59 protein-coding genes, 1 tRNA gene and 1 rRNA gene (1 of these 61 running past the window's edge) are annotated in these 57,671 nt (G+C 46.2%); 48 read left to right on the top strand and 13 right to left on the bottom strand.

What is annotated here, in order from left to right; genetic code table 11:
• The 9 genes from C558_RS0100005 to dnaA all read right to left on the bottom strand — a co-directional run.
• Positions 1-267 (bottom strand): 16S ribosomal RNA (locus C558_RS0100005); the annotation flags it as partial.
• Between the two features lie 305 nt (positions 268-572).
• The gene (locus C558_RS0100010; RefSeq protein ID WP_018754143.1) at positions 573-1,646 is read right to left on the bottom strand and encodes an HD-GYP domain-containing protein; all 1,074 of its coding nucleotides are present in this window, start codon (positions 1,644-1,646) and stop codon (positions 573-575) included.
• A 38-nt stretch (positions 1,647-1,684) separates the two neighbouring features.
• Positions 1,685-4,231 (bottom strand): DNA gyrase subunit A, encoded by a 2,547-nt coding sequence (gene gyrA / locus C558_RS0100015; protein WP_018754144.1) that lies wholly within the window; start codon positions 4,229-4,231, stop codon positions 1,685-1,687.
• A 229-nt stretch (positions 4,232-4,460) separates the two neighbouring features.
• Positions 4,461-6,371, bottom strand: a complete 1,911-nt coding sequence (gene gyrB / locus C558_RS0100020) for a DNA topoisomerase (ATP-hydrolyzing) subunit B (RefSeq protein ID WP_026263645.1) — start codon at positions 6,369-6,371, stop codon at positions 4,461-4,463.
• Positions 6,372-6,417: 46 nt separating this feature from the next.
• The gene (remB, locus tag C558_RS0100025) at positions 6,418-6,669 is read right to left on the bottom strand and encodes an extracellular matrix regulator RemB (RefSeq protein WP_018754146.1); all 252 of its coding nucleotides are present in this window, start codon (positions 6,667-6,669) and stop codon (positions 6,418-6,420) included.
• A 46-nt stretch (positions 6,670-6,715) separates the two neighbouring features.
• Positions 6,716-7,828, bottom strand: coding sequence for a DNA replication/repair protein RecF (recF, locus tag C558_RS0100030; RefSeq protein ID WP_018754147.1), 1,113 nt, complete (start codon positions 7,826-7,828; stop codon positions 6,716-6,718).
• A gap of 36 nt (positions 7,829-7,864) precedes the next feature.
• Entirely contained in the window at positions 7,865-8,089 is a 225-nt protein-coding gene (gene yaaA, locus C558_RS0100035) for a S4 domain-containing protein YaaA (protein WP_018754148.1), read from the bottom strand.
• A gap of 33 nt (positions 8,090-8,122) precedes the next feature.
• Entirely contained in the window at positions 8,123-9,268 is a 1,146-nt protein-coding gene (gene dnaN, locus C558_RS0100040) for a DNA polymerase III subunit beta (protein WP_018754149.1), read from the bottom strand.
• Between the two features lie 227 nt (positions 9,269-9,495).
• Positions 9,496-10,851: a chromosomal replication initiator protein DnaA gene (gene dnaA / locus C558_RS0100045; RefSeq protein ID WP_018754150.1), complete on the bottom strand. Its 1,356-nt coding sequence runs from the start codon at positions 10,849-10,851 to the stop codon at positions 9,496-9,498.
• Positions 10,852-11,481: 630 nt separating this feature from the next.
• Between dnaA and rpmH the strand changes: the two genes are divergently transcribed.
• The 12 genes from rpmH (at position 11,482) to C558_RS0100110 (ending at position 22,534) form a co-directional block, all read left to right on the top strand.
• Positions 11,482-11,616: a 50S ribosomal protein L34 gene (rpmH, locus tag C558_RS0100050; protein WP_018754151.1), complete on the top strand. Its 135-nt coding sequence runs from the start codon at positions 11,482-11,484 to the stop codon at positions 11,614-11,616.
• A 138-nt stretch (positions 11,617-11,754) separates the two neighbouring features.
• Positions 11,755-12,102: a ribonuclease P protein component gene (rnpA, locus tag C558_RS0100055; RefSeq protein WP_018754152.1), complete on the top strand. Its 348-nt coding sequence runs from the start codon at positions 11,755-11,757 to the stop codon at positions 12,100-12,102.
• A gap of 80 nt (positions 12,103-12,182) precedes the next feature.
• Positions 12,183-12,962 carry a YidC/Oxa1 family membrane protein insertase gene (locus C558_RS0100060; protein WP_018754153.1) on the top strand — a complete coding sequence of 260 codons (780 nt, stop codon included), beginning with the start codon at positions 12,183-12,185 and terminating at the stop codon, positions 12,960-12,962.
• Positions 12,959-13,648, top strand: coding sequence for an RNA-binding cell elongation regulator Jag/EloR (jag, locus tag C558_RS0100065; RefSeq protein WP_018754154.1), 690 nt, complete (start codon positions 12,959-12,961; stop codon positions 13,646-13,648). Before C558_RS0100060 ends, jag begins: the two co-directional genes overlap by 4 nt.
• 68 nt (positions 13,649-13,716) lie before the next feature.
• Entirely contained in the window at positions 13,717-15,093 is a 1,377-nt protein-coding gene (gene mnmE, locus C558_RS0100070) for a tRNA uridine-5-carboxymethylaminomethyl(34) synthesis GTPase MnmE (protein WP_018754155.1), read from the top strand.
• 16 nt (positions 15,094-15,109) lie between these two features.
• Positions 15,110-16,999 carry a tRNA uridine-5-carboxymethylaminomethyl(34) synthesis enzyme MnmG gene (gene mnmG, locus C558_RS0100075; RefSeq protein ID WP_018754156.1) on the top strand — a complete coding sequence of 630 codons (1,890 nt, stop codon included), beginning with the start codon at positions 15,110-15,112 and terminating at the stop codon, positions 16,997-16,999.
• Positions 17,000-17,002: 3 nt separating this feature from the next.
• Positions 17,003-17,725, top strand: a complete 723-nt coding sequence (rsmG, locus tag C558_RS0100080; RefSeq protein WP_018754157.1) for a 16S rRNA (guanine(527)-N(7))-methyltransferase RsmG — start codon at positions 17,003-17,005, stop codon at positions 17,723-17,725.
• 529 nt (positions 17,726-18,254) lie between these two features.
• A complete protein-coding gene (gene noc, locus C558_RS0100090) occupies positions 18,255-19,076 on the top strand; it encodes a nucleoid occlusion protein (RefSeq protein ID WP_018754159.1) in 822 nt (273 codons plus the stop codon).
• Positions 19,077-19,144: 68 nt separating this feature from the next.
• Positions 19,145-19,906 (top strand): ParA family protein, encoded by a 762-nt coding sequence (locus C558_RS0100095; RefSeq protein ID WP_018754160.1) that lies wholly within the window; start codon positions 19,145-19,147, stop codon positions 19,904-19,906.
• Positions 19,899-20,741: a ParB/RepB/Spo0J family partition protein gene (locus C558_RS0100100; protein ID WP_018754161.1), complete on the top strand. Its 843-nt coding sequence runs from the start codon at positions 19,899-19,901 to the stop codon at positions 20,739-20,741. Before C558_RS0100095 ends, C558_RS0100100 begins: the two co-directional genes overlap by 8 nt.
• Positions 20,742-20,881: 140 nt before the next feature.
• Positions 20,882-22,024: an aminotransferase class V-fold PLP-dependent enzyme gene (locus C558_RS0100105; RefSeq protein ID WP_040674181.1), complete on the top strand. Its 1,143-nt coding sequence runs from the start codon at positions 20,882-20,884 to the stop codon at positions 22,022-22,024.
• Between the two features lie 15 nt (positions 22,025-22,039).
• On the top strand, positions 22,040-22,534 hold the full coding sequence (locus C558_RS0100110; protein ID WP_018754163.1) for a DUF4446 family protein: 495 nt from the start codon (positions 22,040-22,042) through the stop codon (positions 22,532-22,534).
• Here C558_RS0100110 and yyaC read toward each other — a convergent pair.
• Positions 22,509-23,114 carry a spore protease YyaC gene (gene yyaC / locus C558_RS0100115; protein WP_018754164.1) on the bottom strand — a complete coding sequence of 202 codons (606 nt, stop codon included), beginning with the start codon at positions 23,112-23,114 and terminating at the stop codon, positions 22,509-22,511. The genes C558_RS0100110 and yyaC overlap by 26 nt on opposite strands.
• A gap of 112 nt (positions 23,115-23,226) precedes the next feature.
• Between yyaC and C558_RS0100120 the strand changes: the two genes are divergently transcribed.
• The 5 genes from C558_RS0100120 (at position 23,227) to C558_RS0100140 (ending at position 26,178) form a co-directional block, all read left to right on the top strand.
• On the top strand, positions 23,227-23,478 hold the full coding sequence (locus C558_RS0100120; RefSeq protein ID WP_018754165.1) for a putative Se/S carrier protein: 252 nt from the start codon (positions 23,227-23,229) through the stop codon (positions 23,476-23,478).
• A gap of 24 nt (positions 23,479-23,502) precedes the next feature.
• Positions 23,503-24,417: a mechanosensitive ion channel family protein gene (locus tag C558_RS0100125; RefSeq protein ID WP_018754166.1), complete on the top strand. Its 915-nt coding sequence runs from the start codon at positions 23,503-23,505 to the stop codon at positions 24,415-24,417.
• Positions 24,418-24,420: 3 nt separating this feature from the next.
• A complete protein-coding gene (locus C558_RS0100130; RefSeq protein WP_018754167.1) occupies positions 24,421-24,639 on the top strand; it encodes a DUF951 domain-containing protein in 219 nt (72 codons plus the stop codon).
• Between the two features lie 59 nt (positions 24,640-24,698).
• Positions 24,699-24,789, top strand: a tRNA-Ser gene (locus tag C558_RS0100135).
• A gap of 132 nt (positions 24,790-24,921) precedes the next feature.
• On the top strand, positions 24,922-26,178 hold the full coding sequence (locus C558_RS0100140; RefSeq protein WP_018754168.1) for an alpha-L-fucosidase: 1,257 nt from the start codon (positions 24,922-24,924) through the stop codon (positions 26,176-26,178).
• A 41-nt stretch (positions 26,179-26,219) separates the two neighbouring features.
• Here C558_RS0100140 and C558_RS0100145 read toward each other — a convergent pair whose 3' ends face one another.
• Positions 26,220-26,882, bottom strand: coding sequence for an HAD family hydrolase (locus C558_RS0100145; protein ID WP_018754169.1), 663 nt, complete (start codon positions 26,880-26,882; stop codon positions 26,220-26,222).
• Between the two features lie 280 nt (positions 26,883-27,162).
• On the opposite strand from C558_RS0100145, the gene C558_RS0100150 reads away from it, so the two are divergent.
• The 3 genes from C558_RS0100150 (at position 27,163) to C558_RS0100160 (ending at position 29,938) form a co-directional block, all read left to right on the top strand.
• Entirely contained in the window at positions 27,163-27,720 is a 558-nt protein-coding gene (locus tag C558_RS0100150; protein WP_018754170.1) for a C40 family peptidase, read from the top strand.
• A gap of 146 nt (positions 27,721-27,866) precedes the next feature.
• Positions 27,867-28,445: a TetR/AcrR family transcriptional regulator gene (locus tag C558_RS0100155; protein ID WP_018754171.1), complete on the top strand. Its 579-nt coding sequence runs from the start codon at positions 27,867-27,869 to the stop codon at positions 28,443-28,445.
• 26 nt (positions 28,446-28,471) lie between these two features.
• On the top strand, positions 28,472-29,938 hold the full coding sequence (locus C558_RS0100160; protein ID WP_018754172.1) for a DHA2 family efflux MFS transporter permease subunit: 1,467 nt from the start codon (positions 28,472-28,474) through the stop codon (positions 29,936-29,938).
• A 608-nt stretch (positions 29,939-30,546) separates the two neighbouring features.
• On the opposite strand, the gene C558_RS0100165 is transcribed toward C558_RS0100160, so the two are convergent.
• The gene (locus C558_RS0100165; protein WP_018754173.1) at positions 30,547-30,741 is read right to left on the bottom strand and encodes a YjzC family protein; all 195 of its coding nucleotides are present in this window, start codon (positions 30,739-30,741) and stop codon (positions 30,547-30,549) included.
• A gap of 214 nt (positions 30,742-30,955) precedes the next feature.
• Here C558_RS0100165 and rpsF point away from each other — a divergent pair, with 214 nt between their 5' ends.
• The 27 genes from rpsF to C558_RS0100300 all read left to right on the top strand — a co-directional run bounded on the left by rpsF (position 30,956) and on the right by C558_RS0100300 (position 56,463).
• Complete coding sequence (rpsF, locus tag C558_RS0100170; RefSeq protein WP_018754174.1) at positions 30,956-31,243, top strand: 30S ribosomal protein S6; 288 nt, start codon at positions 30,956-30,958, stop codon at positions 31,241-31,243.
• Between the two features lie 43 nt (positions 31,244-31,286).
• Complete coding sequence (gene ssb / locus C558_RS0100175; protein ID WP_018754175.1) at positions 31,287-31,784, top strand: single-stranded DNA-binding protein; 498 nt, start codon at positions 31,287-31,289, stop codon at positions 31,782-31,784.
• A gap of 20 nt (positions 31,785-31,804) precedes the next feature.
• A complete protein-coding gene (gene rpsR / locus C558_RS0100180; RefSeq protein ID WP_018754176.1) occupies positions 31,805-32,086 on the top strand; it encodes a 30S ribosomal protein S18 in 282 nt (93 codons plus the stop codon).
• Positions 32,087-32,165: 79 nt separating this feature from the next.
• On the top strand, positions 32,166-32,426 hold the full coding sequence (locus C558_RS0100185; protein WP_018754177.1) for a DUF1450 domain-containing protein: 261 nt from the start codon (positions 32,166-32,168) through the stop codon (positions 32,424-32,426).
• A 171-nt stretch (positions 32,427-32,597) separates the two neighbouring features.
• Positions 32,598-33,404: a sugar phosphate isomerase/epimerase family protein gene (locus C558_RS0100190; protein ID WP_018754178.1), complete on the top strand. Its 807-nt coding sequence runs from the start codon at positions 32,598-32,600 to the stop codon at positions 33,402-33,404.
• 224 nt (positions 33,405-33,628) lie between these two features.
• Positions 33,629-34,597, top strand: a complete 969-nt coding sequence (locus tag C558_RS0100195; RefSeq protein ID WP_040674186.1) for an LCP family protein — start codon at positions 33,629-33,631, stop codon at positions 34,595-34,597.
• A gap of 44 nt (positions 34,598-34,641) precedes the next feature.
• A complete protein-coding gene (locus C558_RS0100200; RefSeq protein ID WP_018754180.1) occupies positions 34,642-35,058 on the top strand; it encodes a CBS domain-containing protein in 417 nt (138 codons plus the stop codon).
• 139 nt (positions 35,059-35,197) lie between these two features.
• Positions 35,198-35,500: a MazG-like family protein gene (locus tag C558_RS0100205; RefSeq protein WP_026263646.1), complete on the top strand. Its 303-nt coding sequence runs from the start codon at positions 35,198-35,200 to the stop codon at positions 35,498-35,500.
• 11 nt (positions 35,501-35,511) lie between these two features.
• Positions 35,512-36,420, top strand: coding sequence for a DUF2232 domain-containing protein (locus C558_RS0100210; protein WP_245583720.1), 909 nt, complete (start codon positions 35,512-35,514; stop codon positions 36,418-36,420).
• A gap of 12 nt (positions 36,421-36,432) precedes the next feature.
• Positions 36,433-38,406 carry a DHH family phosphoesterase gene (locus C558_RS0100215; RefSeq protein ID WP_018754183.1) on the top strand — a complete coding sequence of 658 codons (1,974 nt, stop codon included), beginning with the start codon at positions 36,433-36,435 and terminating at the stop codon, positions 38,404-38,406.
• Entirely contained in the window at positions 38,403-38,846 is a 444-nt protein-coding gene (gene rplI, locus C558_RS0100220) for a 50S ribosomal protein L9 (protein ID WP_018754184.1), read from the top strand. The genes C558_RS0100215 and rplI overlap by 4 nt, the downstream gene beginning before the upstream one ends.
• Position 38,847: 1 nt before the next feature.
• A complete protein-coding gene (dnaB, locus tag C558_RS0100225; protein ID WP_018754185.1) occupies positions 38,848-40,218 on the top strand; it encodes a replicative DNA helicase in 1,371 nt (456 codons plus the stop codon).
• Positions 40,219-40,369: 151 nt separating this feature from the next.
• Positions 40,370-41,656 (top strand): adenylosuccinate synthase, encoded by a 1,287-nt coding sequence (locus C558_RS0100230; RefSeq protein ID WP_018754186.1) that lies wholly within the window; start codon positions 40,370-40,372, stop codon positions 41,654-41,656.
• Positions 41,657-41,929: 273 nt separating this feature from the next.
• The gene (locus C558_RS0100235; protein WP_018754187.1) at positions 41,930-42,553 is read left to right on the top strand and encodes a TetR/AcrR family transcriptional regulator; all 624 of its coding nucleotides are present in this window, start codon (positions 41,930-41,932) and stop codon (positions 42,551-42,553) included.
• A 27-nt stretch (positions 42,554-42,580) separates the two neighbouring features.
• Entirely contained in the window at positions 42,581-43,465 is an 885-nt protein-coding gene (locus C558_RS0100240; RefSeq protein WP_018754188.1) for an ABC transporter ATP-binding protein, read from the top strand.
• Positions 43,466-43,468: 3 nt separating this feature from the next.
• Positions 43,469-44,266: an ABC transporter permease subunit gene (locus tag C558_RS0100245; protein ID WP_018754189.1), complete on the top strand. Its 798-nt coding sequence runs from the start codon at positions 43,469-43,471 to the stop codon at positions 44,264-44,266.
• Positions 44,267-44,317: 51 nt separating this feature from the next.
• A complete protein-coding gene (locus C558_RS0100250) occupies positions 44,318-45,121 on the top strand; it encodes an ABC transporter permease subunit (protein ID WP_018754190.1) in 804 nt (267 codons plus the stop codon).
• Between the two features lie 121 nt (positions 45,122-45,242).
• A complete protein-coding gene (locus tag C558_RS0100255; protein ID WP_018754191.1) occupies positions 45,243-46,319 on the top strand; it encodes a MerR family transcriptional regulator in 1,077 nt (358 codons plus the stop codon).
• 69 nt (positions 46,320-46,388) lie between these two features.
• Positions 46,389-47,162, top strand: a complete 774-nt coding sequence (locus tag C558_RS0100260; protein ID WP_018754192.1) for a class I SAM-dependent methyltransferase — start codon at positions 46,389-46,391, stop codon at positions 47,160-47,162.
• A gap of 187 nt (positions 47,163-47,349) precedes the next feature.
• Entirely contained in the window at positions 47,350-48,207 is an 858-nt protein-coding gene (locus C558_RS0100265; RefSeq protein WP_018754193.1) for a YitT family protein, read from the top strand.
• Between the two features lie 148 nt (positions 48,208-48,355).
• The gene (locus C558_RS0100270; protein ID WP_018754194.1) at positions 48,356-49,045 is read left to right on the top strand and encodes a hypothetical protein; all 690 of its coding nucleotides are present in this window, start codon (positions 48,356-48,358) and stop codon (positions 49,043-49,045) included.
• A gap of 309 nt (positions 49,046-49,354) precedes the next feature.
• Positions 49,355-50,812 (top strand): peptidoglycan DD-metalloendopeptidase family protein, encoded by a 1,458-nt coding sequence (locus tag C558_RS0100275; protein ID WP_018754195.1) that lies wholly within the window; start codon positions 49,355-49,357, stop codon positions 50,810-50,812.
• Positions 50,813-51,000: 188 nt separating this feature from the next.
• On the top strand, positions 51,001-51,726 hold the full coding sequence (gene yycF / locus C558_RS0100280; RefSeq protein ID WP_018754196.1) for a response regulator YycF: 726 nt from the start codon (positions 51,001-51,003) through the stop codon (positions 51,724-51,726).
• A gap of 4 nt (positions 51,727-51,730) precedes the next feature.
• Entirely contained in the window at positions 51,731-53,569 is a 1,839-nt protein-coding gene (walK, locus tag C558_RS0100285; RefSeq protein ID WP_018754197.1) for a cell wall metabolism sensor histidine kinase WalK, read from the top strand.
• Positions 53,566-54,849, top strand: a complete 1,284-nt coding sequence (locus C558_RS0100290; RefSeq protein WP_018754198.1) for a YycH family regulatory protein — start codon at positions 53,566-53,568, stop codon at positions 54,847-54,849. Before walK ends, C558_RS0100290 begins: the two co-directional genes overlap by 4 nt.
• A 39-nt stretch (positions 54,850-54,888) precedes the next feature.
• Positions 54,889-55,650, top strand: a complete 762-nt coding sequence (gene yycI, locus C558_RS0100295) for a two-component system regulatory protein YycI (RefSeq protein ID WP_018754199.1) — start codon at positions 54,889-54,891, stop codon at positions 55,648-55,650.
• Positions 55,651-55,656: 6 nt separating this feature from the next.
• Positions 55,657-56,463: an MBL fold metallo-hydrolase gene (locus C558_RS0100300; RefSeq protein WP_018754200.1), complete on the top strand. Its 807-nt coding sequence runs from the start codon at positions 55,657-55,659 to the stop codon at positions 56,461-56,463.
• Here C558_RS0100300 and C558_RS0100305 read toward each other — a convergent pair.
• Positions 56,432-56,638, bottom strand: coding sequence for a hypothetical protein (locus tag C558_RS0100305; protein ID WP_018754201.1), 207 nt, complete (start codon positions 56,636-56,638; stop codon positions 56,432-56,434). The genes C558_RS0100300 and C558_RS0100305 overlap by 32 nt on opposite strands.
• Positions 56,639-56,811: 173 nt before the next feature.
• Here C558_RS0100305 and C558_RS0100310 point away from each other — a divergent pair, with 173 nt between their 5' ends.
• Positions 56,812-57,671 carry the 5' portion of a S1C family serine protease gene (locus C558_RS0100310; RefSeq protein ID WP_026263649.1) on the top strand. 376 nt of this gene lie beyond the right edge of the window, so 860 of the gene's 1,236 nt are visible here — the first part of the coding sequence; its start codon is at positions 56,812-56,814; its stop codon lies off the right edge, out of view.

A 57,671-nucleotide genomic window follows, 5' to 3' on the forward strand; every position in this document is an offset into this window, starting at 1 on the left:
CGTTACCCCACCAACTAGCTAATGCGCCGCAGGCCCATCTGTAAGTAGCAGATTGCTCCGCTTTTCCCAGCTCGATCATGCGACCAAGTTGATTATTCGGTCTTAGCTACCGTTTCCGGTAGTTATCCCGATCTTACAGGCAGGTTGCCTACGTGTTACTCACCCGTCCGCCGCTAAGTTATTCCCGAAGGAATAACTCCGCTCGACTTGCATGTATTAGGCACGCCGCCAGCGTTCGTCCTGAGCCAGGATCAAACTCTCCAATAAAGTGTTTGACTTGCTCATTTTGAATCTGACTTGCTTGCGAGAACCGAAGTTCTCGTTATACTTTCAATCATTCGTTGTTCAGTTTTCAAAGATCAATGTCTTTCTCGTTGTCGCCGTTGTTCTCAGCAACAACTTTTATAATATATCATGTTTGATTTCATAATGCAAGCTTTTTTTTGAATCTTTTTTAAAATCTCTTTTAAAGAAGAAAGCTGCGATATATTATCGTCCCGCCTCTCTTGGGCGGAATATTAATATATCACAGCTTATCTATATCAGTCAACTATTTTTTAAAAAAATAAACCTTAACTTATAATCTCTTGGATATATAGGTTGCGCTCATGAACCAAATTAATAATCTGTCCTTTAACGGAAACCCATGGACGTGTCGGATGTTGATGATCTGAGAATACAATCTCCCCCATACGCCCATCATTCAATCGTACGATCATGCCATTGTGGAACTGAGTTACACGATGAATAAATGTACGTACACAATCCGCATCCAATTTGCCAAAAGATTCTTCTGCAAGCAACTCTAGCACCGAATAAGGCGATGCTGCTTTCTTGAACGTTCGATCCAACGTCATCGCATGGAAAATATCTGCTACAGCAACAATTTTGGCATAAGGATGAATCTGCTCCGATTTAACACCTAACGGGTAGCCCGAGGCATCAATCTTCTCATGATGCTGCAAGGCTGTCCTTTTGACCCCATCATTAATCGATGCAAGATTCTTAAGTAAGTTATATCCGTAGGTCGTATGACGCCGTACCTCTTCCGTCTCTTCGCTCGTTAATGCGATAGGCTTGAAGAGAATGTCCGGATCAACCTTGGCATTCCCAATATCGTGCAGCAATCCCGCTAGAGCAACCTGCATAAGTTCTTTCTGCGGGATACCCTTCCATTTCGCGAGCATATAAGAGGTTAAGGCTACGAGTACAGCATTGTGATACATGTACTCCCGCTCTTTCATCTGGCGAGGTGAAAAGGTTAGCACGTTATATTGCGATATCTGATCAATTAGTAATTCAAGTTGAGAACGCAGCTCCAGCACGGGAATATCATTCACGATAGCGCTCTTGAATGCCCGTTTGACCAATGAGACCATTTTCTCATATTGCTCATAAAAAGATAACGAGGCGGGAGTTGTCACGGAAGGAGTGACAGAATCACTCCCCTCCTCTACTTGTTGTGCCTTTAATTTGTCTTCCGGTCGATCAACCGCTACCTGCGTGATAAGAAATGCTTGTAGGATTTCTAAATCACGCTGAAGAATGACTTTCCCCTTATGAAACAACAAACTACCGAGCGGAGTATGCACATCTTGTATGATTTTATCGCCTAGTTTCAGCCCTGATACCGTCACATTCGCCATTGTAGCTTCACTTCTCCCGTATATACAACTACGATTGTCTATTCTTCAGAATCCCCTGGCTCTTCTGCATCTTGCACTTCTGTACCCGACTCAGCTGCTTCATCAACTGATTCTAGACCCTCTGCTTGATCCTGGAATTCCCCATTCGTCTCTTCTTCTTCTTCACTCTTATCCGCGCGTGCTACCGTTGCAACCGAATCATCTTCACGGATATTAATCAATCTAACCCCTTGCGTATAACGTCCCATCGTGGAGATACCTGACATGCTCATCCGAATCAATGTGCCTGATTCCGTAATGATCATCAAGTCTTCTTCATTACGAACCACTTTGAGTCCTACAACAGGGCCATTCTTCTCCGTTACGTTAATGGTCTTAATCCCTTTACCGCCACGAGTCTGAGAACGATACTCTGTTGCTGGAGTACGTTTACCGTAACCTTTGGAAGTTACAATCAACACCTCAAGCTCCGGATCCACGATATCCATATCGATGACTTTATCATCTTCACCGATGTTGATCCCTTTAACCCCGGTTGCGCTGCGTCCCATCGAACGAACATCGCTCTCGGAGAAGCGGATCGACATTCCTTGGCTTGTTCCCATAATAATCTCTTGATTACCGTCTGTTAACTTAACGCCGATCAGATCATCGTCTTCACGAAGATTAATCGCAATCAAGCCGCCCTTACGAATATTCGTATAATCATCAAGCGGTGTCTTCTTCACAATCCCTTGACGTGTCGCGAAGAACAAATATTCATCACTGTCAAATTTCTGGACTGGAATGACGGCATTAATCGTCTCACCCTGTTCGATATGAATCAAGTTGATGATTGGAGTCCCTCTAGCCGTACGGCTTAGATCTGGGATCTCATACCCCTTGATCTTGTACACCTTACCTTTATTCGTGAAGAACATGAGGTAATGATGCGTATTGGTTACGAAAAGATGCTCAACGAAGTCGTTGTCTTTCGTATCCATCCCAATAACACCTTTACCACCGCGTCGTTGACTGCGGTATGTGTTCACTGGAAGACGCTTGATATAACCCGAATGGGTAATCGTCACGATTACATCTTCCTGTGGGATAAGATCTTCGTCCAAGATACTCTCTTCGCCAACCGTAATTTCGGTACGTCGCTCATCACCAAATCGCGTCTTGATCTCATTCAATTCTTCGCTAATGATATCGAGCACAAGCTGCTCATTCGCAAGAATCTCACGATACTCCGCAATCTTCAACATGAGTTCTTGGTATTCATTCTCGATCTTATCGCGTTCCAAACCGGTTAACCGGCGTAGACGCATATCGAGAATCGCTTGAGCCTGATCAAAACTTAGACCGAACCGAGTGATTAAGCCTTCACGTGCTTCTTCGTCTGACTTGGAACCACGAATCAAGGCGATAACTTCGTCGATATGATCAAGCGCAATTCGTAAGCCTTCTAAAATATGAGCGCGTGCTTCTGCTTTCTTCAGATCAAACTCCGTCCGACGGCGGATAACGATTTTCTGATGCTCCAGGTAATGATAAAGCATATCCTTCAAATTCAGAACCTTCGGCTGCTTATCGACAAGAGCAAGCATATTAATCCCAAAGTTGGTCTGCATTGCTGTATGTTTGTAGAGATTGTTCAACACCACATTCGGATTCACATCTTTACGAAGCTCAATCACGATGCGCATTCCGTTACGGTCGGATTCATCTCTTAAATCTGTTATTCCCTCTAGCTTCTTCTCGCGGACCAATTCAGCAATTTTCTCTACGAGACGTGCTTTGATAACTTGATAAGGCAATTCATGAACAACAATTCGTGCGCGGTTCCCGTTTTCTTCAATGGTTGCGCGTGCACGCATCGTCACAGATCCACGACCTGTGGCATACGCTTGGCGAATTCCTTCGCGCCCTAGAATATAACCCGATGTTGGGAAATCCGGACCTTTTATGTAATCCATTAATTCCATAGGTGTAATCTCAGGATTGAGAATCAACGCCTGAACGCCATCAATGACTTCGGTCAAGTTATGCGGTGGAATGTTTGTGGCCATCCCGACAGCAATCCCCGAAACCCCATTCACGAGCAAATTCGGAAAACGAGCCGGCAAAACAACAGGTTCACTCTCTTCCCCGTCATAGTTCGGTGCAAAATCGACCGTTTCTTTGTTGATGTCGCGCAGCATTTCCATTGCAATCTTGGATAGACGTGCTTCGGTATAACGCATTGCCGCTGCAAAATCACCGTCAATGGAACCGAAGTTACCATGCCCGTCGATTAACATATATCGAAGCGAGAAATCTTGTGCCATCCGGACCATGGTCTCGTAGACAGCTGAATCCCCGTGTGGATGATACTTACCGATAACTTCTCCGACGATTCTCGCCGATTTCTTGTACGGCTTATCCGGCGACATGCCGAGCTCCGACATCGCGAACAAAATTCTACGGTGAACCGGCTTCAGACCATCGCGAACATCAGGTAAAGCACGGCTAGCAATGATGCTCATCGCATAATCCATAAAGGATTCGCGCATTTCAACACCAATGTCCCGATCTTTAATTTGCGAGCGTGTTTCTTCTGACATGCTGGACCTCCTCAAACTGTATATCCCTCAAAAAATATAATCCATATATTTCTATTTGTTCCACCATTCAAGGACATCTAAACCTATGTACAATGGTGTTTATGCCCTACGGCACAACACATCTATTATACCATTGAATAAGATGATTGTCCTGTTGTTTTCATTTCTTTTCATACCATCGTTGGTGAAAATAAGAAGAAAGGAAGATGGTCGCCCATCTTCCTGTAGTCTAAATATCTAGGTTCTTTACGTCTTTTGCATATTGATGAATGAAATCACGTCTTGGTTCAACGTTATCTCCCATCAGTGCATCGAAAATCGCATCTGCTTCCATCGCATCATCGATCGTCACTTGCAGCATTGAACGGCTCTCAGGATCCATTGTCGTCTCCCATAGCTGCCCGGCATTCATCTCACCGAGACCTTTATAACGCTGAACATTATATTTCGCGCCTTCGCCGAACTCAGCAATGATATCATCACGTTCTTTCTCACTGCCTGCGTAACGCACGACTTTATTGCGCTCTACTTTGAACAATGGCGGCTGTGCGATATAGATATAACCTGCATCAACCAACTTGCGCATGTAACGATAGAAGAACGTCAAAAGAAGTGTTCGAATATGCGCACCATCGACATCGGCATCCGTCATGATGATGATTTTGTGATAACGTGCTTTCGCAAGATCAAAATCTTCACCAATTCCTGTGCCTGCTGCCGTGATCATGGCGCGTATCTCGAGATTCGATAGAATCCGATCAAGACGTGCTTTCTCAACGTTTAGAATCTTACCACGAAGCGGCAGGATTGCTTGGAAATGACGATCCCGTCCTTGCTTCGCTGAACCGCCCGCAGAGTCACCCTCTACGATGTACAATTCACTGATCGAAGCATCTTTCGATGAACAGTCCGCTAATTTCCCAGGCAATGAACTCACTTCAAGCGCACTCTTACGACGCGTCAATTCACGTGCTTTCTTAGCTGCCTCACGGGCACGAGCGGCTTGTTGGCCCTTCTCGACGATTTTACGCGATACCGCAGGATTCTCATCCAAGAACTCCTGGAATTTCTCCGCGAAGAACGATTCCACAATCCCACGAACTTCACTATTCCCAAGCTTCGTCTTCGTCTGTCCTTCGAATTGCGGTTCAGGAATTTTTACGGAAATGATAGCCGTTAATCCTTCACGTACATCATCACCGGAGAAGTTGGAGTCATTATCCTTGAGCAAATTCACGCGACGCGCATAATCATTAATGATCCGCGTCAATGCACTCTTGAACCCAGATTCATGCGTTCCGCCTTCATGGGTATTGATATTATTAGCAAAAGAATAAATATTCTCGGTATAGCCCTCGTTGTATTGCAGCGCGACTTCCACTTGGATATTGTCTTTCATACCCTCAACGTAGATAGGCTGCTCATGCAATACTTCGCGACTGCGATTCAAATATTGAACGAATTCAATAATCCCGCCTTCGGCTTTGAATGTATGTGTCTGGCCTGAACGCTCATCAAGAATGTTGATTGAAATGCCTTTATTCAAGAAAGCAAGCTCACGAACACGAGATACCAAGGTATCGTATTCATAGACCGTTGTTTCTGTAAAAATCTCTGAGTCTGGTTTGAAACGGATTGTTGTTCCTGTCTCATCCGACTCGCCAACCACTTTCATATCGTATTGCGGTGCACCCCGACGAAACTCTTGTTGATAGATATGTCCATCACGTCGAACTTGAGCAATTAGTTGCTCTGACAACGCATTTACGACGGATACCCCTACCCCGTGCAAACCACCGGATACTTTATAACCTTCACCACCGAATTTACCCCCGGCATGCAAAACCGTTAGAACAACTTCGAGGGTTGGACGTTTCAACTTCGCATTCTCCCCTACGGGAATTCCGCGCCCGTTATCAATAACGGTAATACTATTATCTTCATGAATAATAATTTGAATGGTGTCGCAATAACCGGCCAAAGCCTCATCAATACTATTATCGACTACTTCCCATACCAAATGATGAAGCCCTTTACCGCTGGTTGAGCCGATATACATCCCAGGACGTTTACGAACAGCTTCAAGCCCTTCGAGTACCTGAATCTGACTCTCATCATAAGTATTGTGGTTCATAGACATGCCCTTCACCTACTTCTATAGTTTCAATTCAACGAATCGAGGATTTTTACGCCCCCGCCGTAAAAGAGTTCGCTCTTTTTTTCAACGTCGTAGAGGAAATCGGGGAATAATATATTTTGCCTTTGGTGACAACGATGGATTTCGCTTCTTCCTCGCCGATTACTTCCACGTTCTTCTGCCCTTCCGCATGGGATAGAAATTGCTTCGAGCACTTAGATGATTTCTCAATGGATACATCGAAAATTGCTACGAGCTCTGACGAGCGAATCACCTTTTCCCCGCCTAAATGAATATACATCAGATTCCACTCCTCAAAGCCTTCTTCAAAAGGCTGATTTCAGTGCTTAACGCATTACATTTCCCGAACGGACATGGTAGATGTTCGCATCTTTCAGCTTGCTCGCATGAATGCTCTCGATACCTGTCGTCGTAATGAACGTCTGCACTTTGCTCTGGAACGTCTCGATCAACTGCGTTTGTCGATTCTGGTCAAGTTCTGACAGTACATCATCCAGCAGAAGTACCGGATATTCGCCAATTTCCTCATGAATGAGCTCAATCTCAGCTAATTTAAGCGATAATGCGGTCGTGCGCTGTTGGCCTTGCGAACCGTACGTTTGAACTTCTTTATCGTTGATATAAAAAGAAAGATCATCGCGATGAGGCCCTACGAGGGTTATTCCACGCCGTATTTCCTGTTCCTTCATTTGTGATAACTTTATCATAAAATGCTCAAATAAGACAGCTTCATCTTCCGACCCGTCCATGGGGAAAGAAGGAAGGTAGCTAATCGAGAGCTCTTCAATACCGTTTGTAATCCCTTGATGAATCGATTTGGCCCACTGTTCTAATTTACTTATAAATTGTTTCCTTTTTTTGATAATTTTAACACCTTGTGTCACAAGCTGTTCGTTCCACACTTCGAGCATTGCTTGGGAAGAGGCACCTTGCTGCCATGCATTCTTAAGTACATTGTTACGCTGAACGACAATTTTCTGGTATTGCTGGAGAGCGTAGAGGTAATTGGGCTGCACTTGACCGATCTCGATATCGAGGAAACGCCGGCGAATCCCTGGTGTCCCTTTGACAATTTCCAAGTCTTCCGGCGCGAACATGACAACATTGAGCGCCCCAATGAAATTGCTGAGCTTCTTCTGCTCGAGCCCGTTGATCTTCGCCTGCTTGCCTTGTTGGGCGAGATTGAGCTCGAGATGAACGGGCCCATACTTCTTATCCACAACTGCTTCGAGATGCGCTCTCGATTCTCCCCAACCGATCAATTCTTTGTTCTTATCCGTGCGATGCGATTTGGTCAGGGCAAGTACGAAGATCGCTTCAAGTAAATTCGTCTTGCCCTGCGCATTCTGACCAATGAAAATGTTCACTTTTTGGTCGGTATTTAGTTCTATCTCGGGAATATTGCGGTAGTTCTGCAGCCGAATATTTTTAACGAACACGCCTTCGCCTCCCCTCGTGTCTGAATCGACAACTTATTACGAAAGCGCAGATCGTTCGACTTGAAACTCGCCATGCCCGTCCACTTTGACAATATCAGAGTCATATAGCTTGCGTCCGCGACGATTTTCAGATTCTCCGTTGACCCATACTTGCTCTTCTTGTAAGAAAAACTTCGCATGGCCTCCTGTAGCAATGCAATCCGATAACTTCAGAAACTGGCCTAGTGTAATATACTCGGTCTTAATCGTAATGTTCTTCATCATTCAATCCCTTTCGACGCGATTCTTGCCTAATTAGACTTGCGGTGTACGATACGGCAGGATCAGATGCAAGCTGTTCTGATGATCTGTCGGTTTAATAATGATCGGGCTCATGGCGCCTGTGAATCCAATAAAAATATATTCGCTTTCGATGACTTTCAGCACGTCTAGCATATATTTGGAGTTAAACGTGATGCGAAGCGGTTCGCCGTTAAATTCACGCGCGTCCAGCTGCTCCGTTACTTTACCAAGCTGTGTCGAGCTCGAAGAAATCTCGATGCTGCCGTCCTCTTTGGTCAAGAGTAGTACAATGTTCGTCTTTTCTTCGCGGGATAGCAAATAAGCACGGTCAATTGCTTCCGTTAATTTTTTTGTATCCAGGACGAGTTCTGTTTTGTAATTCTGCGGAATAATTTTAGAAGTATCGGGATAAATGCCGTCCAATATACGCGAATAGAACAAGACACGATCGATTTTGAATAACACTTGGTTATCCGATACGACAATGTCGACAATTGTATTTTGATCCGGCACGATTTTGCTTAATTCATTTAAGGTCTTACCTGCAATAACAACATTGTTAAACCGGGCTTCAGATTCAACTTGGATCGTTGCCGTGCGGCTTGCTAGGCGGTGGCGGTCTGTTGCTGCAAATTTCAACTCATTGCCGGATAGATTCCAGAGGATCCCCGTTAGAATCGGCGTGCTTTCGTTTGTTGAAATTGCGAATACGGTTTGTTTGATCATCGTTTTGAGAAGATCCCCGTTAATACTGAGTACTTCGTTTTCTTCGATCGTTGGAAGTACAGGGAATTCTTCAGGATCCAAGCCGACCATTTGAATATCTGTTGCACCAGATCGGATAAACGTCTGGAAATGTTCTTTTACTTCAATTTCGATAAATTCTGACGGCAATTTCTTAATCATTTCGATAAAAAATTTAGCAGGCAATACGACGCTACCAATTTTCTCGATTTGAACGATGGTTTGTTTATCGTCTTCAACAGGAATAAAACTTTGAATCGAAATATCCGTATCGCTTGCCGTTAAAGTTACCCCTTGGTAAGAAACATCGATTTTGATACCACTGAGAATGGGAATTGTAGTCCGACTGGAAATTGCCTTAGATACATTTTGTATCGAATCGTTGAGTTCATGTTTTAAAATACTGATTTTCATGGAAATTCTCCTTTTACATTTTCCTTGTGAAAAATGAATTCGTTACGACGCTGTGTATAGTTGTAATTCTTTAAATAATTATTAGTAATCGTAGTAGGCACCCTGAATATGTGGATAAGTGCCTTAAACGTCCATAAATGAAGCCTATCCACATGTGTATAGATTGTGCATAGGCGTTTTTGTTTTGAAGTATAGGTGTTGATAGATTTTTAGAAGAAAACGTCTTATCACGTAGGGTTTTTAATTTTCTCTGTGATGTTATTGATGATTTTATATAATTCCTGATCGTTCTTCAGATTTTGGCTGATTTTCTCATGGGCGTGGATGACCGTCGTATGGTCGCGCCCGCCAAAAGCTTCGCCGATCTTCGGAAGGGAATAATCCGTTAATTCGCGTGAGAGATACATCGCAATTTGTCTCGGATAAGCAACCGCTTTGGTCCGCTTTCTTGCTTTGAAATCCTCGAGCTTCAAATTGTAGAATTCGCCGACTTTCTGCTGAATATGTTGAATCGTAATCATTCGCGGACGGGCAGATGGGATAATATCCTTGAGTGCTTCGGCTGCGAGATGCGATGTGATGTCTTCATTAATGAGCGAAGAATAGGCAACGACACGAATAAGAGCGCCCTCGAGCTCTCGAATGTTCGTATCAATTTGACTGGCAATATAGACCATGGCTTCATTCGGAATATCCAGATTCTCTGCTTTCGCTTTTTTCCGAAGAATTGCGATACGCGTCTCCAGATCCGGAGCCTGAATATCGGTAATTAAACCCCATTCAAACCGGGAACGAAGTCTTTCTTCCAATGTCGGTATTTCTTTCGGCGGCCGGTCACTGGAAATGATGATCTGCTTCCGTTCTTCATGCAGCGCATTGAAAGTATGGAAGAATTCCTCTTGTGTCCCGTCTTTCCCCGCTAGAAATTGAATATCATCGATCAGCAAAATATCGATGTTGCGGTATTTATTCCGGAAGCTTTCCCCACGGTTATCACGAATGGCATTAATAAATTCATTCGTAAATTTCTCAGATGAAAGATAGAGTACTTTGGCGGAAGGATTATGCTCCAATATAAATTGACCGATCGCATGCATTAAGTGCGTCTTGCCAAGACCAACGCCCCCATATAAGAAGAGCGGATTATAGGCTTTGGCCGGAGCTTCTGCTACGGCAAGCGACGCAGCATGGGCAAAACGGTTATTCGCACCAATAACAAAGGTATCGAAGGTATACTTCGGATTTAACATATGAGGAAATGGTTCGTCTTGAACGACCGGCTCTGTAGCTGCCGTCAATGGTTGAGGTGGCAGTAGATCGATCTGTTTCGGTTCGTCGATGACAAACTTGACGTCAACTTTTTTGTCCAAATATTCAGAAATGGCAGATGCGACTAATTTGGTATAGCGGCTTTCAAGCCATTCTACTGCGAAAGAAGTCGGTGCCGATATGATGACGGAAGAATCACTAAGGGATACGAGTCGCGTTGCTTTAAACCAGGTATCAAAGCTGGGTTTGCTTAATTTTGTTTGGATGACAGACAAAATTTGATGCCATATTTCGTTCGTATGGCTGCTATCCACAGAAGTCACTCCTTATTATTATTTCAAATGTGGTTGTAGCCATGGGGGTGCCATTTGAACAAGCTAAGCTTGTCCAATGTCGTAGAAAAAGAAAAAACGATGTAGAAATATCCACAAAATGCAGTATCGTGCAACTGATTTTGTACCCTTACATCGAAGTTTGTTCACAACGTTATCCACAGGCTGTTGATAAGATTGTTAATTTAAACGGCTATTCACAGCAAAAAGTAATCTAAGCATAGCAAAAAGGGGCTTGATTTTCAACGGATTCAAGGATTTTATCCACAAATTCAATAACTTGTGTATAATTTTTATGTACAACACAAGATATTGTTTATAACTTGTTGAATAAACGACAAAGTTATCCAAAATGTGATTTTTATTATTCACAGGTTGTCCGCTGTGGGTAAGTTTTTGTCGAACAAATCTGTGTATATGTATTCGGGCAGGGCTGTGGATAATGTGAGAGGTATAGTTTATGGATCAAGGAAGAATGTCATACATTTGAGCGAATATCTTCTATATGGTATAAAGAGGGATTGGTTGACATTTGGAACAGCCCATGATTTAATGGTATAAGGTGTTTTTTGAAGACCGATAATTGGAATTCCTTTGAGGAGGTGCAAATAAATGAGACCTACATTTAAACCAAATGTAAGTAAACGTAAAAAGGTTCATGGTTTCCGTAAGAGAATGAGCACGAAGAACGGCCGCAAGGTTTTAGCTGCTCGTCGTCTTAAAGGCAGAAACAAATTAAGCGCTTAGAGCGTATGATAAGACCACTTTTGGTGGTCTTTTTTTCATGTAAGGAGAAGAAATCGTATGCAATGGTACGGTTTATAAAGGTGTCTGTTGGTCGATACTGACAGTTGATCTAATCTCATGAGGCCAGAGGAGTTCGTCGTGCAAAAAAAACTGCGTTTAACTAATCGTGCAGACTTCACACGTGTCTATCGGCATGGCAAATCATTCGCCAATCATCAATTTGTGGTGTACTGGTTCAACAAGCCGGAAATCGAGCGGTTTCGATTAGGCATCTCTGCAAGTAAAAAAATTGGGAATGCGGTCGTTCGCAATAGAATGCGTAGGCTCATTAAGGAAATTGTCCGTAAAAATGAAGCACGGATCATCGACCATGTCGATATGGTCTTTATTGTACGAAAAGGGGCTGTCCAGATGTCTTTTCAAGAGATGGAGAAGAGTATTCTGCATGTGCTCAAAAAAGCATCGCTCATCAAGCGGTCCCGCTAGCATGTGGACAGTTTCTTTGTTGTATTAAATATGTTATTATTTACATTGGAATCGGTAGGCGAAGAGAGGAGTTATGAATCTTGTTTCTGAATAAGCTACGTAACCGTAAATGGATTGTCCTCGTCGCACTTGTCATGCTGGTTGTCTTGCTCGCGGGCTGTACTTCGACAACACAACATGCATCGTTGACGACGGAAGAGATGAAAAACGGAGGATTTTGGCAGTCTAATGTCGTGTATTATTTCTCCTATGCACTGGATACATTCGCAAGATGGTTCGGCGGAGAGTATGGTCTAGCTATTCTAGTGCTCACGTTGATCGTACGTACGTTAATCTTACCACTCACGATCAAGCAAATGCGCAGTTCCAAAGCAATGCAAGAGATTCAGCCGGAAGTCAACAAGATCAAGCAGAAGTATAAAGACGATCCGAAGAAACAACAGGAAGAGACAATGAAGCTGTTCCAACAGAATTCAATCAATCCTCTTGCAGGATGTCTTCCATTACTTATTCAGATGCCGGTATTCATTGCACTGTATAATTCGATTTACATGAACATTCATATTAAAGAGCACGCTTTCTTATGGATGGAGCTGGGCAAACCAGATCATCTCTACATTCTACCGGTCATTGCGGCAATCACAACATTCGTACAATCGAAGATGATGCCTACGCAAGCGACGGGCGCAATGAAGATGATGTTCTTCATCTTCCCAGTATTGATCTTCGTGATGGCGATTCAGTTCCCAGCCGCGTTGCCACTCTATTGGATATACAGTAACCTTTATACAATTATTCAGAATTACTTCCTATATAAAAGAAAATCGGGTAAAGACAAGGAGGCCCTCCCTGCCAAATGAGAACAGTCGTAGCTTCAGGTAAATCGATTGAGGATGCAGTAAAGAACGGTTTAACCCAGTTGAATACAACTGAGGATCGCGTTTCGATTACAGTATTAGAGCAGCCGTCCAAAGGATTGTTCGGCCTCATCGGTGCCAGAGCAGCAAAGGTAGAATTAACGCTGTTCCCTGAGCCAGAGGCTGCAACGATTTCGGCGGTACAAGCTGTAGAGCCTGTTGCAGTGGAAGAGAAAGACGATACGTTCCCGGTAAGAGAAGCCATACGCTTTATTCAAGAAGTGGCAAGTACAATGGATTTAGAGATTGAAGTCGAGCATACACAAGATCGTGAAGGTCATGTCTTGAACATTACTGGATCCAATCTCGGATTACTCATCGGGCGTCGAGGTCAGACCTTGGATGCGCTGCAGTATCTGACGAATATTGTCGTTAACCGATATTCGAAGAATCATCTGCGCGTTGTGCTCGATGCTGAATCGTTTCGCGACCGCCGCAGAAAGACGCTTGAGGATCTAGCGGATAGACTCGCTGGCCGAGTGATCCGGACTCGGAAAGAGGTCGTACTCGAACCGATGTCGCCGCAAGAGCGGAAAATGATTCACGCGAAGCTTCAAAATCATCCAAAAGTAAAAACATTTAGTAAAGGCGAAGAACCAAATCGCCGTGTGATTATTACACTTAAGTAGACGAAAATGCAATGACTCCTGGATCGATGCCGAGTCATTGCTTTTTTCATAGATGAAGAGGTGTTAGCATGATCAATGATACGATAGCAGCCATTGCAACAGCCGTAGGTGAGGGGAGTGTTGCGATTGTTCGCGTGAGCGGTCCAGAATCGGTCGCGATTGTCGAATCGATATTTGCCGCGAAAAATAAATTAACGCAAGTGGATTCCCATACGGTTCACTATGGATATATTGTTAACCCGAATACGCGTGAGAAAATGGAAGAAGTGCTCGTTACCGTAATGCGTGCGCCGCGTTCCTTTACGATGGAAGATGTCGTTGAGATTAGTACACATGGCGGCGTAATCGCAGTCAAAAGAGTGATGGACATCTTGCTGCAGCAGAATGTTCGTCTGGCTGAGCCCGGTGAATTCACAAAGCGTGCCTTCCTGAATGGACGGATTGACTTATCTCAAGCCGAAGCCGTCATTGACTTAATACGTTCTAAATCAGAACGTGCGTTCTCATCAGCGTTCAAGCAAGTGCAAGGAAATTTGTCGAAAGAGATTGAAGCCCAAAGGTATACATTGCTTGAGACGATGGCGCATATTGAAGTGAATATTGATTATCCAGAACATGATGTCGAATCGCTGACGAGTGCATTTATTCGTGAGAAATGTTCACAGGTAATGGAGAGTATCGAGAAGTTGTTAAGAACGGCGAATGAAGGCAAAATATTAAGGGAAGGGATCGTAACGGCGATTGTCGGACGTCCGAATGTCGGTAAATCTTCCTTATTAAATGCATTAGCCAAAGAGAGCAAGGCAATTGTTACGGATATTCCTGGGACAACGCGTGATGTGATTGAGGAATTCATTACGATTAATGGTATTCCGCTAAAGTTATTAGATACAGCGGGTATTCGCGAAACAGCGGATGTCGTCGAGCAAATTGGTGTCGAGCGCTCGAAATCTGCGCTTGAGGATGCGGATCTTGTCGTTTTGGTGCTGAATCAGAATGAGCCACTGCATGCCGATGACTTGCAACTGATGGAGCAAATCAAGAGTAGACAAGTGATTGTCGTACTGAATAAAATGGATTTACCACGGCAACTCGAGCTGCGTCAGATTGAAGAGATGTTCGAATCGGATCGGATTGTGAAGATGTCGGTTAAAGAGCAAGAGGGACTGGATGCATTAGAGGCAGCCATTGCTGGTATCTTCTTCAGCGGCGGTATTGAATCGAATGATCTGACCTATGTGAGCAATGTTCGACATATTGCATTGCTGAAAAAGGCCATTGTGTCACTTCAAGATGCGATTGGGGCAACGGAAGAGCATATTCCGATTGATTTGATCCAGATTGATGTCAGAGCGGCGTGGGAACAGTTAGGTGAAATTATTGGCGATGCAGTAGGCGATTCGCTGATTGATCAAATATTTAGTCAATTCTGTCTAGGTAAGTAATAAGGAGGATCGGAAAATGGGCTATTTAGCTGGGGAATATGATGTGATTGTCATCGGTGCAGGGCATGCAGGCGTTGAAGCTGCACTCGCATCTGCAAGGATGGGATGTGAGACTTTACTGCTCACAATCAATTTAGATATGGTGGCGTTTATGCCGTGTAATCCATCGATTGGTGGTCCGGCTAAAGGCCATGTCGTGCGTGAAATCGATGCCCTTGGGGGAGAGATGGGTCGCAATATCGATAAGACGTTCATTCAGATGCGAATGCTGAATACAGGGAAGGGACCGGCTGTTCATGCTCTTCGGGCGCAAGCTGATAAATTCCTGTATCAACATGAGATGAAGAAGACGATCGAAGAGACGGCGCATTTGACACTTCGCCAAGGGATGGTAGAAGAGCTTATTGTTGAGGATGGCAAATGTGTAGGTGCTGTAACGAAGACAGGTGCGCAGTATCGTGCGAAGGCTGTTGTCTTAACGACAGGGACATATCTACGCGGTAAGATCATCATGGGAGAACTGATGTATGAGAGCGGACCAAATAACCAACAGCCATCGGTTAGATTGTCTGAATCGCTTCGTGAGTTAGGACTACAGTTGGTTCGATTCAAAACAGGAACACCACCGCGTGTTCATAAAGATACGATTGACTTCTCCAAGACCGAAATTCAACCTGGTGATGAGAATCCGAAGTTCTTCTCCTTCGAGACGATTTCATCGAGCAATGAACAGCTCCCTTGTTGGTTGACGTACACATCATCTGCGACGCATCAGGTTATTAATGATAACTTGCACCGTGCTCCAATGTTCTCAGGTGCGATTGAAGGGACAGGGCCACGTTATTGCCCTTCTATTGAAGATAAAATTGTTCGGTTCAGCGATAAGCCAAAACATCAAATTTTCTTAGAGCCAGAAGGTAAAAATACATCGGAGTATTATGTACAGGGACTCTCTACTAGTATGCCAGAAGATGTACAATTGCAAATTCTTCGTTCGATTCCTGGTCTCGAGAAAGTCGATATGATGCGTACAGGGTATGCGATCGAATATGATGCTGTTGTGCCTACACAGCTTTATCCTTCTTTGGAGACGAAGCTGGTGCCTGGACTATTCACAGCGGGACAAATTAACGGAACATCAGGGTATGAGGAAGCGGCAGGACAAGGAATTATGGCCGGAATTAATGCTGCTCGTAAAGTACAAGGCAAAGAAGCTGTCGTGTTAGATCGATCCCAAGGGTACATTGGCGTACTTATTGATGATTTGGTAACGAAGGGTACGAGCGAGCCTTATCGATTGCTGACATCTCGTGCAGAATATCGTCTATTATTGCGCCATGACAATGCGGATCTTAGACTTACACCAATAGGGCATGAGATTGGTCTGATCACAGAAGAACGATATGTGAAATTTATGCATAAGAAGGAAATGGTCGAGCTAGAAATTGAGCGACTTCGCACGACGAAGATTCGCCCAGACGAGCAAGTGCAAGCGATGCTTGCTTCGGTTGGATCAGCACCTTTAACGAATGGGGTGGACATTCTGACATTGCTTCGTCGTCCTGAAGTGACTTATGCACATATCGAACCGATTTCACCATCTTCGCATGAATTATCACAAGAAATGAAAGAGCAAGTAGAAATTCAAATTAAATATTCGGGTTATATTGAGAAGCAATTACTACAAGTTGAACGTCTTCAGAAGATGGAGAAGAAGAAAATCCCGGATGATATTGATTACACCGACATTCATGGAATCGCGACAGAAGCGAAGCAGAAGCTGAACAAAATCCGTCCGATTTCCATCGGGCAGGCTTCACGGATTTCCGGCGTAACACCAGCAGACATTTCAATTCTGCTCGTATACTTGGAACACTATAACCGCGTAACAGCATCGAGAGGATAAATTATGGATCACATTCAAACTGTGTTTGCAGAACGGTTGGCGAAATATGATATTTCGCTGACCGAGCAACAACTCAATCAATTTGAGATTTATTTGAGAGAATTGGTCTCTTGGAATGAGAAAATGAATTTAACGGGTATTACAGAAAGAGAACAGGTCTACACGAAGCATTTCTACGACTCTGTATCGCTTTCTTTCTTTTTGAATATGAAGGAGATAACGACAGTCGCAGATATTGGTTCTGGTGCAGGGTTTCCGAGCATTCCTCTAAAAATCTGTTTTCCGCATTTAAAAGTTACGATTGTAGATTCGTTGAACAAGCGCATTCAATTTCTGAATCATTTAGCTGAGCAGCTCGGATTCTCCGATGTGCAATGCATCCATGGACGTGCAGAGGATGTTGCTCGACAATTCAAATATCGTGATCAATTCGATCTCGTAACGGCACGTGCGGTTGCTCGTCTTGCAGTATTGAACGAATTTTGTCTTCCATTTGTAAGAGTTGGGGGGACCTTCGCAGCAATGAAGGGAACAGATCTGACAGATGAAATTAAGGAAGCTGCACGAAGCTTCAAAGAGTTGAAGGGCAGCGTTAATCGGGTTGAACATTTCAAACTCCCTGTAGAAGATTCAGATCGTCATATCGTTATCGTCGATAAGAAAGGCCCAACCTCAGCCAAATATCCTCGCAAAGCAGGAACGCCTTTAAAAAGTCCGCTCGTATAAATTTTCCGCAGCATAAGGAAAGAGATGTTTCACGTGGAACATTTCATGAAAATGTTGCTTCACGCCAAATGTCTGGCAGGAAAACGCGATAGAACTGGAGAATATATAGTAATAGAAGTAATTTGCTAGAAGAACCAACCTTGTCGTACTTCTAGGGACGTTAACCATGTGAGGCTATTCAGCTATGAAAAGCCTCATTCTCTTAATTTCTATTTTTTATGAATTGAATATCGAAACGAATGCACGGATTTTGTTCATTGGCGAAAACATTTTTGCGGTTGGATAGACATGCTGAAGTTTCTACTGGATCATGGTTTAGGTACATCGAGAGGCAAATGGATTGAAACGTAGCGGCGCTACTATTCCATGGAGTGAAGTGCGTGAGCTGTTTTTTCATGTGTTCTCTGAACGCAAGAATCCATCAGAACATTCATAGATTGATAGGGTAGAATCAACAAAACAGTGCCTGTTAGTTATCGTTCTGATTGCCATTCGAGTGCGATTATGAATTTAGGTGGTATCATACGAAATGAAAGAACAATTGTCTAAACTATTTGGAATCGCAGAAAAAAATAATCAGGATGAGATCAAGCAAATCCCGGTTGCGGAGATTGTTACAAGTCCTTATCAACCACGGACAATTTTTGACGATGAAAAAATCGATGAACTATGTCAGACGATCAAAACACATGGCGTCATTCAACCGATTGTTGTTCGTATGCGCAATGGGAAGTATGAGATTATTGCGGGGGAACGTCGTTGGCGGGCGGTTACGCGTCTTGGCCTGGATACGATTCCTGCAATTGTTCGCGAGTTCAATGACTCCCAAGCGGCGTCAATCGCCTTAATCGAGAACTTACAACGTGAAGGTTTAACTTCGATTGAAGAAGCGGTAGCGTATCAGAAATTAATGGATTTACATAGTCTAACGCAAGAGAGCTTGGCTCAGCGTCTGGGTAAGAGCCAATCGACCATTGCGAATAAAATTCGTCTATTAAATTTACCTGAATCTGTGAAATTGGCACTGATGGAACGTCAAATTACGGAGCGTCATGCAAGAGCGCTGCTCTCACTTGATTCGGAAGAACTGCAATTAAAGGTATTGAATGATATAATAACAAAAGAACTAAATGTAAAACAGACGGAAGCTCGCGTTGCCTTCTATAAAGAAGCGATGCAGCCAAAGAACAAGTCCAAACGTATTTCATTCACGAAAGATGTACGTCTTGCTCTGAATACAATTCGTCAATCGATTGAGATGGTGTCCGGTACAGGGATGCAGATTAAAACCGATGAGAAAGATCATGAAGACCATTACGAGATTGTCATTAAAATTCCAAAAAGATCATAAAGAAGCTTCACGGTTCAGTGGTAGCGATGACTGCTGTCTTCTTGTTGATAAATTTGAGGTGAGAATGAGTGTCTAAAATCATAGCTGTAACCAACCAAAAGGGGGGCGTTGGTAAAACAACGACTTCTGTTAATTTATCAGCTGCACTTGCCACGCTCGGCAAACGAGTCTTATTGGTTGACATCGATCCGCAGGGGAATACAACAAGCGGTATCGGTGTGAATAAAGCAGACGTTACGAATTGCGTCTATGACGTAATAATTAATGATGTGCATCCGAAGGATGCGATTCTTCCAACTCAAATTCCAGGACTAAGCATTCTGCCGGCAACGATTCAACTAGCAGGTGCAGAAATTGAATTGGTTCCTACGATATCTCGTGAGGTTCGTCTTAAGAAGTCGCTTCACCTGGTGAAGCATATGTTCGATTATATTATTATTGATTGTCCGCCATCGCTCGGAATCCTAACGATCAATTCACTAACAGCGGCAGATTCGGTCATTATCCCGATTCAATGTGAATATTATGCGTTAGAAGGATTGAGTCAACTGCTGAATACGGTGCGGCTCGTTCAGAAACATTTAAATACGTCCTTGCAAATTGAAGGTGTCCTACTTACGATGTTCGATGCTCGAACCAATTTAGGCATTCAAGTGATTGAAGAGGTCAAAAAATATTTCCAGCAAAAAGTATATCAAACCGTTATTCCTCGCAACGTAAGGCTGAGTGAAGCCCCTTCGCATGGCGAGTCAATTATTACGTATGATCCGAGATCGAAAGGTGCGGAAGTGTACTTGGAACTTGCAAAGGAAGTGATATCAAGTGAATAAACGTCTAGGTAAAGGGTTGGATGCACTTATTCCATCATTGTCTATTCATGAAGATGACAAAGTAATCGAAATTATGTTAGGTCAATTACGTCCCAACCCGTATCAGCCGCGCAAGACATTTGATGAAGCTTCGATTCAAGAATTAGCCGAATCGATTAAGCAGCATGGTGTTATTCAACCGATTATTGTTCGTAGTGTATTGAAGGGTTTTGAGATCATTGCAGGGGAACGTCGTTTCCGTGCTTCGCAATTATGCGGGAATGCTACAATTCCAGCGGTTGTTCGTAACTTTAATGACCAACAAGTGATGGAAATTGCGTTGATCGAGAATCTCCAACGTGAGAATCTGAATGCCATTGAGGTTGCGGTTGCGTACCAAGGATTAATGGATCAATTCTCCTTAACGCAAGAGGAGCTATCGATGAAGGTTGGTAAGTCACGTTCACATATCGCAAATTTTTTGCGGTTACTGCAGCTCCCTGAAGAAGTAAAGGATTATGTTTCACGTGGAACATTATCGATGGGACATGCTCGTGCAATAGCCGGGGTCAAAGATGTCGGCAAGGTGAAAGAATTAGCCAAACTTACCATTAGCAATGAATGGAGTGTCCGGGAATTAGAGGAAGCCATTCAGAACCTAAGCGCGAATACAACGGCGGTTAAGGAAAAGGCGAAGGCAAAAAAACGCGATCCATACATTCATCAAGTAGAAGAATCCTTACGAGAGCGATTCAAAACAACAGTCAAAATTAAGGCGAACAAAGATAAAGGTAAGATTGAACTAGCCTATTATAGTCAGCAAGATTTGGAACGGTTGTTAGAGTTGTTGGGCTAATGAATTAAGAATAAATGTTGCCAAGTAGCATGCCATTGAATTCTTCTGTGTGAAGGATTACACTAAGGTATGCTATTCTTTTTTTAGGGGAAAGAGGGGTGCGATTCTTGGAAGACTCAGTGCAACAACGCGTCATATATATGGACCATGCAGCAACATCATGGCCGAAGCCCGATCAGGTCGTCGAAGCTATGCGCAGTACTATGCTTATGTATGGTGCCAATCCAGGTCGGGGCAGTCATTCAATGGCGGTTCAAGCTAGTCGAGTGATCTTTCAGACAAGAAGAAATCTAGCAAAATTATTCGGGATTCGAAACCCGAATGATATCGCGTTTACGATGAATACGACGATGGCACTTAATATGGCGATCCAGGGTGTGTTATCATCCGGAGATCATGTGATCGCAACGTCCATCGAACATAATTCGGTACGAAGACCCTTGGAGTATTTGAGACGTACGCGTGGGATAGAAGTAACGTATATCGAGACAGACACTGCAGGTAATCTGGATATGGCGAAGTTTAGAGAGTCATTCCAGCTACATACGAAACTTGTTATCTGTAGCCATAGTTCGAACCTGCTTGGGACGATTTTACCTATTGAAGAAATAGGACAATTCACACGAACTCAAGGTGCGTTCCTGCTTGTAGATGCTGCGCAGTCAGCTGGTATTCTGCCTATCGATGTAGAACGCATGGGAATCGATTTACTGGCCTTCCCAGGGCACAAAGGGCTTCTGGGTCCTCAAGGGACTGGCGGACTCTATATCGCCTCTCACGTCGATCTGGAACCGCTCATGCGAGGGGGGACAGGTAGCCGTTCGGAAGACATGGAGCAGCCACTGGTACGACCGGATCGTTACGAGGCAGGAACACCGAATACGGTAGGGATTGCAGGATTAAATGAAGGGGTCAAATTAATTCTGAATGAGACCGTCGAAAAAATTCATACTAAAGAATGGTTGTTGACGAGGCTGCTGATGGAGGGATTAGAAACTCTTGAGGGTATCCAATTGTTAGGACCACCCAAGAATCAGCCACGGACGGGAATTGTCTCCTTTATTATTGAAGGCATAGATGCATCACAGCTCGCTTTTCGTCTGGATCGCGAATATGGGATTGCAGTCAGATCAGGTATGCATTGCACACCATTAGCGCATGCATCAGCTGGAACACTGGCTAGCGGAGCTGTACGTGCTAGTGTGGGTTATACAACAACAGAAGAAGATGTTTATGCCGTGATAACGGCAGTAAGACAGATCATTGAGGATTTTGCACGGTAGGGGAGAACAGATGAGATGGACACGATGATGTTAGAACAAATGCAGTGGATTATTATGGGTGTAATGGCTTTACTCATGATCATCGTATTGATCATGTTTATTGTCCAGGCTGTGAAGCTGAAGCGGTTAAGACGGAAGTATGATCTCATGATGGAAGGCACAGGTGTGAATGGACTTGAGGATGTCATCATTGAGATGAAAGAACATATTTATGCATTACGCGAAGGTCAAATAGAACATTCGAATCAAGTGAATGGGATCCATCAGCAAATGAAGAAGATGAAATCCAATGTTGGATTTCTACGATACAATCCTTTTCAAGGTCATGGCGCAGACCTCAGCTTCTCCTTAGCGATTGTGAACGATGAACAAGATGGAATTATCCTCAGTGGTCTCCATAGCCGTGATAATACGTATTTGTATGCCAAGCCTGTGGAGCAAGGTGAATCGAAATATCCTTTATCTTCTGAAGAGATGGAGGCACTTAATCTCGCCCAGCGTAAGAGTTAAGCCGATGATGCCATTGTTTGACGGCCATATATAAGCTGTTCGCAATAATGTCCGATAGCTTCATGACGAGGCTCAGGCGGGTATTCTGCAGGACGAAGTATTCCATAAAGCCGCCTACATTGACGATCCCTGTAATGTGCATATCGCCGACAGGCGGCAATTGTTTGTGTACACCTGCACCAGGCCGAACAGGTCCAGAAGCGACTTGGATATTCCCAACGCTGCTCGTCTGGCCGAGGCATGCGTCAATACCGATAATGAACGGATTCTTGACAGAGGATTCGATGTGTTGTAATGTATCGCTTAAATTCACGGCATGAACCGGATGATCGAGCGTCCCATAGATCTCGAATAGAGGGCTGTTGAACTTCGAGAGCGCGGAACCGACGAGAGGTCCTAGACAGTCTCCTGTTGAACGATCTGTACCCACACATACAACCGTAATCGTACTCTCAGCAGGAATGGGTGTCAGGAAATCTACTATTCTGTTCGTGACGGCTGCATGAATGTGAGATTCGGTATGCGCAATTTTGAGAGATGGTAGTTCTTTAATCCGGCTAGAATACAGGGGAAAGGACATATGGGGTTAACCTCCGTCTATGATTTGTATTCCTAGTATATGGATGGAAGAGCCAATTTATACTTCGAAGTGTAGAAGAATCCATTCTATATAGAGAGAGTGAGGCAGAATTATGGGGGCATGGATGTTGATTGCTTTTGATTCAACCCAGCAGGCATTACGTACGGAGATGCTCTTGGAGTTCTTAGATATTGAAATCGATATTTGTCCGACACCGAAGGAAATTACAGCAGGTTGTGCGTTATCGATTCATTTCCCTGCGCAAGAGGTTGAATTGGTGAAGAGGACAATTATAGATGAACGGGTGGAGATCCGGGGGATTTTTGAGCAGCATGAGAATGAATATGTGTTAGTGGAAATGTAGTACAATGGGATAGGGAGTGGTGTAGTGGCTTATTATGCGCTTGCCGAAGAGACAGGTGAGATCATCGAACAGAATCTGAATTGGTTCCAGAAGAAAATATGGGGGCCAATAACAAACCCAAATCTATGGGAGAATATGATGTGGGAGATCCTTAAGGTGATCCTTATCATTATCGTATGCCGCGTGTTGATTCGTGTTCTTCATAAGGCAATTAACCATCTGAGTATTAAAAAGGGCGATAACCGATTGCAATTCACACCGAGACGGATGATTACGATCGGTAAATTACTCAAAAATGTAACGACATATGTCATTAACTTCGTCATGATTCTCATGATTATTAGTGAGTGGAATATCGTAGATTTAAGACCTATTCTAGCGGGAGCAGGGGTACTCGGACTTGCGATTGGTTTCGGGGCACAGAGTCTCGTGAAAGATATCATTACAGGGTTCTTCATTATCTTCGAGGACCAGTTCGCCGTTGGTGATGTGATCGAAGTGAATACGCATCGGGGAACCGTTGAAGTGATCGGTCTACGCTCAACGCGCATCCAGAGCTGGACAGGGGAAGTTTTCATTATTCCAAATGGGATGATCAATGAGGTCACGAACTTTTCATTGCATAATTCCGTCGCATTTATCGATATTTCGGTCGCTTATGAAGAAAACATGGATGAAGCGATTGAGATTATGAAGAAGGCGATGCCTGAACTGAAGGAACGTAACTTGGATATGGTGAAAGTACCGGAAGTGCTCGGCGTGCAAATGATGAGCGCATCGGATGTGAAAATTCGGATTATTGCCGAGTGTAAACCATATACCCAAGCAGGTGTAGCACGATTTGTTAATATTGAAATGAAGCGGCTGCTCGATGCGCATGGCATTGAGATTCCATATCCGCGGATGGTGACGTATCACCGAGCTGAGAAGGAGGGATAGAGCGTGGAACGCAAACAATTCGAACTATGGGATGTCGTACAGATGAAGAAACCGCATCCGTGCGGAACCAATGAAATGGAGATTATTCGGATGGGGATGGATATCCGGGTCAAATGTGTCGGTTGTCAGCATAGTGTTCTCATCCCTAGACAGAAATTCGAGAAGAATATGAAGAAAGTCCTTCGAAATTCGAAGCACATCACACCTCCAACGGAAGGTTAAATTTTTGGGACAATCCTGTTGCAGAAAGCCTTGAAGTGTGATAGAATTAATTTTGCTGCGGAAAGGTACCCAAGAGGCCCAAGGGGGCTGACTCGAAATCAGCTAGGCGTCGCAAGGCGTGCGTGGGTTCGAATCCCACTCTTTCCGCCACCTTCATACAATAAGCATAACCTCTCTACTACGGTAGGGAGGTTTTTTGTTGTTTATAATCCAAAGAGGAACTATTTTCCTGAAAGCGCGTACATACAGGTGCAAACCATAAGTTCAAGAGGAGAGGTTTCAATGTTGAGTAAAACGACCGTTGTACCTAGCGTCAAACAACTGCAGTTTCAAGATTGGGAATTTGGATTATTTCTTCACTTTGGTCTTCGGACATTCTACGAGGGGTATGTGGATTTCGATGCAAGGGCGATGACACCAGAAGCTTTCATGCCGACAGGTCTGGACTGCGATCAGTGGATTCGGAATGCGAAGGAAGCGGGAATGGAATACGCCGTGCTGACGGCCAAACATCATGATGGATTCTCGAACTGGCCTTCGAAATATACGAAGTTCTCGGTTGAATTTTCACCATGGAAAAATGGACAAGGGGATGTCGTGCGTGAATTCGTCGAGGCATGCCGTAAATATGATGTGAAGCCAGGTCTTTATTATTCACCTTTCGATGGTTCAGCGGATTTCTATACGCAGGATGCGAAGGCATACGATGATTACTTCGTGAATCAGATCACGGAGCTGCTCGGTGATTATGGCGATATCGATATTCTATGGTTCGATGGCTGTGGATCGGAAGGACATGAATATGATTGGCCGCGGATTATCCGAGAAATTCGCCGTCTAAAGCCGAATATTCTCATCTTTAACATCGGGGATCCTGATTTCCGGTGGATTGGTAACGAAGACGGCATTGCACCAATCCCTACGTGGAATGTGACGGATTCCGTTGAATGGTCTATCCTCTCGGATAAGGAAGATGAACTTGGTGGCCAACTCTGGCTGCCGGCTGAATGTGATGTACAGCTTCGTTCCACTTGGTTCTATAGTGATCAGAATGAAGACACATTGAAATCGCTCGATGAGCTAATGGGGCTCTATTATCATTCCGTGGGTAGAGGGACCAATCTCCTGTTGAACATCGGTCCAGACCGCGAAGGTCTGCTACCAGCGATTGATGTTGAGAGGCTGGAGCAAATGGGTGATGAGGTTCGTCGTCGATTTGGTCAACCGATTGCAAATACTTCTGCTTTTGTAGAAGAGAAGCCGGGTACTTGGGTCTATCAGACAGATTCACCACATCTGATCGATCATGTTGTACTGCAGGAGAACTTGGAGCAGGGGGAGCGGGTTCGTCGATTTACGGTCTCCATCATCTCCAAAAAGACGCATAAGCAGGTACAGGTCTATGAAGGAATCAATATGGGGCATAAAGCCATCATTCGTATCCCATCTGTATATGTCCGTGGTGTCATCATCGAGGTGACGGAGAGCGAGGGAACACCGATCTTACGAGAGGCTTCATTGCACTATACAGGAGAATAAAAAAGAGCCACCGCATTCGATTGCGGTGGCTTTGTTCGTTGTTATGAGATTAAGTGTAATAGTTCATCAAAGGTCGTAATGATGGCGTCAGCGCCTTCTAATTCACCAGACTTGCGGAAACCTGCATAATCGCAGCCAATGGCTGTAATCTGATTTTTTTTACCGGCTTCAATATCGGAAGAACGATCTCCGACCATCCATGCCGTAGGGACCTGATGGTTCTCAAGAAGAATGCGCACCAAATCGACTTTCGTCGCGGTTTGGTATTCACCGGCACTGTACAGACCTTCAAAGAGATGATCAATGCCCATATAGCGCGTCACATCCTTGACATAGCCTTCTAGACCGTTGCTGCCGACAAATAGACGTATTCCTTGGTCCTTAAGTGACTGAAGCGTCTCTGCTACGCCAGCATAGAGCTTCCCTTGACCACGGTCCAACAAATCATTTTCATATTCGTGCATGAGTACATTCGCGCGTTCTCTCACTTCGAAGGAAGCATTCGGCATGAGGCGTTCCCATATATGTTCAAGGAGCATGCCTAGGCAGCCCAGAATTTCTTGATCGCCGGGTACGTCGCCATGATATAGATCCTCTTCACGAAGTTTAGCGTATGTAAGACGAAATGCTTCAATAACGATCGTCTCTGTTTGAAATAACGTGCCATCGAGGTCAAATATCATTGCTGCAGGTTTCTGTAACATTTTTGTATCCTCCGTTATCTAGGTTTTCTATAGTCATAACATAATTGAAACGGAAGTACAACCAAGGTGGGGCCTAGCTTTGCCGTGTCAAGAGTGAAATAATTAAGAAATTTTCATCGTTTTTTAATAATGATAAGGAATGTGTTGTGCAGCTTAGGGTTAATAAAACGGTGGTACATCATGGAAAAGAGTTCTATGTTACAGTAGGCATGTAGTTAACGACGGACATTCAAGTTTTACAAAAATAAAATATTGTGCAGACGAAGAGGAGGAACTAAACATGAAGAATCCAACGAACAAACGTATTCATAAAACAGCGGTTGCTATGATGCTCAGTCTTTCGATTACTTTGTCGGCAGGGCTATTCATCCCAGCTCCATCCGCACAAGCAGCTCCATCCGCACAAGCAGCTCCTACGACGAATAGCTACTCAATTGCCATGGCAATTATGAACACAGGAGAGCAATTCCTAGGTGTTCCTTATAAATTTAGTGCTAAAGCAGGAAGAACGGATCAGTTCGATTGCTCGTCTTTCACGCAATATGTATTTAAGCAGAATGGCATTGATCTTCCGCGATCTTCTCGTGATCAAGCTAAGGTAGGTACGCCCGTAGCGAAGAGTGACCTCCAGGCAGGGGATTTGGTATTCTCGGATACGAATCATGATGGCAAGATCAATCATGTAAGTATTTATATGGGTGACGGTCGATTGCTTCATACGTATCGAGTAGGCATTGGCGTTGCGATTTCCAATTTTGAAGGCAGTACATGGGATAAGACTTTCGTTACCGCACGCCGTGTCATTCAGGACAATACGAACTTGAATTCCAATAACTAGAAATTAGATCAGCCCTGTGTTCATTTAAATGGATACAGGGCTTTATTCATGTCTTCAATAAGAGGAACAAACGTTTGACAGATGCAAACTTTCACCTATATTATATATAGACCGATTGGTATAATTCTGACCGAGGAGAAGGTTCGATGCGAGAAAAATCAAATACGCGAGATCACATTGTCGATATTGCGACTCGCTTGTTTTTTGTGCAAGGGTACCATGCCACTGGCATGAATCAAATCATTCAGGAAAGTCATGCACCAAAGGGATCACTTTATTATTATTTTCCGAATGGGAAAGAAGAACTGGCACAAGTTTGTATTGAACAACAGCGGAAGAGCACGACGGAAATATTGCAGCTTAACTTCGTGAAGTCGGATGATTTTGTCTCTGGTGTGCAGACATTCTTCTTAGGCCTTGCGAATGTAGTTGAGCGGCAGCAATTCCAAGGCGTGGCGCCAAGCTGCTTCTGGAACGCTGTCGAGACATCCTGTATTAGCAATCGATTGCGTGAAGCCTGCCAAGAAACGTTCGATACGTGGAAATTGGTCATGATCGAGCGGCTCAAGGAGGAAGGCTGCGAGGGAGAGCGCGCAGAATCGATCGCAATGGGCATTATCTCGTTATTGGAGGGATCTTTTGTGCTGGCACTGACTTATCGCAATACAGAGCCTTTAATCAATGCTGCAAAGATCATACCCCAGCTAACGAGTGAAGCAAACTAAAATAGAGAAAAAGATTGGGGATAGAAATGGAAGCTGCTGTACATGCAACAACGCAAAAGGAAGAACAATCGTATAAAGTCATGCCAATTATGATCTCACTCTTGATCAGTGGATTCATCGGTATGTTCAGTGAGACGGCGCTGAACATCGCGCTTAGTCAGTTGATGGAGATTCTCCAAATTACACCTGCAACCGCCCAATGGCTCACGACAGGGTTTCTGTTAACGCTCGGCATTCTCGTACCGGTATCGGGCTTATTACTCCAATGGTTCACGACAAGGCAGTTATTTATCGCGTCGCTGTCGTTCTCGATCGCAGGGACGCTGGTAGCGGCGCTTGCGGGCAGTTTTGAAGTGTTATTAATTGCACGTGTGCTTCAGGCCGTAGGAACAGCTTTATTGCTGCCGCTGATGTTCAACACGATATTGGTTATTTTCCCGCCTGCAAAGCGTGGGGCTGCGATGGGGGTTATTGGCCTCGTTATTATGTTCGCGCCAGCGGTGGGACCGACGGCTGCAGGACTCGTTATTGAGCATTTGACATGGAATTGGATCTTCTGGATTTCATTGCCGTTTCTTGTGATTGGACTCTTGTTCGGTATCGTGTATTTGCAGAATGTATCGACAGTTACGCGTCCTAAAATTGATATTCTCTCCATTATTCTATCGAGTATTGGATTTGGTGGTATCGTATTCGGCTTCAGTAAAGCGGGTGAAGAAGGGTGGACCAATCCCGTCGTGCTCATAACCATAGGTCTTGGGATTGCAGCGCTCGCGCTATTCTCAGCTCGTCAGCTTAAGATGAAGCAACCGATGATGGACTTGCGGGTGTTCAAATATCCCATGTTTGTGATCGGCACGTTGATGGTATTAGTATGCATGATGATTATTCTCTCCACGGTGCTGATTCTTCCGTACTATATGCAGAAAGGAATGGGATTGTCCGCATTCACAGCGGGACTGGTCCTACTGCCGGGAGGTATTCTCAATGGACTGATGTCGCCGCTCATGGGCTCGCTATTCGATAAATACGGCCCGAAGTGGTTGGTTATTCCAGGGTTAATCATTGCAGGTGTCTGCTTGTGGTTCTTCACAGGCATGACGACGACATCCGCGATTGCACTCATTATTGTGCTTCACTCTTGTCTCTTCATTGGTATCTCAATGGTATTCATGCCAGCGCAGACGAATGGACTCAATCAACTACCGCCATCGATGTATCCGGATGGAACAGCGGTCATGAATACATTACAGCAGGTTGCTGGAGCGATTGGGACAGCCGTGGCTGTCAGTATCTTGTCGCATGGGACTAGCGGTTACTTAAAGACTTCTGCGAACCCTAATGATCCGTTGGAAATGGTGAAAGGGATGACCGTAGGGGTACAGAATTCGTTCGTATTCGGATTAATTATTGCCGTTGTAGGTCTTATCTTAGCGTTCTTCATTCGCCGCGTTCATGTGGAGAAGCAGTCCATGAAGGGCCCGACGCACTAAAATTAGTTCATTAGAAACCAAAAAGGACCTTTTTAGGGGTCCTTTGTTGGTATCGGTGGTCAGTTAGTTGGAATTCTTGTCCTACATCATCATGGTTAGCTTGTTCGACGGATTGCTGTTACGCAATGCATCTCTAAGGTGTTACAGACGGTAGCCTGCGGCACATCCACTCGCTTTCTATGCTGAGTAACTAAAGATATCCTTCTTCGTGTTCATGTTCAACTGAATTGTTCAATGGAACCACACCTCGCTTGCACCGACAAGAGTTATTATGGACAATGGCCCGATTATTATACATTCGATTTTTAGATTTATTTATGGACACCAAAAAGGACCCTTGCGGGTCCTTTTTCTGGCTGTCGGTACGTTTAGTAGCATAAGAAATCATAAGATACACATCATCATTTTAGCTGTTACATGTGTTGCAGACGGTAGTCTTTAGCACATCCACTCGCTTTCTATGCTGAGTAATCAAAGGCTTCCTTCGTGTTCATGTTCGACTGAATTGTTCAATGGAACCACACCTCGCTTGTACCGACAACAGTATTATGGACCGAATCGGAGAAGATTATGCACACAATCTTTTATCATTTTTCGGCCCGTGTTGTTTAGTGCACCATTGCGTGGTGTTTCTTCTTCCATTTGCGGTCTTTGTTCGTCGTCTCTGGGAATGTGTCACCGCGTTTGAGCTCAATAATCTGCGGGTTCTGGATTTCTGTATGGAAGCTGGCTTCACCAACCTCCATGTACAAGCCGTTATTCGGCGCTTTATCGCCGGGTTCGTATTCTGTTTTCTCGCCCATTCAGGCCACCTCCTTAAGGGATAAGTGCGTTCCACATTATTGTGAGTCAAAGCGATGCCGATCATGAATGGAGAATTGTTCCCTTGAAGCTACCACAAACCGGTACTTGCAGGTCGCGGCTTAATTTGTTACACTATTTGGGTGCGAGTTTGACTCGTGCCCCTTGCTCTCAACTTGAATTGAGGGCCGCTAAGTCCAAGAGGAGGTGAAAAATATGCGCAAATATGAAGTGATGTACATTATTCGTACTGATATTGAGCAAGAAGTTGTTCAAGCAGCAGTCGAGAAATTCCAAGGCATCGTCTCCAACGGTGGGGGAGAGATTACAAAGCACGATGTGCTCGGTAAACGCCGTCTTGCGTATGAGATCAAGAAGTTCCGTGATGGACACTATGTCCTAGTTAACTTCACAGCTGAACCAGCTGTTGTTGCGGAACTTGAGCGTGTGATGAAAATTTCTGATGAAGTTATTCGTTACCTGATCACTCAAGATGTTGCTTAATTGAGACAAGCTTTTGTAATTGAACGTTGAAGGAGAGGATTGGATGTTAAACCGTGTTATTCTTATCGGTCGACTTACCCGTGACCCTGAATTGCGCTACACGCCAGCTGGTGTTGCAGTGACTCAATTCACCATTGCGGTAGATCGTCCGTTCTCGAACCAAGGCGGCGAACGTGAGGCGGATTTCATTCCAGTCGTTACGTGGAGACAACTTGCAGAGACTTGCGCAAATTACTTGCGTAAAGGTCGCTTAACCGCGGTAGAAGGTCGTATCCAAGTTCGTAATTATGACAATAACGAAGGTAAACGTGTATACGTGACGGAAGTTATTGCTGATAATGTTCGTTTCTTGGAGTCTGGAAATCGTGAAGGCGGCGGATCTCGCGAAGAGGCTCAAGGCTCAGGTGGTTTCGGCGGTGGCGGATTTGGCGGCGGAAGCAGTCAAGGAAGCAACCGGAATACATCGCGCAGCAACAACCAGGATCCTTTTTCGGATGACGGAAAACCGATCGATATATCGGATGATGATTTGCCATTTTAATTGGAAAGGACTGACAACGAATGAGCTTCAAGCAAAGAGATAACAATGAAGAGCGTGGCGAGAAGAAATTCGGCGGACGCCGTGGCGGTCGCAACAAACGTCGCAAAGTTTGCTTCTTCACAGTTAACAAAATTACTCACATTGATTATAAAGATACGGATTTGCTTCGCAAATTCATCAGTGAGCGCGGAAAAATTCTTCCACGTCGTGTAACTGGTACAAGCGCGAAATACCAACGCTTGCTCACAATCGCGGTGAAACGTTCCCGTCAAATCGCATTGTTGCCATACACTACAGAGTAAGATCTGTGAACAAAGCCTGTCTGAGATGATTCTCAGCAGGCTTTTTATATAATTTCAGGGTAGAAAGCAGGTGCGAAGGATGGGGCTCGGACTCATTGTCGTCGAAGTCTGTGAGAGTAATGCAATGGCCGCTCTACCGCTGGAGGACCTGGAAGATGAATTTCCCGAGGTTGCCATCATGCGGACCGATTGCTTGAATATGTGCAGCTTATGTAAGGCGAAATCTTATGTCATGGTGGATAACCAACGGGTTGCATCTGCGGACAGAGATACATGTCTAGTTAAGGTTAAGGAAGTTATTAAGCAGCACCTTGATCAGTTCTACGGAATTGAAGAATAACGGAAGATGATAGCCGCTGTTCCGATTTTGGAATGGCGGCTTTTTTGAAATGTTTTCGGGGGTATTTTGGCATGGAAGTCATGGAGAGGTTAAGTTACAATAGGATTGAAATTGAAGTACATTCCGATCGGATTCATAACGTTAACTATTGTTGATGATGGAGGCTGTGAAATGAAAATATCAGTTGAAGGATTTTCGTTCTTCCATTTATTACAGCAAGAAATGATAGACGTCTTTGGTTATTTGGAGAGCTTGAAATATCGATATCGGGTCGACGCGGCGGGGCTCTGGAACGGATATTTCGTGGATCGAAGTGAAGAAATCTGTAAGCTTCGGGAAGTGGATTACATACGCAAAATTAAGCTTGCACTCGCAGAGCGCTCAATGACTGTGCCGAGTCTGGCGATCGATGGGGCGCATATTTGGGATCCGAACCCAGAGAAGCGGGAGCTGCTCTATCAAAATGCGCTTGCGCATCTCGATGTTGCTGAATATTTAGGAGCTCAGACGGTACGCATTGATACAGGCGGCTTCGGATCAACAGATATGACCGAGGAACAGTTCGATTATACGACCAAGCGGTTCCAGGAACTTGCGCAGCGTGCCTATGACGGTGGCTATCGGATTGGACCCGAGAATCATAGCGGTCCTTCACGGATGCCGAAATGGATGGTGAAGCTCGCGCAAGCAGTGGATCATCCCGGCTATGGCTTCTTGCTTCATATGGGGAGGTGGGATAGCGATGTAGATGCAGGTGACTCGCTGATTGCCCCATGGGTGCATCACGTTCATTTGGATCCGAAATTTGTGCACCCCCATCAAATTGAAGAGCGGATGCAGCTCTTATTCAACCATGGCTATGATGGCTACTGGGGGATTGAGTATTATGCCCAAGCTGCACCCTATGCGGAAATTGAGAGCTATGTTAGCGCGGTCAAAGCGGCCTATTTGAAACAAATCGGAGTTATTATACGTTAAACGATAAGTCGTGCACTTAACTGGTGTTATTTGGTTTTTTTGCGAATGGTTCTCTTTTTGTTGTACCATGGAGGTAGGCGTGGGTGAACTGCAGCCGGAAAGGAGATGCGTGTCCGAAGATTGTGCCCATAAATCACCGCAAATAATTGAACCACTGGGTAAGGCACAATAACCACATCACATCATCTTGTAGACAAAGGAAAATATTGATGAAGAAATTAAACATGAAAAAACGTTATATTGCGATCTCCCTTGTCGCGCTCGTATTGATTGGAGGATTCCTATTCCGCAAACAGCTCATGCTGCTCGGATTCGATTTATTCCTGTCAGGACAAGTGGAAAAGAAGCTAGAGGGTTCTTATGAGCCGATTGAAGGCAAACCGATCGAGAATAAAATTACGCCGGCAGGCGACCCGTTCTCCACGTTGCTGCTCGGGATTGATCAGCGCGGTAAGGAAGTCGGACGATCGGACACAATCATCTACACCGTGGCAAGACCTAAGGATGATAAGATATTGATGGTATCGATCCCGCGGGATACGTATGCTGAAATCGTGGGCAAAGATAAGGAAGATAAGATTAACCATGCCTACGCGTTCGGCGGGAAGAAGATGATCATCGATTCGGTTGCTAAGCTCGTGGATGAGCCCGTCGATCATTATGCAACGATTAATTTCCAAGGATTCATTGACGTTGTCGATGCACTAGGCGGCGTGGAGCTTCCGATTACGAAGGATATCGTGAATAAAGGCGCTGAGCATGAGAAATTTACGGTCAAAGGCGGCAAACCGATCTATTCGGGTCAGGAAGCACTATACTATGTACGCTACCGGGAAGATGATCATATCAATCGAAGCGAGCGCAATATGGTGTTCGTCAATGCAATTATGAATCGAATGACTCAACTGAACCAAATTACGAAGGTCCCTGAACTTATTTCAATTATGGGTGATAATTTTACAACAGATATTGAACCGAAGAAAATTATTGATCTGGCGAAGGACGTATTCACGGCCGATCATCGTGAAATATATAGTTATACATTAAAGGGAGAAGGCGGACGCAAAGCGAATCATATATGGTACTATATTCCAGATGAGAAGGACTTAGCGTATATTCACGGTCTGATCGATAATTGGATGGATCCGGACACGAAAACGGATCAATTGATGGTGCCAGCCAAAGAGAATTAATTAGATACGCTGCACGGTCAAGAAACAGGAGGTTATGGGGAAACATGAATATTGCTTTTTTCTTGTTGCCGAAAAATGAGGTTGTCTGTCTGACACAAGAAAGTACCTTGCGGCAAGCATTAGAACGAATGGAATATCACCGGTATACTTCGGTACCGGTTCTTACAGAGGATGGAGAGTATGTTGGTACGTGTACGGAAGGCGATTTGCTCTGGTTCATGAAGAACTCATCCGGTAAGACGACCTTCGAGACGGCATCCAAAGTAGTCTTGAAGGATATTCCACTTCGAGGCGCGAACAAGCCTGTGCGCATTGATTCAAATATGGAGGACTTGATTAGTCTCGCGAAGGTGCAGAACTTTGTGCCCGTCGTAGATGACATGAACAAGTTCATTGGGATTGTACGTCGCTCGGAGATTATCGGCTATTGCGAGAAGAAGGTTTTCGCGAATAAGGTATAATAACAAGTTGAAATTGTATCGGATGTACAAGGTTCAAGCGACTGCAGGGTCTACGGCACCAACGGGACAATGCAGTCTTTTTTATGATATAATCGAGAGTAAAGCGTTTTTATTCATGGAGAGAGTGTGGGTGACAAAGATGCAGAAAGAAATGGATTTGGCCAAGCGAGCCAAAGTGATTGAATGGCTGAAGACAGAAGTGCTCGATCACGTTTCACGACTGTTTAAATCTTTGTGGGAAGGCAGTACAACACGTGTCGTTGACAGTCTGTCCAGCTTAATCGTGAGCAGCTATATTCTAGGCCGCCGACTCGGTGTGCCCTATAAGGAATTAGATGACAGCATTCTTGAGAAACTTAAGAAACATAAGCAAGAAGGGCATCAGCTTGAAGACTGGTATCAAGACATCTCCGCGCTCGAAGAACATTTACGTAAGAGGTGAACACATTGAAAATGCGCTGGTCTTCGGCATTGTGGAGCGTCCTCGCTCTACTACTGATCTTGTCGCTATTTACCCCGTTCCAAATTGTAACGATTAGCTTTATCGCTATACCGATTGTTGTGCTCTATGCGACAACAAGTGTACGAGCATTTATCCTGCATATGCTCTGTGTGTACCTGGTTGCATTTCTGGCCATGGGAACCTTCGGCTCTGCTGCGATTTTGTTCGCCATTTATTTTACAATACCCGCCGTGGTTATGGGCCGTCTGTATCGCCGTAAAGCCTCAGCGATGGCTGTCTTCATCGGTGGTACGATCACCGTACTGGCGGAATCGATCATTATGTTGTTCGTCATGAACACGATCCTTGGCTTTGACTTCAACCTATATCTTGGGGAGACGGTCCGGGCAAGTCTCGAGCCGCTGCAAACTGCCAATCTCATGCCTGTTGGCTGGACGCCTAAGATGACGGATGATCTGGTTGCGATGATGACGCAAATGGTTCCATTCGCGCTGATCTTCAGCTCGCTCCTGATCGCCGCAGTCACGCATACCATAAGTCAGCGTATTCTAAATAGACAGGGAGTCGAAGCTTCGAAATTCAAGCCACTCCACGAATGGATGCTGCCGAGATCGCTTATTTGGTACTATTTCATTGCGGTGCTCGCAGATATGTTCATTGCCGATACGGACACATCTTTCGTAACGGTTGTCTTGGTTAACTTATTGCCTTTATTAAAAATCGCGTTTATGGTCCAAACGGTATGTTTCTTCTTCTTCGTAGCGCATATTAAAAAATGGAATCGCATTCTGCCTATTCTGTTCGTGATTCCGCTCTTCATTTTCCCGCCGCTTCGGATTATCGGCTTATTGGATATCGCGTTTCCAATTCGTCAAAGTTTGGTAAAACCTAAAATGTAGGGTGAGGAATGGATGCCTAAATATTTTTTTCAGCGGTGGCACGGTTATCATATGGTGTGGGCATTCATCGTCATGATGGTCATGATTGTTGCGCTCGCATGGCATAACTGGGTGCTCGGTGTAGCAGGTCTTGTATTGATAGTGATCCTTGTGATCTTGGCATGGCGTGCGGAGAAGAACTTCCGGAAAGACATGAATGAGTATATTGCTACTTTAACGTACCGCGTGAAGCGGACAGGTAATGACGTCATCAATGAGCTGCCTTTTGGCGTCGTGCTCTATGACGAAGAAAAACATGTGGAATGGCATAACCCGTATATGCTCCAGATGTTAGGACGAGAGACGCTCATTGGTGTCTCCTTGAAGGAATTGGTGCCCGGTCTGCAGATGCAGAAGGAAAAGGATAAAGAGCGGATCGTTCAGAGCGAGGTTGCGATTGGAGATCGAATTTTTCTTACTGTACCGAAGCAAGAGGAGCGCCTGATCTACTTCCAAGACGTAACGGATTATGTAACGCTTCGCCGTAGTTATGAAGCAGAGAAGCTCGTTATCGGCATCGTGATGCTCGATAATCTAGATGAGCTGACGCAGGGGTTAGATGATCAACAACGCGCAGCACTGCTATCTCGCGTAACGAATCATATTACGGAATGGGCACATGATCATCAGATTTATATGAAACGGCTCACATCTGATCGGTATTTGATTCTATTGGATCATGAGATGCTCAAGGAAATAGAGATGACTCGTTTCGTTATTCTCGATGAGGTTCGTGAGCTCACGGTGGATAATAAGCTGCCGCTCACGCTTAGCATCGGGATTGCAGCGGGGATTGATAATATTATTGAGCTTGGCCAGCTGGCACAATCCAGCTTGGATATTGCACTGGGTCGCGGTGGTGACCAGGTGGCTGTCCGTGAAGGGCAGCGGCTATCATTCTATGGCGGTAAATCGAATGCGGTCGAGAAGCGGACACGGGTCCGTGTTCGCGTCATTGCGCATGCGCTTCGCGATTTCATGCAGGCGAGCGATAAAGTCATTATTATGGGCCACCGGATGCCGGATATGGATTCCGTCGGTGCAGCGATCGGGTTACTGAAAGCAGCCCAAGCACTCAATGTCGAAGCGTACATCGTGCTTGAGGGTGTGAATCCATCCATTGATCGTATGATCAGTTATATTAAGCAGAATGATGCGCTCTGGGAGCAATTTATTACCCCAGAACAAGCTGTGCAGAAGATGACCGCGAATACACTCGCTATCGTCGTGGATACGCACAAAGCTTCGATGGTGAAGGAGCCGCGGTTATTGCAGCTGACGAATCGCGTCGTTGTGATCGACCATCACCGGCGTGGGGAAGAGTTCCTGCAGGATGCCGTACTGATCTATATGGAGCCTTATGCGTCCTCGACCTGTGAGCTTGTGACCGAGCTGCTGCAATATATTCATGATCGGATTATTTTTCAACCGCTTGAGGCGACAGTGCTTCTTGCGGGGATTACGGTGGATACGAAGAACTTCTCGATGCGGACGGGCTCAAGAACGTTCGAGGCGGCGGGATTCTTGCGGCGTAATGGCGCAGATACGATTATGATTCAGAATATGTTAAAAGAAAATCTCAAGGAATATATCGCAAAAGCGGAGGTTATGCGCCTCACGCAAATGCTGTACGGACATATCGCTGTAGCGGTTACAGAACCAGAACGTAAATTTTCTCAGTTGAGTATTGCACAAGTTGCTGATACGCTGTTAACAATGAACGATGTGCTAGCTTCTTTTGTCATTAGTGAACGACCGGACGGTCATATTGGAATAAGCGCTCGTTCCCTCGGTCAAATGAATGTGCAAGTGGTGATGGAACGGCTCGGAGGCGGCGGGCATCTAACGAATGCCGCAGCGCAATTGGACGGAACACTATCAGAAGCCGAAGCGAAGTTGAAGCGGGTATTAGCTGAAATTGATGCGGAAGAGGGGTTATTCGAATGAAAGTTATATTCTTGAAAGATGTTAAGGGTCAAGGTAAAAAAGGCGAGGTTAAAGAGATTTCAGAAGGATACGCACAAAATTTCCTTCTACCAAGAGGGTTGGCACGTTTGGCGACGGAGGGGAATGTGAAGACGCTTGAGCAGCAGAACCTGTCGGAACAGAAGCGTAAAGCACAAGAGAAGGCTGACGCAGAAGCGCTAGGGAAGACACTAGAGGAGACTGCAGTTGTTATCAAAGCGAAGTCCGGCGAAGGTGGCCGTCTATTCGGTGCCATTACGAGCAAACAAATTGCTGAAGCGCTTGAGAAAATGAAATTTAAAGTGGATAAACGAAAAATTGAATTGAACGATCCGATTCGTTCACTTGGAACGATGCACGTCACGATTAAATTGCATCCAGAAGTGAAGACACAGGTAAAAATTCAAATCGTGGAGGAATAATATGAGCGAGGATCTGAATCTGAATTTCAATCGTCTTCAGCCGCAGAACCTCGAAGCAGAGCAAGCCGTGCTTGGCGCGATTCTCCTCCAACCAGAAGCTCTGATTACCGTCATGGAGCGGGTGCGGGAAGAGGATTTCTATGATCCGCGGCACCAATTCATATTTGAGTCGATGATTCAGCTGGGTGAGGAGAATCAGCCGGTCGACCTGATTACGCTGACTGCGAAATTGCAGGATAAACAGCAGCTTGAGGATATTGGGAATGTAACGTATCTCATGAAGCTGGCGAATGCGGTACCGACGGCAGCGAATGTCGACTACTATGCACAGATTATTGAAGAGAAATCGATGCTCCGCCGTCTGATTCGGACCGCGACGCAAATTGTGAATGACGGATACGCTTCTGGCGACGAAGTCAGCGATTTGTTAAGCGATGCGGAGCGTAAAATATTAGAAATATCGAACCGCAGGTCGGGAAGCGGGTTTATCGCGATCAAGGATGTCCTCATGGAGGTATTCGAGAACGTCGAGAACCTGAGCATAAATAAAGGCGGTACGACAGGGATTCCATCGGGGTTCACGGATCTTGATAAAATGACGGCAGGCTTCCAACGGAATGACCTGATCATCGTTGCTGCCCGTCCTTCCGTCGGGAAGACGGCCTTCGCACTGAATGTAGCGCAGAACGTCGGTGTTCGGGCCAAAGAGACCGTCGCGATCTTCAGTCTCGAGATGTCCGCCGCACAGCTCGTACAGCGGATTGTCTGTGCCGAATCCAATGTCGATGCGACGCGTATGCGGACAGGGAATTTGGAGAATGATGATTGGGAGAAGCTCACGATGGCAATTGGAGCACTCGCAGAAGCGAACATCTTCATTGATGATACGCCTGGCATTACAGTCGCTGATATTCGTGCGAAATGCCGCCGGTTGAAGAAAGAACATGGATTAGGCATGATTATGATCGACTATTTGCAGTTGATTCATGGCCGAGGCAAGGCTGGCGAGAACCGTCAGCAGGAAGTATCCGAAATTTCCAGAACACTGAAGATGATTGCCCGTGAACTTGAAGTACCGGTCATTGCCTTGTCCCAGTTAAGTCGTGGCGTTGAGCAGCGGCAAGATAAACGGCCGATGATGTCTGACCTTCGGGAATCGGGTTCGATCGAGCAGGATGCCGATATCGTCGCGTTCTTATACCGTGACGATTATTATAATCAGGATTCAGAGAAAAAGAATATCATTGAGATCATTATTGCGAAACAGCGTAATGGCCCCGTAGGGACCGTCGAGCTTGTCTTCTTGAAGAACTTCAATAAGTTCGTCAATTATGAACGAACGCATCATGATCCAATGCCAGGTAGCGCTTAGACGAATGTCGGGTTATTCCCGAACATTCGTCTTATTTGTTTTGACATTGTTCGTATTTTGTTGACTTTGCTAGGTAACACTGCTAAACTTAACATGCCGCGTAAAGCGGTACAAACTTGGTGTATGAACACCCGAAACGGGGGAATAAGTCTTGTCAACAGTTGTTGTTGTCGGAACCCAATGGGGAGACGAAGGTAAAGGTAAAATTACGGATTATTTAGCAGAGAGTGCTGAAGTCGTTGCACGCTACCAAGGTGGTAACAATGCAGGGCACACTATTCTAATCGATAATAAAAAATATAAATTGAGCTTAATTCCATCCGGTGTATTCTATACGGATAAAATTTGTGTGATCGGAAACGGCATGGTCGTCAATCCGAAGGCTTTGATCGAAGAAATCAACTATATCCATGAAAATGGATTTACAACAGATAACCTACGTATTAGCGATCGTGCACATGTCATCTTGCCATATCATATGGTCCTTGATGCATTAGAAGAAGATCGTAAAGGTCCGAACAAAATCGGTACGACGCGCAAAGGGATTGGCCCAGCTTACATGGACAAAGCGGCGCGTAACGGAATCCGTATTGCAGATTTAATGGACGCAGCTGAGTTCGAGCTGAAACTTCGTCATATGGTACAAGAGAAGAATCAATTGATTCAACAAGTATATGGCGCAGAACCACTGAACGCGGACGAAATCCTCAAAGAATACTTAGAATATGCAGAATTCATTCGTAAGTACGTAACGGATACTTCGGTTATATTGAACGATGCGATTGATGCGGACAAGAGAGTATTGTTCGAAGGTGCACAAGGCGTCATGCTGGATATCGACCAAGGTACGTATCCTTTCGTTACATCGTCGAACCCATCTGCGGGCGGCGTATGTATCGGTTCTGGCGTAGGTCCTTCGAAGATTCAACAAGTTATCGGGGTTGCCAAAGCGTATACAACGCGTGTAGGCGATGGCCCATTCCCAACGGAATTGAACAATGAAATTGGTGATGCGATTCGTGAAGCAGGACATGAGTACGGTACAGTTACGGGCCGTCCACGCCGTGTAGGCTGGTTCGACAGTGTTGTCGTCCGTCACGCGCGTCGTGTAAGTGGGATCACAGGTTTGTCCTTGAACTCGCTTGACGTATTAACAGGTCTTGAGACGGTTAAGATCTGCACAGGATACAAATTCCGTGGTGAGATCATTACGCATTACCCTGCAAGCCTGAACATGCTCGCAGAGTGTGAAGCGGTATATGAAGAAATGCCAGGTTGGTCGGAAGATATTACTTCGGCGAAGACGCTTGCAGATTTGCCTGAGACGACTCGCAACTATGTGAATCGTGTATCCGAGCTGACAGGTATCCCAATCGCGATCTTCTCGGTTGGCCGTAACCGTGAGCAGACGAACCAAGTTCTACTGATCTACGTATAATTAAATTGTAATTATATCGCTCCAACCTTTCGCTTTTGGCGGGGGGTTGGAGCTTTTTTAATTTGGTGCCCCCCGCAAAGTACCTGATTCAGCTACGAAGCCGAGTCCCCACTTTGTGGGGTTATTTATTGCCCGGGAAAAGTGGAATCCGAGCAAGCAAGATACATGGATAATCGAACTGGAAATTTTGCAAAATAAGTATTGACCACATCGGTCAACAGGAATATAATCGGAATTGACCACGGTGGTCAACAATGCAGGAGGTTTTTATTTATGGTTGCAAAATTTCTTAATCTGAACCCCGATAAACAAGAGCGAATTATGAATGCTGCGATGAAGGAATTCGCACAGAAAGGATATGAGAAGGCCTCAACGAATGAAATCGTGAAGGATGCTGAAATATCGAAGGGGATCTTATTCCATTATTTCAAGAACAAGAAGGAGATGTTCCTCTTCCTGTTCGACCGTGCGGTAGAGTTGATGATGGAAGAGTTCCTCGCGAAGCTGGATGCGGAGGAGCGGGATTTATTCGTGAAGTGGCGTCAGGCCGCGATGTTGAAGCTGGACCTCATAACCAGGCATCCGGATCTATTCGATTTCCTCCGCGTCGCCTATGTGGAGGATGCAGCGGAGATTAAAGACGATTTGAAGCAGCGCAATCATGACCTCATGTCCACGGGATTCAACGTGATGTTCAGTCATATCGATACGACGAAGTTCAAAGAGGGCACGGACGTTGAGCGCACACTCAACATTATATTCTGGACGCTCGAAGGATTCGGAGCACGCCAGCAGGATCGCATTAAGGCATCGCCTTTTACGGAAGTCGAGATGAATGAGCTGGTCTCGGAACTGGATAAGTATATGGAAGTGCTGAAGCAAGCTTTTTACAAATAAATTGAGGGTGGAAAAGGAGTGTTCAGGATGCATGTCATTGAAGTCAATAACCTGACGAAAACCTACGGAAGCGCTAGAGGAATTACGAATTTGAGCTTTCAAGTCGAGCAAGGTGAAATCTTCGGATTCATCGGGCCGAACGGGGCGGGCAAATCAACGACCATTCGGACACTGCTCGGGCTGATCTATCCGACGAGCGGGAACGCAAAGATCTTCGGCAAGGATTGCATTCAGTACGGCCCTGAGATAAAGAAGGAGATTGGCTATTTGCCCTCGGAAGTCTTCTATTACGACAACATGAAGGTGAAGGATCTGCTGCAATACTCTGCGAGCTTCTACAAGAAGGATTGCCGGAAGCGTATCGCTGAACTTGCAGGCATTATGGATCTGGATCTGAACAAGAAAATCGATGATCTATCTCTCGGGAACAAGAAGAAGGTCGGTATTGTCCAGGGACTGCTGCATGAGCCGAAGCTGATCATCCTCGATGAACCTACGAGCGGGCTCGACCCGTTGATGCAGCAGCGATTCTTCGATCTGCTCGAAGCCGAGAATAAACGAGGGGCGACGATTCTGTTCTCATCGCATATCCTGAGCGAGGTACAGCGCCTATGTGATCGTGTTGCGATCATCAAAGAAGGTAAGTTGATTCAGCTCGAGAAGATCAGCACGCTGCAGGAGAATAACTATAAACGGTTCAAGCTGGAGACAAAGGCGCCTGTCAGTCCAGACTACTTCCAGTTAAACGGTGTGAACGAGCTGAAGGTTGAAGGAACGACCGTTTCATTCCTCTACAGAGGCAATGTGAATGCGATGATGAGTAAAATTGCTGCCATTGATCTGGCGAACATCCTGGTGGAGGAACCGGATCTGGAAGAGATCTTCATGCACTACTATGAGAAGGAGGACTAATCCATGAATATGGTCTTGCATGAACTCAAGGCTTATCGCAAATCGACCATCCTATGGACGTGTGCGCTCGTTGCGATGGTCGTGCTTCTCTTATCGATGTTCCCGACCTTCGCAAGGGATGCAGATCAGTTCAAATCGCTGCTGCAGACCATGCCGGAAGCGGTACTGAAGGCCGTTGGCGTACAGATCGAGACGATTACCTCGATTCTCGGATTCTATGCTTATGTATTCATGTACATCTCACTCTGCGGCGCCATTCAGGCGATGAATTTAGGCACTTCGATCTTGTCGAAGGAGTTGCGGGAGAAGACGGCGGATTTCCTGTTAACGAAGCCGGTAACCCGGACCCAAATCGTGACCTCCAAGCTGCTCGCAGCTCTCATCTCGCTCCTGATTACGAATGTTATCTATCTCGCTGCGTCGACGATCATGGTATTGGCTGTGAAGAATGGTGATTTCGAGATATCGAAGCTGATGATGATCTCCGTGACGTTATTTTTTATCCAATTGATATTCATGGCGTTAGGATTCTTCGTCTCGGTCCTGGTGCTCAAGATCAAATCCGTATTGCCGATCTCCCTTGGCACGGTATTCGCGTTTTTTATCATCGGCATGCTCGGTGCGACGACAGGGGACGGGGCGATTCGGTATTTCACGCCTTTTAAATATTTCGACCCGGCTTACATCATGCAGCATGCTAGCTATGAGGGGCCATTCCTCTGGCTTGGGCTTGGGATTGTTATGGCAGCCATCGTCATTAGTTATGTCGTGTATCGAAAGAGAGATATCCATGCCGTCTAAGGCTGCAGGCGATGCTGTAAGCTTGCGTATGGATAAAGGGAGGCTATAATCATGAATCTCTGGATTCGAGAAATGAAGGCGCATCGCAAGTCGCTCATTCTATGGTGTATCGGGATTGTTGCCATGGTCGGTGCGAGTATGAGCAAATATGCGGGATTGTCGATGTCCGGTTCAGGTGCGTCAATGAATGAATTGATGGCGGATATGCCGAAATCGCTGCAGGCCGTCATGGGTGTCGGGACGTTTGATTTATCGAAGGCAAGTGGTTATTATGGGGCGATTTTCATTTACCTACTCTTAATGGCGACCATCCATGCCGTGATGCTCGGTGCGAATATCCTCTCCAAGGAAGAACGGGATAAGACAGCTGAGTTCCTGCTCGTGAGGCCGATCTCCCGCAGCCAGATGCTGACGTTTAAGCTCCTAGCTGCTCTGACGCAGCTCGTTATATTCAATCTCGTGATGCTGGGGAGCTCCATTCTCCTCGTGAACCCATACAGCCATGGGGAATCGGTGAATCAAGACATCATGCTGCTGATGGTCGGAATGTTCTTGCTTCAATTGTTGTTCCTCGGGATTGGTCTAGCCATAGCCGGAGTGAGTCGGTATCCGAAACGGGCGGTCTCGATCTCAACGGCCATTCTGTTATTCACGTTCATTCTATCGATAGCGATCGATATTAGCGGGAATATCGATTGGATGAAATATTTGACGCCATTCAAGTATTTCGATGCGAAGCATGTGATGTATAGCGGAGGGCTTGATGGACGATTTATCGGGCTGACGGCGCTGATCCTGGTGGGATCGCTTATCCTTACGTATGTGGGTTATAACAAACGAGATTTGCACGTGTAGACGTGTATAGGAACAGGGACTCCAATCTGAGCCGTGAAGGCAAAGGTTGGAGCTTTTTTGCGGGAGGGAGGTACCTTCTCCTTACGGTAAGCTTTATACTGAGGGGGAGGTGATCGGGACGGTGAAAATTACGGAGGTAGCGAGTCAATTGAATGTATCCGCACGGGCGATTCGGTTCTATGAGGAGAAAGGGCTAATTACGCCGGACAAAGAGCCGGGCAATCAATATCGCCTATTCACAGAGGAGCATATTGGACAGCTGAAGACGATTATTGCCCTTCGAGAAATCGGCGTGCCGGTAGAGCAAATTAAAGTGATGCTGGAGGGTCTGGATCAAGGAGATACGGCCCCTCTGCAGGATGAACTCGAACAGCATCGGAATCAGCTTTATCGCGAATTTCTGGAGTTGAAACAATTGATTGAGACGGCGGACCGCATGCTGGAGCGGGTACAGAAGGAGCACAAGGTGGATCAGACTTGGCTCTATAGGATGGCGGAAGGCTCGAAACGGCTGCGAGATTCCCGTAATGCATGGAAGGATCGGTGGGACTTCGACCAATTGGCGGCTGTTTATGATGAGGAAGTCGAACAAGGTTCGCCTGCACATCTTAGACCTTTCGCGAAGGAGATTGGCGGGAAGTATGCGATACTATTGGATCGGATGGTCGAATGGATCGCGCCCCGCGGAGGGGAACAAGGGCTGGATATTGGCATTGGAACGGGGAATTTGGCCGAGCGATTTCTAGCGCAAGGCGCTATGATGTCGGGCCTGGATCAGTCGCAATCGATGCTGAACGAGAGTCGGCGCAAGCTTCCTAACCTTCCGACAAGACTTGGGAATTGGTTATCGATCCCCTATTTCGAGCGGACCTTCGATTTCGTCGTGAGCAGCTTTACGCTCCATCATCTGACTGAGGAACAGAAGCCACTCGCTCTAGAAGAGATGACACGCGTGTTGAAGCCACGGGGCCGAATCTGTCTCGTCGATGTCATGTTCGAGCATGAGGAGGCTCGAGAACGATATCGGGAGATAAAGGAAGCCGAGGGGGATCAAGACGTATTGCGATCACTTCATGAGCGGATGTACGCTGATAAATCGCAGCTCCTCGGTTGGCTGCGCGATCATGGCTATGTCACGATGCATCAAGCATATGCCGAGGTTCTGCATATGGTCTATGCGATTCGAGCTTCAGATTAGGACTTGAGCTTCTCCTTACGAGAACCTCTATGCTGTGCAAGAATGCATGAACATAGAGGAGGAATTCGAATGAATCAGAAGGAGAAACAGGGAATGAAGGAGACCGACGTGCAAGGAGCCGGCAGTCTTCGCAGTACGGAGGTATATGCGCTGCCTGTTGCAGAGCGGTATGATGCCTTAATTACGAAGGAAGATCGTGCGAAGAACATTGATTATTTCCTAGGGAATGTCTGCGCAGGTACAGGGAAAGACCTCGATGTGTTGGATCTAGGAGCAGGGACAGGCAGGCTCTCCTGTATTGTAGCCCCCCATGTCAGGTCGATTACAGCCTTGGATGCATCCGAGGGGATGTTGAAGCGGGCGGAGGCGAAGCTTGCGGGGACAGGACTTCAGCACGTTCGAGTTCAGGTTGCAGATCTGCGGGAATGGCTCCCGCTTGAAGACCAGTCGGTAGATCTCGTGATGGCTGGCTGGAGTATCTGCTACTTGGCAAGCGAGAGCAATCCACAACATGAACACCATTTAAGGCAGCTGATGCAGGAAATTCAGCGTGTGCTGAGACCGCAGGGGAAGGTGATGATTCTAGAGACGCTGGGGACAGGCCATGCGCAGCCAGAGGCGCCGGATTTTCTCGCGAATTATATGAGGGCTCTGGAAGAGGAGTATCATTTAACGAAGACGATTCTGGATACGAGCTTTGCGTTCGATTCGGTGCAGCAGGCGGCGCTGTTGTGCCGAGAGTTTTTCGGAGATGCGTTGGGTGATCTAATTGAGCGGGAGAATAGCCCGATTGTTCCGTCTTGGACGGGCATATGGTTCGGAGAACTATCATCTAAGGAATAAGAAGCATATAATTCGAGTGATACTATGGAAGAATGGCAAGAAATGAAATATTTGTTATAGGCATGCGTCCAGGAACATGGTACAGTGGAGTTCGTCCAATTGGACAGAATTTCAATCGATAAGAGCAGGGCGATGTGATCGCCGCTTCTTATGTATCATTTTCTAACAGATAGGAAGGATTTATAACATGGCACAACCAGAGGAACAGTCACCTCGAGAACGCTGGATGAAACTCGTACAGGATCTCTGCGTCACGATCATATGCGGGATACTCGTCGGGCTTGGTATTCAGTTATTCTTAACGCCTCATCAACTATTAAGCGGCGGTATTCCGGGGATCGCGATGATTATGCAGTATGCAGCGAATTGGAATGTATCCCTCGTCTATTTCGTCCTGAACGTACCCGTCATCGTGTGGGGCTGGATTTCGCTTGGACGTAGGTTCATTCTACTCAGCTTGTTATCCGTCGTCGTTACGACGATCACCTTGCAATACATACCTGCCTATCAGGTCACGTCAGACCCGATTATGGGAGCGATTGTTGGCGGAATTGTCATTGCGATTGGCGTAGGATATTCGCTGCGTGTCGGAGGATCGACGGGCGGGTTCGATATTATCGGATTCATCGTGACGCAAAAAAGAGATTTCCCGCTTGGTACCGTGTTGTCGGTACTGAACTCGGTGATCATCTTGTTTCTCGGGTTCTTGGTCAGCTGGGATGTTGCATTCTATTCATTACTCTCCTTGTTCATTAAAGGCAGATGCATTGATATGATTCATGTGCGGCATATGAAGGTAACAGCATTTATCATTACGCAGAAGAGTGACCTCATGGCGGAAGAACTAATTAAGTTCCCGCACGGAATTACGATGGTGAAGGCATATGGATGTTACAGCCATACAGAGAACTACATGCTGATGACCGTAACGACGCGCAGTGAGCTGCCGGTTCTGCGCAAGCGTGTGCTTGAGGTAGACCCGAGAGCATTCATTAATATCGTCCAGACGGCAGAAGTGGTAGGAAGATTCCGCCGCGTCATCTAACTATATATTAACGTCGTAACGCGCCTTCGGGCGCGTTTTTTATATGTCTACAGTGTGAAAAAAATGTGCGTTACAGCGAATGTTACCCTACGTTTCCGTTAATACTAAGAAGTATGTCTGTTTAGTAAGGAAATGGAGGAATGGCCTTATGGTACGACTGCTTATGAAACTATCCAAGTTATTAGGTCTCGTTATTCTTGTCAGTTCATTAACGCTGATTACAACCGGATTGATTGTCAATTCGTATATAGATAGCGTATTGAAGAAGTTCAACATTCAGCTCGAAGGCAAACCATTCGCGCTGTCTTCGTTGTGGGGCGGGAGCAAGCCGAGCAGCACGGGCGCCGGCTCCACTCCCGCGAAGGCAGACGACGCGGCGGGGGCGTCGTCTGCCAAGCCGCAAGATGGCGCCGTCCCCGCGTTCGGCGGGGTGACGGAGCCGCCAGCGGAACCTGGCGACGGCCATGACGATGCCACCGCTGGTGGGCGAGACGCCCCTGCAGGAGGCGAAGCGCCGGGCGCCACGGGCGCAACTGGCAGCAGCAGCTCTGGCACGGCGACGGCCGATCCTGCTCTGCCTCCCGCGGCCACACCGAAGGAAGACGTGATTATCCCTTCGGATGCCATTGCTAAGGCGAAGGATGGCTTATCAAAGGAAGAGAAGGAGAAGGTATTCACGACACTGATCTCGAAAATTCCAGCGAATGAGCTTCAGACGGTTCTGAATGCCGTGGAGGATGGACTCACTGGAAGTGAATTGACAGAGGTAGAACAGATCATTGCCAAATATGTGAGCACCGAAGAATATGACAAATTGATAGAATTATTGAAGCAATAGACACGAGGGACAATATGGATTCCATGGACTGGAAAATTGTCTAACGTACAAGATATGGTATGCGGTTTCAAAATAAGAATCAATCCATAGACAAATAAGAGAACACCTGTTTGTCTTTGTCTTTAAAACCATGCCAAAAGACGCTGATTTGACATATTCGACAAATTATGGAACGTGCCTCTATTCCTACTTGTGTAGTTGAATTTGGTAGGAAAGCTGTGGTAAAGTAGTTTCGTTGAGCAAAAAGGTTAAAATTTTGACACTTTTTGCAGACTTGAAATGAAACAATACCACGCAAAGGAGAATAGTATGTCAGATGTAAATGAAAAATCACGTTTTACGTTACCAGCATGGCTGAAGCGTCCTAAGAAACAATTGATCATCGCCGTCGGTAGCTTGTTCTTCGTAGGTGTGGCTGCTTTTGCAGGCAACCAGTATGTAACAGCGAACACGGTCGAATATTATAAAGTATATATGAATGGTAAGGAAGTAGGCTCCGTCAACAACAAAGCGCTTGTGAATCAATTGGTTGCGCTGAAGACGAAGGAAGCGAAGAAGGACTACCCGAATGTACATATGTCGCTTAATGCAGATCAGATTAGCTACAGTACAACGAAGGAATACAAACCGACGGTGGATAATAACGAAACGTTAGCCAAGCTAGGCAAGCTTCTCGTGCCAACAGCAACGGGGGTTGCGCTTGAGATTAATGGCAAAGTCGTCGGAACGGTGAAGGATCAGGATACTGCAGATGCCATTCTCGCGAAGGTGAAGAGTCAATATGAGCCTGCAGCTAAAGCGCCAGCCAAACAAGTGAGAACGCTCTCTGTGAGCGCATCGCCGGCGAACAACGTTAAAACACCGATGAAGCGTCTAGAGTCGATCGGTTTCAAAGAAGAAGTGGAGACGGTTCCCGTGAAGTCAGATCCGTCTAAGATTCTATCCGAGAAGGAAGCTTATCAGCTATTAACGAAGGGCGAAATTGCTCCGATTACCTACAAGGTTAAGGAAGGCGACACAATCTCAGGGATTGCGCATAAATATGGCGTAACGCAAGGGGTTATCTATAAGAACAATCCAACGGTAGATGAGTTCACGCTTAAAATTGGTCAAGAGATCGATCTAACGGTGACGAAGCCAGCGGTTACGGTTGCAACCGTCGAGAAAGTAACAGAGAATATTGTGATTGAGCCGCAGACGATTATCCAGAAGGATCCGAAGATGCGGGCAGGTGAGTCGAAGGTGATCCGTCAAGGGAAGCCAGGACTGAAGCAAATGTCGTATATGTTAACCAAGCATAACGGCGATCTGGTCATTGAACAATGGCTAGGACAGAAGGTTATTACGGCAGCCATTCCGGAAATTATTGTGCGCGGGACGAAGGTTGTTATTGGTGAAGGTTCAGGGAACTTCGCCTATCCTGTCTCGGGTGCGAGTTTATCAAGCCCATACGGTAAACGTTGGGGACGTATACACAAAGGGGTCGATTTGACCTCGTCGAACCATAATATTAAATCGGCAGATGACGGCGTCGTTACTTTTGCAGGTACGAAGAGCGGTTACGGGAATGTCATCATTATAGACCATAAGAACGGCTACCAGACGCTGTACGGACATCTGAGCAGCATTAAGGTGAAGAAGGGTGCAGTTGTGGAAAAAGGCCAGCTTATCGGTATTATGGGTAACACAGGACGTTCCACGGGTACGCATCTACATTTCGAAATTCATAAGAATGGTTCGTTACGGAATCCATTAAGTTATCTATAGTATTTGAGATTTTGTTGAGTATAGCACTTATATCGAATAATAAGGTTTGATCAGAGGAGAGCACCATGGAGCGGGTTACCGTTCACTGGTGTTTTTTTCTTTGTCTAGGACCTGCGAGTTGTTAGGAAAGGCTCGTCTCTATGTGTTAGAATAGAAGAATCATTGTATAGTTAGGGGCGGTTTATCCTATGATCGGAAAAATTCTTGTAGTCGATGATGAGCAGCCGATTGCCGATATATTGAAATTCAACTTGGAGAAAGAAGGCTACCAGGTCATTTGTGCGTTTGACGGGGGCGCGGCGGTGGAGCTTGCGTTGCAGGAACAGCCGGATTTGATCCTTCTTGATCTTATGTTGCCAGTAAAAGACGGCATGGATGTATGCCGCGAAGTGCGGCAGCATCTGCAGACACCGATTATTATGTTAACGGCGAAAGATACGGAGATCGATAAGGTGCTTGGTCTTGAGCTGGGGGCGGACGATTATGTGACGAAGCCGTTCAGTACACGGGAACTGCTCGCACGCGTAAAGGCGCATCTACGCCGTCAGACGAAGGTCGTACAGACTTCGGCGGTCGATTCTGCGGTCGAAGAGCGGCAGGGTGTTGCTTATTTCAATCTGTTCATTGATACGGATATGTACGTCGTCTATAAGAACGGCGAGCCGGTAGATTTGACGCATCGGGAATTTGAGCTTCTGCACTACATGATCCGCAGCAGCGGGAAAGTGATGACTCGGGAGCATCTCTTGCAAGCCGTATGGGGCTTCGAATACTTCGGCGATGTGCGGACGGTCGATGTGACGATTCGCCGCTTGCGCGAGAAGATTGAGGATGATCCAAGCAAACCGGAATTTATTACGACGCGTCGCGGTCTTGGTTATATGATGCGCAGCCCAAAAACAGGAGGACTGTAATTTCATGAAATGGGTACGTTTTTTTCGCACGATCCAAGCGAAGTTAATCATTATCTATGTGCTGCTCATCTTGATTGCGATGCAGCTCATTGGTGTGTATTTCGTGAGCGTGATGAAAAATTCGTTAACGAGTAGTTTTACGCGGGATTTGAATAGTAAAGGCGAGATGCTCTCCATCTATGCCGTGCGATATTTGACACCGAAGGTGGACGAACAGACGTCAGATTCCTTGAATATTGAAGGGTTGAATGACCTCGTACGAGACCTCATTAATATTAACGACGGGGAAATCCAGGTGCTGGATGCGTCGGGGAAAGTACTGACGACCTCGCTGCAAGCGCATCAGGCCTATATTGGCCGTAAAAATACTCAGACGGTTGTTAGCCGCGCCTTACAAGGCATTCGAGACAATGAAGATGAGATGATCGATGAGAACCGCGTGCGGAAGAAGATTGTATCCAAGCCGGTTATGAATGGCACGAAGGTCGTAGGTGCGATTTATATCGTCGCTTCAATGAAGGAGCTCTACGATACGATCGAACGCATTAATAATATATTTGTCTCCGGGACATTGATCGCGCTTGGACTGACGGCTCTGCTCGGGGTCATACTGGCCCATACGATTACAAGCCCGATTAAAGAGATTACGAAGCATGCGACCGATGTCGCCGAAGGGAATTTCGAGCTGCGATCACCCGTCATGGGGAATGATGAGATCGGCCAGCTCAGTGAGGCGTTCAACTATATGACGCAGCGGCTTCACCATGCGTTATCCCTGCATGAGGAAGAGAAGGAGAAGCTGCAGTCGGTCCTCACCAATATGAGTGACGGCGTGCTTGCGACCGATGAACAGGGACATATCATTGTCATGAATCGTCGTGCGAAGGAGATGCTCCGGGTTGAGGAGCGGGGCGCGACAGACCAAGATATCACGGAGCTGCTCGGGATTTCGATGCAGCATATTAACACGATGGAGCAAGAGGCTAGACCTTCAATGCTGATGAATCTGGGCATCGACCATGAGCAAGAGCAGGAGCTAATCTTGCGTGTCATGTTCTCCACGATTCATCGCCGTGGCGAAGGGGTAACGGGGACCATCGTTGTCCTTCAAGACGTCACCGAGCAAGAAAAGCTGGAGCAATCACGGCGCGAGTTCGTCGCGAATGTATCGCATGAGCTGCGTACGCCACTCACGACGATTAAGAGCTACGTCGAAGCGCTCGATGATGGTGCACTTGAGGAGCCGCAGCTCGCAGGGAGATTCGTTGGTGTCATCCGGAATGAGACGGAGCGGATGATAAGGCTCGTTACGGACCTGCTGCATCTATCACGATTAGACTCGAAGCAGGCGATTCTGCGGAAGAAGCCGACGAATATGGTGGAGATGCTGGAGGAAGTGGCTGACCGGTTCTCCTTCCAGATGAAGCAACGGCGAATTAAGCCCTCGATATTCATTGCGAATGGCGTTGATCAGGTTGTACTGGATCGGGATCAGATCGATCAGGTACTGGATAACTTGATGTCCAATGCAATCAAATACACGCCAGACGGCGGTGTCATTGAGCTGGAGGCGCATAAAGCAGGTAACGAACGCATTGCAATCTCGATCAAGGATACGGGGATGGGGATTCCGAAGAAGGACTTGGACCGCATCTTCGACCGTTTCTACCGCGTCGACAAGGCGAGGTCACGGAGTATGGGCGGTACGGGGTTAGGGCTGTCCATTGCCCGGGAAATTGTGAAGGCACATGGCGGAACGATTAGTCTTGAATCGGAGCTGGGCGTTGGCACCAAGGTGACGTTCACGATTTCCACACTGGATGAAGGAAGTGAGGCATCATGATGGAGAAATCCAAGACCCTTATCCTGACTTTCTTGGTCGTGCTTAGCTTGGTACAGAGCTACTTCCTATCCTACAGCATGCCGAATTTCGAGCCCATTCAGAAGTCCGAGAGCAGTTATGTGAAGACGGAAGAGATGGGGCCGGAAGAGAAGATCGAGAATCTGGTCTTCCCGGAGCAGATGGTACTGCATTTGGGCGGGGGCAAGCATACGGTATTCTCACCGGATTATATTTTTTACAAAGAAATCTTCAAACGTCTGCAAGGACGGAAATTCGATGGGTTCCAACGGACTTCCACGCACTTGCTTGACCTATCCCGTATTCGAAACGAAGATCCAGGGATCGAGCTGGTATACGGACAAGGTGTTCCTGTGACCTTGCTGCGCAAGGTGATGCAAATTCAAGGTGATCCTGAATTCGGGGATGAAATGATTAACCGCATCTGGATCTTCACCTCCGACGATAAGGAGACGGTACGCGCTCTGTTCTTCAGCAGCAAAAACCAGGTGGTCTATGAGGCAACGAAGGCCGATTTGACGGTGCAGGACGTGAAGCAGCACGTGGAATTCGGGCAAGCGTGGGACAGCTATCGCTTGTTGTATGATCAGTATTATCTGCCGGATAAGCCGCTGAATATGGTCCAGATTGAAGTGCCGTATGAGGTGTTCACGGCGGAGCAGATGCAGCATAATCTCTTCTTCGATCCGAGCACGACACGCAATATTAAGGAGAAGGATGGATCGGAGATTTATACAGATAGTAAGCGGAGCTTGCAGGTACGTCCCGAACATCAATGGGTGACGTACTCGGACCCGGTTGCTCGGGTAGAGGGTGCGAATGACGTCAGCGAGAACGTACTCTCGGCCGTGCAGTTCGTGAATCAGCATGGGGGCTGGAACGGCACGCATCGGCTTTCGATTTCGCCCGTTCAGGTGGATGGTACGGAAGTGGTCTTCCAGCAGTATTATGGCGGCTATCCGATTGTGACGGATTCGATGTTCCGCTTCGGTAACATTCGTCTGAGCGTGCAGCAGGGGGTTGTCACGAGCTATCAACGATCGCTCATTTACTTGGATGATCGTGCGTCACTGAAGCAGCTGCGGACGCTGCCAGGTGGCGATGAGCTCGCGATGATGTTCAAACGTTATCTCGATACTACGAATAATAAAGTGCAGTGGGTTTTCCCAGCGTATCGCCCTTTCCTAACGGATAAAGTCATTCGGTTAATTCCGACGTGGGCGGTTCGTCTGGAAGATGGCTCGATGGATTATTTGAAATAATAGCAGGTTGTATCATTTTCGCCGAAAAGGAGGGTGTCCATGGATTGGAGTCGTGCGAAGAGTGTCTTGATTCTTGCTTTTCTGATTCTCAATATTATTCTGGGGTACCAGTTATGGCTTGATGTAAGGGAGCAGCTCAGCTCCAATCTGGACTGGACCTCGCTGCCAGAAGATACGAAGAAACAAATGGAGATGAAGCTCATTCAAGTGCAGGGCAAGATCCCATCTGAGACACCGGCGCTCATCGAGCGGACGTTCCAGTTCGTCGATGAGGAGCAGAATACGAATCGGGTGGATCTGCCGGCACCGGTGTCGAGTCAGTTGATCTTCAATGAGAAGGAATTGCGAAAAGCGTTGAAGGATGAGGTTCCAACGATTGAGAGGTATGTCTTTGATCCACCTACGAGTCCGCCTACGAGCCCGGACGGTGTATTTCGACTGCAGTATATGCTCGATAACAAGTGGCCGATGTTCGAAGTGAGCCTAGAGCTATTCTACGCGAATCAGAACATCGTGGCGTATCGGGAGAATAAGGTGGTTGAGCTCGAATCGAAGGAAAAAGCCGATAAGGAGCAGAAGGTGCTGCCGGCGACGAATGCACTGGGGATCTTGATTGAGAAGTTCCTGCCGACGGGCTCGGTTGTGAAGGAGATTAAGCTTGGGTACCATGGGCAGGTCTATAATGAGACGCTCGTGACGGCGCCGGCATGGCGGATCGTACTTGAGAGCGGGGATATATACTTCGTGAATGCGATTAGCGCGGAAGTCTATCATCCTAAGGGAGAGCAGCAAAAGGAGTAGTGAAACATGGGGATGCAGTTTACCGTGTTGTCGAGTGGTTCCACCGGCAATGCGACAGTGATACAGAATGAGACTGCGACGGTGCTCGTTGATGTTGGTCTGAGTATGAAACGAATGAACGAATTGTTCGAGGAACAAGGTGTTCAGCCTGCGAATATTGATGCGGTCATGATTACGCACGAGCATTCGGATCATATTAAAGGGCTTGGCGCACTGGCGCGTAAATATGATTTGCCGATCTATGCAAATGAGGCGACATGGGAAGCGTTAGAGAAGCATATTGGTAATATTGCAGAGGAAAAGAAGGTCGTGATGCAGACGGGGGAAGCGCTGGATTTCGGGACGCTGCGCGTAGAATCGTACGGCATTTCGCATGATGCAGCCGAGCCTGTCGGGTACTGTTTCTATGATGGGGAAGAGAAGCTGAGTCTAGCGACAGACCTTGGCTACATGAGCGATAAGGTGAAGGCGGCAATCTCGGACTCGGATGTCCTTGTGCTGGAGTCCAATCATGATGTGGAGATGCTGCGTATGGGCCGGTACCCTTGGAATATTAAGCGGCGTATCTTGAGCGATGTTGGGCATTTATCCAATGAAGCGTCGGGCGAGGCACTGAGTCAGTTGATGACGGCGAAGCTGAAGCGAACGTATCTGGCACATTTAAGCCGAGAGCATAACTTGATGGATCTCGCCAAAATGACGGTACGGGATGTGATGGAGGATCATGGGCACTTTTTCAAGGAAAAAGAGTTCGAATTGAGAGATACGTACTATGATCGTCCTACGCCATGGGATAAGGTGGGAAAACCATAAGCTGATCGAGCTCATTGGCTTTGGCGGCGATTTCTTCACGGGTGAATAGACCTTTGTCCACGAGTAATTCGATGAGTGTGCAGAGGGCAAGCGTGTTGCGGTAGTGCTCCTCCTTGAGGTCTGCGAGCTTCGCAACGAGGTTCACATGATCCAAAGTTCGATTGGCCATTGTCATTGTAATTCGTCTCCTTTCAGGGGTTGGTTTATGTTATGATAGGGAAGAATAATAGAGAAGTAGATTTGTCGTCTTCTCTATAATCTAGCTTTTATCGTCTAGTATTATTGTAGGCAGTTAGGGGTCAAAACATTCCTACGATTTTTGCGAGATTGAGAGAGGGGATGACCCGAGTGAGCTTTTTCGATGATGATTTCTATTCACCGAAGGTTTCTAGGCCTATCAAAAAGTTAATTGCTCGTAGAGCTACACGTAAATTGGGTCCCAGAAGGCGTTGGTCAACGCTTCAAATATCGGTTGTGAGTTCAGTATGTAGTGCAGCTGTAGGGATTGTGTTATTCAGCTGGATTACAGGTGCTGGCGGCCATATCGAAGGGACAGCACGTGCAGGCTCGGGCATGGAGACGAAGAATCAGGGCGCGTTGTCGGGAGATCCGTTCGAACGAATTATTGATGTGTCTGATCAAGTGAGCCCGTCTGTTGTTAGCGTCGTAAACCGTCAGAAGAAAGATGATAAGACGGTGGATGCGGGGCTGGGTTCGGGGATTATTTTTAGAAAAGAAGAGGGCCGGGCACTCATTCTCACGAATGCGCATGTTATAGAAGGTGCGAATGCCGTGCAGGTGGTTCTTAACAATAATGCAAGGAAAATATCGGCTACGGTCGTCGGGAAGGATCATACGACGGATATCGCGGTCTTGTCGGTGGAAGATGATAACCTGCCGGAAGCTGCTGTAATTGGGGATTCCACGAAGCTGCGGCGCGGCGAGATGGTGCTCGCGATCGGCAATGCGCTTGGACTTGGTGATTCGCTATCATACGGGATCATCAGTAAGACACTCCAGGTCGTTCCTGTATCGCTGAATGGCGATGGTACGTACGATTGGGAGGCCGAGGTCATTCAGACCGATGCGGCGATCAATGAAGGCAATAGCGGCGGCGCGCTGGTGAATTTGCAAGGGCAAGTGATCGGAGTGAACTCGATGAAGATCGCCGATGTCGGCGTCGAAGGCATTGGCTTCGCGATTCCGAT

Origin of the sequence: Paenibacillus terrigena DSM 21567, from assembly GCF_000374845.1 — a bacterium.
Lineage (GTDB): Bacteria > Bacillota > Bacilli > Paenibacillales > Paenibacillaceae > Paenibacillus_K > Paenibacillus_K terrigena.

Bases quoted from the DNA above. Each gene is read 5' to 3' on its own strand.
- C558_RS0100010 (WP_018754143.1), bottom strand. From the start codon at position 1,646: ATGGCGAATGTGACGGTATCAGGGCTGAAACTAGGCGATAAAATCATA.
- gyrA (WP_018754144.1), bottom strand. From the start codon at position 4,231: ATGTCAGAAGAAACACGCTCGCAAATTAAAGATCGGGACATTGGTGTT.
- gyrB (WP_026263645.1), bottom strand. From the start codon at position 6,371: ATGTCTATGAACCACAATACTTATGATGAGAGTCAGATTCAGGTACTC.
- remB (WP_018754146.1), bottom strand. From the start codon at position 6,669: ATGTATATTCATTTAGGCGGGGAAAAGGTGATTCGCTCGTCAGAGCTC.
- yaaA (WP_018754148.1), bottom strand. From the start codon at position 8,089: ATGAAGAACATTACGATTAAGACCGAGTATATTACACTAGGCCAGTTT.
- dnaN (WP_018754149.1), bottom strand. From the start codon at position 9,268: ATGAAAATCAGTATTTTAAAACATGAACTCAACGATTCGATACAAAAT.
- rpmH (WP_018754151.1), top strand. From the start codon at position 11,482: ATGAGACCTACATTTAAACCAAATGTAAGTAAACGTAAAAAGGTTCAT.
- jag (WP_018754154.1), top strand. From the start codon at position 12,959: ATGAGAACAGTCGTAGCTTCAGGTAAATCGATTGAGGATGCAGTAAAG.
- mnmE (WP_018754155.1), top strand. From the start codon at position 13,717: ATGATCAATGATACGATAGCAGCCATTGCAACAGCCGTAGGTGAGGGG.
- mnmG (WP_018754156.1), top strand. From the start codon at position 15,110: ATGGGCTATTTAGCTGGGGAATATGATGTGATTGTCATCGGTGCAGGG.
- rsmG (WP_018754157.1), top strand. From the start codon at position 17,003: ATGGATCACATTCAAACTGTGTTTGCAGAACGGTTGGCGAAATATGAT.
- noc (WP_018754159.1), top strand. From the start codon at position 18,255: ATGAAAGAACAATTGTCTAAACTATTTGGAATCGCAGAAAAAAATAAT.
- C558_RS0100105 (WP_040674181.1), top strand. From the start codon at position 20,882: ATGGACCATGCAGCAACATCATGGCCGAAGCCCGATCAGGTCGTCGAA.
- C558_RS0100110 (WP_018754163.1), top strand. From the start codon at position 22,040: ATGGACACGATGATGTTAGAACAAATGCAGTGGATTATTATGGGTGTA.
- yyaC (WP_018754164.1), bottom strand. From the start codon at position 23,114: ATGTCCTTTCCCCTGTATTCTAGCCGGATTAAAGAACTACCATCTCTC.
- C558_RS0100120 (WP_018754165.1), top strand. From the start codon at position 23,227: ATGGGGGCATGGATGTTGATTGCTTTTGATTCAACCCAGCAGGCATTA.
- C558_RS0100140 (WP_018754168.1), top strand. From the start codon at position 24,922: ATGTTGAGTAAAACGACCGTTGTACCTAGCGTCAAACAACTGCAGTTT.
- C558_RS0100145 (WP_018754169.1), bottom strand. From the start codon at position 26,882: ATGTTACAGAAACCTGCAGCAATGATATTTGACCTCGATGGCACGTTA.
- C558_RS0100150 (WP_018754170.1), top strand. From the start codon at position 27,163: ATGAAGAATCCAACGAACAAACGTATTCATAAAACAGCGGTTGCTATG.
- C558_RS0100155 (WP_018754171.1), top strand. From the start codon at position 27,867: ATGCGAGAAAAATCAAATACGCGAGATCACATTGTCGATATTGCGACT.
- C558_RS0100160 (WP_018754172.1), top strand. From the start codon at position 28,472: ATGGAAGCTGCTGTACATGCAACAACGCAAAAGGAAGAACAATCGTAT.
- C558_RS0100165 (WP_018754173.1), bottom strand. From the start codon at position 30,741: ATGGGCGAGAAAACAGAATACGAACCCGGCGATAAAGCGCCGAATAAC.
- rpsF (WP_018754174.1), top strand. From the start codon at position 30,956: ATGCGCAAATATGAAGTGATGTACATTATTCGTACTGATATTGAGCAA.
- ssb (WP_018754175.1), top strand. From the start codon at position 31,287: ATGTTAAACCGTGTTATTCTTATCGGTCGACTTACCCGTGACCCTGAA.
- rpsR (WP_018754176.1), top strand. From the start codon at position 31,805: ATGAGCTTCAAGCAAAGAGATAACAATGAAGAGCGTGGCGAGAAGAAA.
- C558_RS0100185 (WP_018754177.1), top strand. From the start codon at position 32,166: ATGGGGCTCGGACTCATTGTCGTCGAAGTCTGTGAGAGTAATGCAATG.
- C558_RS0100190 (WP_018754178.1), top strand. From the start codon at position 32,598: ATGAAAATATCAGTTGAAGGATTTTCGTTCTTCCATTTATTACAGCAA.
- C558_RS0100195 (WP_040674186.1), top strand. From the start codon at position 33,629: ATGAAAAAACGTTATATTGCGATCTCCCTTGTCGCGCTCGTATTGATT.
- C558_RS0100200 (WP_018754180.1), top strand. From the start codon at position 34,642: ATGAATATTGCTTTTTTCTTGTTGCCGAAAAATGAGGTTGTCTGTCTG.
- C558_RS0100205 (WP_026263646.1), top strand. From the start codon at position 35,198: ATGCAGAAAGAAATGGATTTGGCCAAGCGAGCCAAAGTGATTGAATGG.
- C558_RS0100210 (WP_245583720.1), top strand. From the start codon at position 35,512: ATGCGCTGGTCTTCGGCATTGTGGAGCGTCCTCGCTCTACTACTGATC.
- C558_RS0100215 (WP_018754183.1), top strand. From the start codon at position 36,433: ATGCCTAAATATTTTTTTCAGCGGTGGCACGGTTATCATATGGTGTGG.
- rplI (WP_018754184.1), top strand. From the start codon at position 38,403: ATGAAAGTTATATTCTTGAAAGATGTTAAGGGTCAAGGTAAAAAAGGC.
- dnaB (WP_018754185.1), top strand. From the start codon at position 38,848: ATGAGCGAGGATCTGAATCTGAATTTCAATCGTCTTCAGCCGCAGAAC.
- C558_RS0100235 (WP_018754187.1), top strand. From the start codon at position 41,930: ATGGTTGCAAAATTTCTTAATCTGAACCCCGATAAACAAGAGCGAATT.
- C558_RS0100240 (WP_018754188.1), top strand. From the start codon at position 42,581: ATGCATGTCATTGAAGTCAATAACCTGACGAAAACCTACGGAAGCGCT.
- C558_RS0100245 (WP_018754189.1), top strand. From the start codon at position 43,469: ATGAATATGGTCTTGCATGAACTCAAGGCTTATCGCAAATCGACCATC.
- C558_RS0100250 (WP_018754190.1), top strand. From the start codon at position 44,318: ATGAATCTCTGGATTCGAGAAATGAAGGCGCATCGCAAGTCGCTCATT.
- C558_RS0100260 (WP_018754192.1), top strand. From the start codon at position 46,389: ATGAATCAGAAGGAGAAACAGGGAATGAAGGAGACCGACGTGCAAGGA.
- C558_RS0100265 (WP_018754193.1), top strand. From the start codon at position 47,350: ATGGCACAACCAGAGGAACAGTCACCTCGAGAACGCTGGATGAAACTC.
- C558_RS0100270 (WP_018754194.1), top strand. From the start codon at position 48,356: ATGGTACGACTGCTTATGAAACTATCCAAGTTATTAGGTCTCGTTATT.
- C558_RS0100275 (WP_018754195.1), top strand. From the start codon at position 49,355: ATGTCAGATGTAAATGAAAAATCACGTTTTACGTTACCAGCATGGCTG.
- yycF (WP_018754196.1), top strand. From the start codon at position 51,001: ATGATCGGAAAAATTCTTGTAGTCGATGATGAGCAGCCGATTGCCGAT.
- walK (WP_018754197.1), top strand. From the start codon at position 51,731: ATGAAATGGGTACGTTTTTTTCGCACGATCCAAGCGAAGTTAATCATT.
- C558_RS0100290 (WP_018754198.1), top strand. From the start codon at position 53,566: ATGATGGAGAAATCCAAGACCCTTATCCTGACTTTCTTGGTCGTGCTT.
- yycI (WP_018754199.1), top strand. From the start codon at position 54,889: ATGGATTGGAGTCGTGCGAAGAGTGTCTTGATTCTTGCTTTTCTGATT.
- C558_RS0100300 (WP_018754200.1), top strand. From the start codon at position 55,657: ATGGGGATGCAGTTTACCGTGTTGTCGAGTGGTTCCACCGGCAATGCG.
- C558_RS0100305 (WP_018754201.1), bottom strand. From the start codon at position 56,638: ATGACAATGGCCAATCGAACTTTGGATCATGTGAACCTCGTTGCGAAG.